Here is a 49134-nt window from a genome sequence, read left to right on the forward strand (position 1 = left end):
GCCAACCTGGCCGGGTTCTGGCCCGGCGACAAACTGGACATCGGCGGGTTCGGACGGCAGTCGAAGGTGCTGATCACCGACTGGTCGCGATTCGCCCGCACCGGCAGGATCGAACCCGACGGCGCCGACATCGACTACGAGGAACGCATCGGCCGGCTGAAACTGCCGGTGCTGTCCGTGACCGTCGAAGGGGACGATCTGGCTCCTGAATCGGCGGCGAAGAACCTCCTCGCGAAACTCCCGAACGCCGACGTCACACTGTGGCACCAGCCGCAACCGCTCGGCCACAACGGGTGGATCCGCGAGCCCGCGAGCACCGTCGACCGGATCGTCGACTGGATCCACGACCACACCTGACCTGTGAGTACTTATTAACCGCCGGCGGTTAAGAAGTACTCACAGGTGGGGTCAACGGGTGAGCTGCTCCCACAGGAACGTGAACGTGAGCGCCGATTTGAATGCCGCCTGCGCGTTGTCGGCGGCCCCGCCGTGCCCGCCCTCGATGTTCTCGTAATACCAGACCTCGTGGCCCTGCTCTTCCAGCAGCGCCGTCATCTTGCGGGCGTGGCCGGGATGGACGCGATCGTCGCGGGTGGAGGTGGTGACCAGGATCGGCGGGTAGTCCGCCGCCGGATCGGTGTTCTGATACGGCGAGTACTCGCCGATGAACTTCCAGTCGTCCGGGTTGTCCGGATCGCCGTACTCGGCCATCCACGACGCCCCGGCGAGCAGCAGGTGATACCGCTTCATGTCGAGGAGCGGAACCTGGCACACGATCGCGCCGAACAGTTCCGGGTAGCGGGTGAGCATGACGCCCATGAGCAGTCCGCCGTTGCTGCCGCCCTGGATCCCGAGTTGCTTCGACGTGGTGATGCCCCGGGCCACGAGGTCGCGGGCGACGGCGGCGAAGTCCTCGAACGCCTTGTGCCGACCCTCCCGCACCGCCTGGGTGTGCCACGAGGGGCCGTACTCGCCGCCGCCGCGGATGTTCGCGACCACGTACGCGCCGCCGCGTTCGAGCCACGCGAACCCGACCGACCCGCTGTACCCGGGGACCATCGAGTTCTCGAAGCCGCCGTACCCGTACAGCATGGTGGGGCAGGGGCCGGTCACGTCGTCGCGGCGCACCACGAAGTAGGGGATCTCGGTTCCGTCGTCGGACACCGCGAAGTGCTGCGACACCGACATGCCGTCCGCGTCGAAGAACGAGGGTGCCTGCTTGACGGGTTCGAGCGCGCCCCCGACCGAGCCGTACAGCAGCGTCGCCGGTGTGGTGAATCCGCTGGAGTTGACGAAGAAGTCGTCGCTGGTGCGCGGGTCGGTGCTGATGATCCCGCTCGCGGTGAGTTCCGGGACACCGTCGAGCGGCTTCTCCTCCCACCCGGTGTCGTTGGGCGTGAGCACCGACAGTTTGGTCTGCACGTCCGACAGCCGCACGAGGAGGAGGTGGTTCCGGGTCCACGTTCCCTGTTCGAGGGACGTGTGCTCGTCCGGGGTGAACAGCGGCGTCAGCTCACGGGACCCGGCGAGGAAGTCGGCGTAGTTCGCGGCGAGCAGCGACCCGGCCGGGTAAACGGTGCCGTCCACTACCCAGTCGGTGCGCGGACGGATGGTCAACCACTCGCGGTACACGGACGAGCCCGCGTCGTCGGGGGTGTCGATCCGGACCTTCGACCCGTCGGGGAGCAGTTCGTAGCGTTCGGAGTTGTAGAAGTCCATCGACCGGCCGACGAAGTGCCGCTCGTACCCGGGGGTGTCGTCGTACGACGCGCCGACGGACACATCGGTGGTCTCGCCCTCGAAGACGGTGACCGCCTCGGTGAACGGTGTGCCGCGATGCCAGCGCTTCGCGATTCGCGGGTAGCCGGAGTCGGTCATCGAGCCCTCGCCGAAGTCGGTCCCGACGTACACGGTGTCCTTGTCGATCCAGCTGATGCTGGTCTTCGCCTCGGGGACGTCGAACGCGTGGTCGCCGCCGACGAATTCGCGCGTCTCGAGGTCGAATTCTCGCACCACGGACGCGTCGGCGCCGCCGCGCGAGAACGACAGCAGGGCACGTGACTGCTCGGGTCGCAGCACGCTCGCGCCTGCCCACACCCAGTTCTCGCCCTCCCGTTCGGCGAGTGCGTCGACGTCGAGCAGGACGTCCCACTCGGGGTTGTCGGTGCGGTACTGCTCGAGGGTGGTGCGCCGCCAGATGCCGCGCTTGTGTTCGCCGTCGCGCCAGAAGTTGTACAGGTACTCGCCGCGCATGCCCGCGTAGGGGATCCGGTCGTCCGTGTCGAGCACGTCCAGGATCCGGCTCTCCAGCGCGGAGAACCCGGCGTTCTCGGTGTACTCGGCGAGCGTGCGGGCGTTGCGCTCCCGCACCCAGTCGAGTGACCGTTCCGCGGTGACATCTTCGAGCCAGAGGAAGGGATCCGTCATGGCGCCATTCTTGCAGGCGGTGTCGTGCCTGGTCGCGGCGGCAAAGGTGTGACGCATGAGGCTACCCGCGGGTAACGCGACCGCGTGGAGACAGCGAATCGGGACGGGACTACCCTGAACAACCGTGACCTCACACTATGACGTCGTTGTCCTCGGAGCCGGTCCCGGTGGGTACGTCGCTGCTATCCGCGCGGCACAACTCGGACTGAGCACTGCCATCATCGAGCAGAAGTACTGGGGCGGTGTGTGCCTGAACGTGGGCTGCATCCCCTCGAAGGCTCTTCTCCGCAATGCCGAACTTGCGCATCTCTTCACGAAAGAGGCCAAGCTGTTCGGTATCTCGGGTGAGGCGTCCTTCGACTTCGGCGCCGCGTTCGACCGCAGCCGCAAGGTTGCCGAGGGCCGCGTCAAGGGCATCCACTTCCTGATGAAGAAGAACAAGATCCCCGAGTACGACGGCAAGGGCACCTTCACCGACGCCAACACCATCGAGGTCGCGCTCACCAAGGGCGGCACCGAGACGATCACGTTCGACAACGCGATCATCGCCACCGGCAGCACCACCAAGCTGCTGCCCGGCACCGAGCTGAGCAACAACGTCGTCACCTACGAAGAGCAGATCATGACCCGGGAGCTGCCCGGATCGATCCTCATCGTCGGTGCCGGCGCGATCGGCATGGAGTTCGGGTACGTGCTGAAGAACTACGGAGTCGACGTCACCATCGTCGAGTTCCTCGACCGTGCGCTGCCCAACGAGGACGCCGACGTCTCCAAGGAGATCGAGAAGCAGTACAAGAAGCTCGGCGTCAAGGTGATCACCGGCGCCGCCGTGCAGAGCATCGACGACGACGGCTCCAAGGTCACCGTCTCGATCAAGAACAACAAGTCCGGTGAGACCGAGACGGTCGTCGTCGACAAGGTGATGCAGTCCGTCGGGTTCGCCCCCCGCGTCGAGGGCTTCGGTCTCGAGACGACCGGTGTGCAGCTCACCGACCGCGGCGCCATCGGCATCACCGACACCATGCAGACGTCGGTGCCGCACATCTACGCCATCGGTGACGTCACGATGAAGCTGCAGCTCGCGCACGTCGCCGAGGCGCAGGCCGTGGTCGCCGCCGAGACGATCGCCGGCGCCGAGACGCTACCGATCGACGACTACCGGATGATGCCGCGTGCCACGTTCTGCCAGCCGCAGGTCGCCAGCTTCGGTCTGACCGAGCAGCAGGCCAAAGACGAGGGCTACGACGTCAAGGTCGCGACGTTCCCGTTCGCCGCCAACGGCAAGGCCCACGGCCTCGGCGATGCCACCGGCTTCGTCAAGCTGATCGCCGACACCAAGTACGGCGAGCTGATCGGTGGCCACCTCATCGGCCCCGACGTCTCCGAGCTGCTGCCCGAGCTGACCCTCGCGCAGAAGTGGGACCTCACGGTCAACGAGCTGGCCCGCAACGTGCACACCCACCCGACGCTCAGCGAAGCCCTGCAGGAGGCCATCCACGGCCTCGCCGGGCACATGATCAACTTCTGACCCGAACACCGACGAGGGCCCGCACAGTCTCTGTGCGGGCCCTCGTCGTTTCGGGCCGGATCGGTTTCGCGATCCGATGGCGAACTGCCCGCCGCGATGGCATCGTGGGGAAGATGACCATGCCGGACAGCACGCCAGAAGGATCCGACGGCGAGTACAGCCTGGACGAAGAGGACCAGCTGCAGCCGGAGGACACGTTGGTCGACCGAGGTGTGGACGACGTTCTCGACGAGGGGTATTCGCCTCCGGAGAAGCCGCTCGGGCTCGACGCGTTCGGAACGACGGCCGCCGAGCAGCGCGAAGGGGAGACCCTCGATCAGCGGCTCGCCGAGGAGGAACCGGATCCGGCGTTCGAGGAGGACGAGAATCCGGAGATCCTCGACGACAACGAGGTCGGAAGGCAGCGTTCGGGCAGGCTTCTCGCCGAGGACGAGGGTGTGGGGGAGGACGAGGAGAAGGATCTCGTAGCCTTCGACATCGGAATCGACGGGGGAGCGGCATCGGCCGAGGAGGCCGCGGTCCACATCGTCGACGAAGAGTCCGATCTCGACGACCTCAGCTGACGCCGCGACCGGCGTCGTACTTTTCCTGCGCTGCCAGAACGTCGGGTACGCGCGCCTCGACCAGTTCGATCAGTTCGATCAGGCGTGAACCGACCTCGGCGCCGAGCGGCGTGAGGCTGTATTCGACCTTCGGCGGGATGGCCTCGAGCACGTCGCGGACGACGAGGCCGTCCCGTTCGAGTGCCTGCAGTGTCTGCGACAGCATGCGTTCGCTGACGCCGTCGACGCGTCGGCGGAGTGCGCTGAATCGATAGTTGCCTTCCGTCAGTGCCGCGAGCGCGAGCACACCCCAGCGGCCGGTGATGGTCTGCAGGGTCTCGCGCGACGCGCAGTTGCGTGCGAAGACGTCCGCTTCGAGGGTGCGGTCTTCACTTTCCTGTGCTGGGTGCGCGGGCTCGGACATGCGTCCAGTGTATCCCACGAAGGGGAAGTACTTACTCAAACATTTGCACTTACGAAAAATTAGTGCATGATGGAAAGTGAGCTTGAACAGTCAACTCGCACCACTACGCGCTAGGAGTTCGTCATGACCATCGCCGTCACAGGAGCAACCGGACACCTCGGCAGGCTCGTCGTCGAGGCACTGCTCGACAAGGGAACGCCCGCCGCCGACATCGTCGCCGTCGTCCGCACCCCAGCCAAGGCCGCAGACCTCGCGGACAGGGGAGTCGAGGTCCGGCAGGCCGACTATAACGATCGCGCCGCGCTCGAGACCGCATTCGCCGACGTCGACAAGCTGCTGCTCGTCTCCGGCAGCGAGGTCGGACAGCGGGTTGCCCAGCACGCCAACGTGATCGACGCCGCGAAGGCGGCCGGGGTCGGCTTTGTCGCCTACACCAGCGTCCTCGACGCGCAGAACAGCACGATCGGGCTGGCCGTGGAACACCGCGCCACCGAGGATCGGCTGGCGCAGTCCGGGATCGACTTCGCGCTACTCCGCAACGGCTGGTACTGGGAGAACTACCTCGGCAGCATTCCCGCGGCGGGCGAGACCGGTGCGCTGTACGGCAGCGCCGGGACCGGTGTCGTCGCGGCTGCCGCCCGCAAGGACTACGCCGAGGCCGCCGCCGCCGTCCTGCTCGCCGACGGACAGGCGGGCAAGGTCTACGAACTCGGTGGCGACGAGCGCCTGACGTACGGCGAACTCGCGGACGTCATTTCCTCCGTCATCGGAAAGCCGGTATCGTACAAGGACCTTCCGCAGGACGAGTACGCCGCGGCGCTCCAGGGTGCCGGCCTGCCCGCACCGATCGCGAGCATGCTCGCCGATTCCGATGCGGGCGTCGCCGTCGGCGCTCTGGACACCGAGAGCGGCGACCTGCAGAGGCTGATCGGCCGCAACTCGACCCCTGCCGCCACCGTCCTCGCCGTGAGTACTTCTTAACCGCCGGACGTTAATAAGTACTCACGGGCGCGAAGCGGCATAGGCGACCCAGCTCCCGAACTCGGTGATGTCCGTGGCCCCGTCGACCGCGTCGTGGGTGCAGCTGAAGCCCACCACGGCGCGGCCGTCGGACAATTCGACGCTCGTCAGGGCCATCGGGGCGGGCAGCGCCGCGAGGAAGCTGCCCAGCCCCGCCGCGGACACCCGGAACAGTTCCCCGGAAATCGGGGAGCCCGCGCCGGGACCGCGGCGGACGAGGCCCGGCTTTGGTGGGGTGGTGTCGAGCGCGGTGAGCCGGTACGCGTCCGTGGTGGTGACGAGGCCGACGAAGCGTGCCCCGATGTCCTCGAGCTGGAAGTGCAGCGGCTGCCCGCGTAGGTGCGCGCCGAACACGGCCAGTTCCACCCCCTCCTCGACGAGGGTGGGCGCGGGCGCGCTGAGGAGCCGGGCGGCGAGGTCGACGGCCACCTGATCGGCGAACGCCGGCACCACGAACATGACTCCGAACGGGTCGCCGGCGGCGGTCGGCGCGCCCGGGACGGCGACCGCCGCCATGTCGAGCAGGTTGCAGAAGTTCGTGTACGTGCCCATCCGCCGGTTGATGCCGATCGGATCCGCTTGCACGGCAGCGATGGTCGGGTGTTCGGTGGTGGTGGGCAGCAGGAGTCCGTCGAAACCGGCCAGCAGATCCCGCGTCTGTGCCTTGACGCGGGTGAGAGTGTCGAGGTCGGCGGCGAACTCGTGGCCCGCGGGCTTGCGCGCCGACTCGACGATGGCGGTGACCACCGGATCGGCACCCGCAGGCGCCGTGTCGAGGAATTGCCCGACGGCGGTGTACCGCTCGGCGACGACGGCGCCGTCGTACAGCAACCGGGCGGCGTCAAGGAGTGGGGAGATGTCGACCGACTCGACGGCGAACCCGCGGTCCGTCAGCGACGCGACCGTGTCGGTGAACGCCGCGCGGTACTCCGGCGTCAGCAGGGCGAAGTTCGCTTCCGTGGGAATCGCGACGCGTGCGTGCGCGGGCGCGGCGAGCCGGACGTCGGAGGGCCATGCGCGGCTGCGCGGGTCCGCGGTCGCGGGCCCCGACATGATGCGGGCGGCGGTCACGGCCGTGTCGAGATCGGTGGCGAAGACGGTGACGCAGTCGTAGTCGACGCATGCGGGAACGACGCCGTCGGCGGGGATGACGCCGAGCGTCGCCTTGATCCCGACGAGACCGTTGAACGCCGCCGGCACCCGGCCGGATCCCGCTGTGTCGGTGCCGATTCCGATGTCGGCGATGCCGAGGGCGACGGCGACGGCGGAACCAGAACTGGATCCGCCCGACACACGTTCGGGGTCCCACGAGCACCGGACGGCGCCGTACGGACTGCGTGTCCCGACCAGTCCGGTCGCGAACTGGTCGAGGTTCGTCTTCCCCAGTACGACGGCGCCCTGGTCGACCAGGCGGCGCACGGAAGTCGCGGTGACGTCGGGGAGATAGGCGAACTCGGGGCACGCGGCCGACGTCGGAAGCCCGGCGACGTCGATGTTGTCCTTGACCGCCACGACCTTCCCGGCCAGGGGCAGGTGCTCGCCTGCATCGAGGCGTGCCTGCACGGCGACGGCATCGGCGTGGACGTCCTCGGCGGGCCGGAGGGTGATCCACACCTCCGGGCGGTCCACCTCGGCGATTCGCCGGAAGACGTCCTCGACCCGGGCGGTGGGGGACAGGGCGGTGTGTCCGCGGTTCACGGCATCGACAGTCATCAGTTTTCTGCTCCAATCACGACGAGAGGGGTGCCCGGTTCGACGATCGCGCCCGGTGACACGAGGACTTCGAGGACGGTGCCCGGAGACGTGAACGCGACCGGCATCTCGAGTTTCATCGCCTCGAGCACCACGGCGTTCTGGCCCGCGTCGACGCGTTGCCCGGCCTCGACCTCGACACGCCACACGCTTCCGACCATCGGCGCCTCGACGACGACGGCGCCCGGCGGGAGGTCGCCGCGCGCGGACGACTCGGGTGCGGGGGCCGGTTCGGCACGGTCGAATTCGCCCGACGCACGCCACGCCGCCTTCTCGGTGTCGAACGCCGCGGACTGTCGGGCGTCGAACGCGGCGATGGATTCGGCGTTGTCCTGCAGGAACTTCAGATGGTCGGCGAACGCGAACGTGCTCTCGGAGATCTCCGCGTCGAACCGCCCGGCCACCGCCTGCGCGCGGTACTCGAGCAACTGCTCCGGGGTGACGGGTTCCCACACGATGCGGTCGAAGAACCGGAACATCCAGGGTTTGCCCTCGTCGAACGGGCGGTGCTGCCGGTACCCCGACCAGATCGGGACGGTGCGCCCGATCAACTGGTAGCCGCCCGGCGACTCCATCCCGTAGACGCACAGGTACTTGCCGCCGATCCCGACGGCGTCGGATGGGGTCCACGTGCGGGCGGGGTTGTACTTGGTGGTGACCAGGCGGTGCCGCGGGTCGAGGGGCACGGCCAGTGGCGCGCCGAGGTAGACGTCGCCGAGTCCCAGGACCAGGTATTCGGCGTCGAACACGGCGTCCCGGACGTCGTCGATGCTGTCCAATCCGTTGATCCGCCGGATGAATTCGGTGTTCGACGGCAGCCACGGCGCCTCGTCGCGAACCCCGCTGCGGTAGCGGTCGATGGCCTCGGCGATGGACGGGTCGTCGAACGACAACGGCAACCGGACCGTGCGACTCGGAACCACCAGATCGTGCGTGGCAGGCAGCAGTTCCTCGATGTCCTGGAGGATGTCCAGCAGCCTTCCGGCCGGGAGGCGGTCGGCGTCGAAGTGCAGGTGCAGCGAACGGACGCCCGGGGTGACGTCGACGATGCCCGGGACGCGGCGCCGGACGAGCGCCTCCGACAGTGCGTGGACGCGCATGCGGAGCCCGAGGTCGAGTTCTTGGTCCCCGTATTCGACGAGGATGTTGTCGTCGCCGGCGCGCAGGTACGCGACCTCCGGTCGGTCCAGGATCGGCGCGATGCGGTGCAGCACTCCGCCGTCGCTGTGCGCCGACCGGGTCGCCGCGGGCGGAACATCCAGTCTGCGACCCGTATCCGATGCCCGCAGCGCGTGTGCACCGTGGTCGGAGATGGCGACGAACCGCACGCCGTCGCCGGGCCGGATCTGCCCGAGCTTCCACCGGTGGGCCTTGGCCACGGTGAGGGGGCACGCGAAACCGCCGAGGCTGGGGCCGTCGGGGCCGAGCAGAATCGGAGTGTCGCCGGAGACGTTGAGGGCTCCGACGCTGTACGGGTTGTCGTGCAGGTTCGACGGGTGCAGTCCGGCGTCGCCGCCGTCGGTCCTCGACCACGCCGGTTTGGGGCCGTCGAGTCGGAGTCCGGTCCGGTTCGCGTGGGTCTGGACCTTCCAGGTGGTGTCGTAGAACTGCGCCATGTCGGAATCGGTGAAATAGGCGGGCGCGGGCTGCGGTCCCTCGGTGACGGCCAGATGCCACACGTGCGTGAACTCCGGGATCGAGTCTTCCGGGACGGGATGCGGCGCGCCGAGACCCGTCGTGTTATCGAACAGCGAGTCGTCGAACAGGCCCAGCACGTCGCCCGTGGCGACGGCCTTGCCCGTGATGCCGCCGAACCCGCCGAGCGTGAATGTGGCTGCGCTGCCGTGATACAGCGGGGCGTCGATCCCGCCCCGGAACGCGACGTACGTGCGCAGGCCGGTGTCCGGCGGAGTGCCGACGTCGAGTACGGACCCGGCAGGCACTTCCACCGGGTGCCACAGGGGGATCGGCACGTCGTCGAGGGTGACCGGGGCGTCGGCGCCGCCCACGCAGATCACGGTGGCGTCCGAGAACACGAGCCGCGGCCCCTGCAGGGTGCATTCGAGCCCCGGTGCGCCGGGCGGATTGCCGACCGCCGTGTTGACCAGCTGGAACGACAGGTCGTCCATCGGCCCGGACGGGGGAATTCCGACCTCCCACAACCCGATTCGGCCGGGGTGGTCCTGCACGGTGGTCATCGTTCCCGCGCGGAGAACGTCGACGCGACGGCCGGTGGGCCGCAGATCGGCCAGCGACTGCGTGGTGTGCTCGGCGTCCAGGACGGTGTCGGCGACGCAGATCCGCCGGAGCTGGGGCAGGTTGGTCTGGATCCCGTAGATGTGGGTGTCGGCGAGCGCCTCTGCGAGGGCGGCGAACGCTGCCGTGCGCCGGTGCCCGCGGGTGATCACCTTCGCCAGCATCGGGTCGTAATAGGCGCTCACCTCGGTGCCTGTGTCGACCCACGTCTCCACCCGCGTGTGAGCCGGGAACTCCACACCCGTGAGGCGTCCGGCGCTGGGGCGGTAGTCGTGGCCGGGGTCCTCGGCGTAGATGCGGGCCTCGACGGCAGTTCCCCTGATTTCGGGTCCGGAGTCGGGCAGCCCGTCCAGCATGGAACCGTCGCCGCGGGCGAGCCTCAGCATCCACTCGACGAGATCGACGCCGGTGACCTCCTCGGTCACCGGGTGCTCGACCTGCAGTCGGGTGTTCATCTCGAGGAACGAGGCCTCACCGCGGTCCACGTCGTAGACGAACTCGACGGTTCCGGCCGACCGGTAGTTCACCGAGGACGCGAGACCACGGGACGCGCTCAGGAGTTGCTCCACCACCTCGTCGGAGAGTCCGGGTGCCGGCGCCTCCTCGACCACCTTCTGGTTGCGGCGCTGCAGCGAGCAGTCGCGGGTGCCGAGGCTGAGCGTGCGGCCGCGGCCGTCGCCGAACACCTGTACCTCGATGTGCCGGGCGCGGGCCACGAACCGTTCCAGGAACACTCCCGAGGAGGAAAAGTTGGCCTGGGCGAGGCGCTGGACGCGGTCGTAGGCGTCGCGGAGTTCCGCGGCGTCGAAGCACGCCTGCATCCCGATGCCGCCACCTCCGCCGACCGCCTTGATCATCACCGGATAGCCGATGTCGGAGGCCGCGGTCAGGGCGGCGTCGGCCGAGTCGAGGAGCCCGCTGCCCGCGACCAGCGGGACGCCCACGGCGCGAGCGGCCTCGCGTGCGGTGTGCTTGTTGCCGAAGGTGCGCAACTGTTCGGGGGTGGGACCGACGAACGCGATACCCGCGGATTCCGCCGCCGCGGCGAACGCGTCGTTCTCCGACAGGAACCCGTACCCGGGATGAATCGCACCGGCGCCCGTGGCCAAGGCGGCCTTCACGACGGCGTCGGCCCGCAGGTACGACTCGTGGGCGGGAGCCGGGCCCAGCCGGACGGCGACGTCGGCCATCTCGACGTGCGCGGCCGCGGAATCGGCGTCTGAGTACACCGCGACCGTCTTCAGACCGAGGAGGTGCGCGGTTCGCATGATGCGGCAGGCGATTTCGCCCCGGTTCGCGACGAGCAACGTGTCGAAGGAGTACTCGATCGGCGGCGTATTCATCCCTGTGGACATGGTTGTATACGCTAAGTACGAGGTGTTTCACCGAGATTTCTCGAAGTAAAGCGTGGGTTAGTAACACCTCTCACGGTGTCGAGGGCTGCACCGGGGGGACGAAGTCGAATGTGGTGCCGAGCAGCCACACCAGCAGCAGGACCACCGGCAGGTGGAACATGAACTGCAGGAACGTGAATCCCACCAGATCGCGCGCCCGGAGCCCCAGCACCGCGAGCAGCGGCAGCATGAAGAACGGGTTGATCAGGTTCGGCAGCGCCTCGGCGACGTTGTACACCTGGACCGTCCAGCCCAGGTTCATCTGGACGTCGGTGGCCGACTGCATGACGTACGGCGCCTCGACCAGCCACTTCCCGCCGCCGGACGGCACGAACAGGCCCAGTACGACGGTGTAGAGGGCGATGACGACGGTGAACGCTCCGCCGCTGCCGATGTTCGTGAAGAACTCGGCCAGGTGCTCCGAGATGGTGAGGCCGTTTCTGCCCTCTGCCTTGGTGAGGATCGCGGCCATCGCGGCGTACAGCGGAAACTGGACCAGGATGCCTGCCGTGGCCGGGACGGCCAGGGCGACGGCTTGCAGGAATTTGCGCGGCGTCCCGTGCAGCACCAGCCCCAGCATGAGGAAGACCAGCAGGTAGCCGTTGAGGCTGCTGACGACGCTGAGCAGCGGTTTGGTCGCCAGTTGGGAGATGAGCCATCCCAACGTCATCAGACCGGCGAGTATCGGCAGGATCCGGCTGTACTCGAGCCATTCCCCCGGACGCGATCGGGGCGGGACGTCCTTCGGCCGGTCGTCGAGGTCCACCTCCAGGTCCTGGGCGGTGGTGACGGCGGCGCCCCTCGGCGCCGAGAAGTGGGCGATCACCACGGTCAGCGCGATGATGACGGCGCACATCAGCAGCGACTGCCAGGTGAAGATCGTGGTTCCGAAGTCGAGGACGCCCGTGATCTGCAGCAGCGCCGGCGGCAGGGAAGCGGCGGTGGCCTGGAGTTGGGCGGCGGAGGACGACATGCCGAGCGCCCACACCGCGCCGAGGCCCATGAAGGCCGCCGCGCCCAGGGCGCGGTAGTCCACCCGCAGGTCGGTTCGGCGCGCGATGGCCCGGGCCAGCAGCCCGCCGAACACCAGACTGAGCCCCCAGTTCAGGAACGAGACCGACATGGACAGGAACGCGACGAAACTGACTGCGCTGCGTGCAGTGCCGGGCACCGTCGCCAGACGGTCGATCAGCCGGGCCACCGGCGGGGACGTCGCGACGACGTACCCGGTCAGCACCACCATCGCCATCTGCAGGGTGAACGCGGTCAGATCCCAGAACCCGTCGCCGAACGCGTCCACCACTTCCTGAGGAGACGAACCGTTGGCCAGTGCGGCCACCGCGACGACGAAGACGCCGACGAGGGCGAAGACGTAGGCGTCCGGAAACCACTTCTCCGTCCACCCGGCCAGTGACTGGGCGACCCGCGCCAGACCTTTCTCGGAACGGACGTCTTCGGTGGCGGAGGTCATGCAGCCGTTCCTCTTCTTTGCGTTCTCTGCGCGATGCGGAGCCTACGAGTAGTCGCGTTCGATCCTCAGCGTCCCGATGGTGGTGGCCAGGGCGTCGTACTGGGTCACCAGAAAACAGAACTCGATCAGCCGGCGATCGTCGAAGTACGCACCGAGCGCCGACCACGTGGCGTCATCCAGGTTGTCGGTGGTGACGAGTTGGTCGACGGCGGTGAGGATGGCGCGGCGGCGCGCGTCCCAGCCTTCCGCGTCCGGACCTTCCAGCACCTGTTCGAGCAGCGCCGGGGTGACGCCGGCCCGGCGTCCGAGGCGCACGTGGTGGTCCATCTCGTAGCCGCACTTCCGCAGGTGCGCCACCCGGAGAATGATCAGTTCGGTCTCGTGCCGGGAGATCTTTCCGCCCGGCATCAGCTTGCCGGAGTACCGCAGCCACGCGCGGAAGAGGCCCCCCGTGTGGCCCACCGTGCTGAACAGATGCGCGTCCGGGACGCCGGCGACGCGGGAGATGATGCGCCACAGCACCCAGTTGACGGGACCGAGTTCCTTCAGACGTCCCGGTGGAATGCGTGCGGTCACGCCGCCCCCTCTCCTTGTACTCGCCCCCTGGCAGGAACGGTTGCGTGCGTGCGTAGTTCGATCGACCGGGTCATCTCGGTCGCCCGAGATGCGATGCCCCGAAGTGGGAGGGCCCGGAGTGCGAGCATACGCACAGAATCCGACCCGGGTACCCGGGACGGCGCGGAAATCCGGTTCTTCCGTCCCGCGATTCCCCGTTCGAGCGCGTCGATCGCCACCGTGATCGAGGAGGTCCGGGCGAGTGCGCTGCCGCGGGGTGCAGGGACCGCTGCGCCGTCGAAACCGATCAGTGTGCGATCCGTGTCGATCTCGCCGAGCCGGGCGATGCCGACCTGGGTCCCGAGCGGCTTCAACTCCTCCCGCAGCGCCTCGCCGAGTTCCTCGGCGCCGCCTCTCGTCGCACTGTGGACACCACGCAGCGGGTCGAATGCCGTCGACGATGCGACGACCAGTGCGTACCCGTTGCGATGCCCGATGTACGGCCCCGCGGCCCGCAGCGTGTGGTACGTCCCGAGCACGTTGACCTCGATGGCGTAGCGCATCACTTCCGGATCGCCCGCGACGATGTGCGCCGGGGGCGTCACTCCCGCGTTCGCGACGACGACGTCGAGGCCGCCGAGCTGGTCGGTGAGGTAGTCGAACGAGTCCTCGACGGCACGCCGGTCGCGGATGTCGCACCGGCGCCACGGCGCCCGACCGCACGTGGTGGCCGTCTGTTCGAGGAGTTCGGGTTCGAGGCCGAGGAGCCCGACGCGGGCGCCCCGCTCGTGAAGTCGTCTGGCGAGTCCGGCGCCGATTCCCCGGGCCGAGCCGGTGATCAGGACGCGGCGTCCGACCAGATTCTCTTCGAGAGTGCGTGACATGAAGCGAGTTCCCAACCTGTGTTACCGAGCGGTAGCAAGACGCTAGCACCCGCTCGGTGCATTGGTGGGAAAAATGTCCCACCGAGTTGGACAACTGTCTCAATCACGGATCGCCCAGGCCATCCGCGCCAGGGACAGCGCCTGCTCGGCGCGCTCGATCACCACCTCCCGCGACTCGCTGATGTGCGCGAGCAGCGTGTCGTACGCGGTGTCGAGCTTGCCGTCGAGCGCGAACTCGGCCACTGCGATGTGCTCGTCGATCGTCGCGCTCATCCGGTCGGGGGTCAGATAGTCGAACATCCGGACCGGCCGCACCTTCGCGTTCACGCTGACCAGCGCGTCGGACAGCGCCCGGTTTCCGGCCGACCGCAGCAGCACCGTGTGGAACTGCTCGTCGAGCGCCACGAATCCGGCATCCGGCTCCGGGTTCTCCTTCCGCAGCGCGTACCACCGCTCGAGTTCCGGACCCAGAACGTCCGGGTCGTGCGACAGCGACTCGTCGGCACGGACCCGGGCGATTCCCTGGAGCTCGAGCGTGATGCGCAGTTCGTAGAGTCCGGCCAGTTCGTCGATGCGGGGGCGGTAGGGAAACAACCCGCCCACGTCGCGCTGGACCAGTCCGTCGGCGAGGAGCCGGGCCAGGGCCTCCCGCACCGGTGTCCGCGACACCCCGTAGGTGTCGGCGAGACGCTCCTCGCCGAGCCGCTGTCCCGGCGGGATCCGGCCGCTCATCAGATCGGTGCGCAGCGACAGGTACACGTGGTCGCTGAGGGACCCGGCCGGTTCTCGGCGTGCCATCAGATCGCCATCGCCGCGCGGACGTCGGAGACCGCGGTCCGGACGTCGGAATCGGGTGCGGCGCCGCCGTGGCCGGACGACGTGACACGCCCGGACTCGAGGACGTAGTAGCGCTCGGCGGATTCGAGCGCGAACCCGATGTGCTGTTCCACCAACAGAACTCCGAGGCCGCCGCGGCGGGTGAGTTCCATGATCGTGCGTTCGATCTCCGTCACGACGGACGGCTGGATTCCCTCTGTCGGTTCGTCGAGGATCAGCATCTTCGGTTCCGTGATCAGCGCCCGCGCGATGGCGAGTTGCTGACGCTGGCCACCGGAGAGGAGGCCGGCGCGCCGGTCGAGCAGGCCGCGCAGCGCCGGGAACAGGTCCAGCGCCTCGCCTACGAGTTCCTTGCCGCGCTTGCGGCCGTCCGCCACCACCTGCAGGTTCTCCGCGGTGGTGAGCTGACCGAACGACTGCTGGCCCTGCGGCACGTACGCCAGGCCGCGCGCCACCCGGGCGCTGGGCCGCAGCGCCGTGACGTCCTCGCCGTCGAACAGCACCCGCCCGGAATTCACCTTGATCAGTCCGACCGCGGCCCGGAGAAGCGTGGTCTTGCCTGCACCGTTGTGTCCCATCACCGCGGCGACCCCGTCCGAGGGGACGGTCAGCGACACTCCGTGGATCACCTCGGTTCGGCCGTACCCGGCCCGGACGTCGTCAAGCTCGAGCATCGCTGTCCTCCTTCGAAACGGCGGGCTGCAACTCGGGGGCGGCGCCTGCCGCGGCGGTCCCGAGGTACACCTCCTGCACACGTGGATCGGCCTGCACCTGCTCGACCGTTCCCTCGCTCAGCACCTTCCCGGCGTGCAACACGGTCACCGAGGTCGCGAACGCGCGCATGAAGTCCATGTCGTGCTCGACCACGACGACGGTCCGTTCACCGCCGATGCGGCGCAGCAGGTTTCCCGTCTCCTCGCGTTCCTCGTGGCTCATGCCGGCCACCGGTTCGTCGAGCAGCAGGACGGAGCAGTTCTGTACCAGGAGCATGCCGATCTCGAGCCACTGCTTCTGCCCGTGCGCGAGGATTCCGGCGGGGGTGTCGCGGAGCTTGCCGAGACCGGTGACGTCGAGCGCCTCCTCGATCGCGGGGAGCACCGACTTGCGGCGGCGCAGCAGGGTGAGCGCGGAGCGGCCCGCGCCCGCGGCGATGTCGAGGTTCTGGAGCACCGACAGTTCCTCGAACACACTTGCCGTCTGGAACGTGCGGCCCACGCCGAGCCGGGCGATGCGGTGCACCTTCCTGCCGATCAACTCGACGCCGGATTTCGTGACCGACCCGGTCGCCGGGACGAGCCCGGTGATGGCGTCGACCAGCGTGGTCTTGCCCGCGCCGTTGGGGCCGATCAGGAACCGCAGATCGCCCTGCATCAGGGTGAGGTCGACGCCGTCGACCGCCTTGAAGCCGTCGAAGCTGACCCGCAGGTCCCGGACCTCGAGGTACTCGCTGGACATTCCGGCGTTGCCGCCGAGCACCGGCTCCCTGGACGTGGTGGGAATCGTCATCGCGCCATCTCCATTCGCCGCGCCGCCTCGGTCTCGTCCTCCGGCCCGGGCGGTGGCTGCTGCTCGGACGCGGCCTTCCGCTTGCGCTTCAGCAGCGCGAACAGTCCCGCGACACCGGCCGGGAAGAATCCGACGACCACGATGAACAGCAGACCCTGCGCGTAAATCCAGCCGGACGGGAACGACTCCGAGAAGGCGCTCTGCGCCCACGCCACGCCGATGGCGCCGAGGACGGGGCCGAGCAGCGTGGAGCGCCCGCCGATGGCCACCCCGATCAGGAACGCGATCGACGGGACGATCCCGACGTCGGCGGGGGAGATGATGCCGACGATCGGCACGAACAGCGCACCGGCGAGGCCGGCGAAGAACGCTGCCGTCACGTAGGCGACGAGCTTGATGTTCGCCGGGTCGTACCCCAGGAAGCGCACGCGCTCCTCCTGGTCCCGGACGGCGACGAGTAGTTCGCCGTAGCGGCTGTTCATCAACTGCCGGGTGACGGCGACGACGGCCAGCAGCACGCCTGCGGCTATGAAGAACAGCATCTGCTTGTTGGCCGGATCGTTCAGGTTGAAACCGAAGAACGTGCGGAACCGGTTGAGGCCGTTGCTTCCACCGGTGCTCTGCTGACCCACCAGCAGGATGGCGAACGCGGCCGCGAGCGCCTGGCTGAGGATCGCGAAATATGCGCCCTTGACGCGGCGCTTGAACACGCCGAGACCGAGCACGAAGGCCACCGACGCGGGGATCAGAAGGATTCCCAGGATCGTCACGATCGGCGACGTGAACGGCACCCAGTAGCCCGGCAGTTCCCGGATGCCCGCGATCTGCATGAAGTCGGGCACGGGGTCGCCGCGGAGTTCGGCGTCGGCGATCTTCAGATGCATCGCCATCATGTACGCGCCCAAGCCGAAGAACACACCCTGACCGAGGGTGAGCATGCCGCCGCGGCCCCAGGCCAGGCCGATCCCGACCGCGACGATCGCGAAGCACAGGAACTTGCCGAGCAGACTCAGCCGGAAGTCGCTGAGGACGGCGGGGGCGACAACGAACAGAAGCAGCGCGGCCAGCGCGAATCCCGCCCACGCGCGGTAGCGGCCACTCGTCAGGATGCTCATACGAGACTCCTCGTCTTGACGGCGAACAGGCCCTGCGGCCGAACTTGCAGGAACACCACGATGACCACGAACACGATGACCTTGGCGATCGACGCCGTGGTCGAGTACTCGACGAACGAATTGAGAATGCCGAGCGCGAACGCGGCGATCACCGCGCCCTTCATCTGACCCAGGCCCCCGACCACGACCACCAGGAACGCGTCGATCAGGTAACTCTGGCCGATCGTTGGGCTCGTCGAGCCGATCAGGGTCAGCGCCACACCCGCGACGCCCGCCAGCCCGGAACCGATGAAGAACGTCGTCACATCGGTTCGGCGACTGGAGATCCCGCTCGTCTCCGCGAGATCGCGGTTCTGCACGACGGCGCGGATGCGGCGTCCCATCGACGACTTCTGCATCGCCAGCGACAACGCGACGACGGCCACCACGGCGAGCACCAGGATGAACAGCCGCGTCTTCGGGACCACCGCGCCCAGGATCTCCACCCCACCGGACAGCCAGTCCGGTGCGGCGACGTTGACGGCGGGCGCCCCGAAGACGTCGCGGGCCAGTTGCTGCAGGATCAGTCCCACACCGAACGTCACCAGCAACGTGTCCAGCGGCCGGTGGTACATCCGCTTCACGAGCGTCACCTCGAGGAGGACGCCCATTGCACCACCGACCACGAAGCCGACGAGCAGAGAGACGAACAGAGAACCGGTGGCGCTCGACACCACCTGCTGCACCACGTAGGCCGTGTACGAGCCGGCCATGATGAATTCGCCGTGGGCCATGTTGATGACGCCCATCTGGCCGAACGTCAACGACAGCCCCAACGCTGCGAGCAACAGGATCGATCCGATACTCAACCCGGTGAACAGCTGTCCGATCACTACATCCATCGATGTATGTCCTCTCTCTTCCCTCGTGCTCGTCGGACCGTGTTCTAGCTACCCAGCGCCTCGGCCCACGGGTAGGACTTCAGGTACGGGTCCGGCTGAATCGGGGTGCCCGAATCCCAGACCGTGTAGATCAGGCCGTCGCCTCGGATCTCACCGATCCGCGCGGTCTTGGTGATGTGGTGGTTGGACCCGTCGATGGTGACCGGACCCTCCGGTGCGGCGAACGTGACGCCGTCCGCGTTGTCCTGGATGTCTTTGGTGGCGAACGAGTTCGCCTTCTCGACGGTGTTCTTCCACAGGTACACGGACGTGTACGCGGCTTCCATCGGGTCGGACGTCGGCTTGTTCGCGCCGTACCGGGCCTTGTATGCGTCGACGAACTTCTTGTTCTCCGGCGTGTCGATGGTCTGGTAGTAGTTCCATGCGGTCAGCTGACCCTCGACGTTCTGGACGCCGATGCCGCCGACCTCCTCTTCGGCGATCGACACCGACACGACGGGCATGTCGGCGGGCTTCAGGCCGACGTTCGCGTACTCGCGGAAGAAGGCGACGTTCGAATCGCCGTTCAAGGTGTTGAACACGGCGTCCGCGTCGGCGGAGCGGACCTTGTTGACGATGGTCGAGAAGTCGGTGGAGCCGAGCGGCGTGTAATCCTCACCCTTGATCTCGATGCCGTTGGCCTCCGCGTAGGCCTTGATGATGCGGTTGGCCGTCTGCGGGAACACGTAGTCGCTGCCCACCAGGTACAGCGACTTGACGCCCTTCTCCTTCAGGTAGTCGAGGGCGGGCACGATCTGCTGGTTGGTGGTGGCACCGGTGTAGAAGATGTTCTTCGAATCCTCGAGCCCCTCGTACTGCACGGGGTAGTAGAGCAGGGAGTTGTTGTCCTCGAAGACCGGCAGCATCGCCTTGCGGCTCGACGACGTCCAGCCGCCGAACACGGCCGCGACGCAGTCGCTGCTGATGAGCTTCTCGGCCTTCTCCGCGAACACGGTGGGCTCGGAGGCGCCGTCCTCGGCCACGATCTGGATCTTCTTGCCGAGCACGCCGCCCGAGTTGTTGATCTCGTCGACCGCGAGTGCGATCGAGTCCCGGACGGTCACCTCACTGATGGCCATGGTGCCGGACAACGAGTTCAGCGACCCGACCTTGATCGTGTCCCCGGACGTGTCCACACAGGACGCCGCGGTGGACTCGCCGGCCGTGTCGGACGCCTTGCTGCCGCAACCGGTCAGCACGAGCCCGATGGCGGCGAGCGCGGTCGGTGCAGCGAGGGCGCGCTTGGAGAAGGTGCGCATGTACGGGCCTTTCCGTCGGAGGACTTGGTGGACCTCCGCAACCCGGGACATGTATCCGCCCCACGTATACAGAGGTGTATTCGTGGGGCGAACATTAAGCGGCCGTTGTTGCGCCTGAATGTCTGTCGGTGACGTGTTCGTGACGCGAATTACGGTTGCGTGAACAACCGCTCACAGTGCCCCGGTGTGGCCGGGAACCGGTGTGCGCTAACGAATCAGGTACGGGGAGACCGAACTCTGGTGCTCGCTGATGTCGAGTTGCTTGCCGAGGGGCGGGAACGCGCGCTGCGGGCAGTTGACCCTCTCGCACACCCGGCAGCCGGCGCCGATGGGGGTGCCCGGGTTGGAATCGTCGAGGTCCAGACCGTCGCCGTACACGAGCCGGTGCGCGTGCCGGATCTCGCAGCCCAGCCCGATCGCGAAGATCTTGGCGGGCTGACCGTAGCGCTGGGCGCGACGTTCGACGGTGCGGGCGATCCACAGGTACCGGCGGCCGTCCGGCATCTGCGCGATCTGGTTCATGATCTTGCCGGGGTATGCGAACGTCTCGTACACGTTCCACAGCGGGCACGTGCCGCCGCTGGTGGAGAAATGGAACCCGGTGGCGGACTGCCGCTTCGACATGTTGCCCGCCCGGTCGACGCGCACGAACATGAACGGGACACCGCGCAGCTTCGGGCGCTGCAGCGTGGAGAGGCGGTGGCAGATCGTTTCGTAGCTCACCGAGTAGAACGCCGACAAGCGCTCGATGTCGTACCGGAAGTCCTCGGCCACGTCGTGGAACTGGCCGTAGGGGAGGACCGTCGCCGCGGCGAAGTAGTTGGCCAGCCCGAGCCGGGCGAGTGCGACGGACTCGTCGCTCGTGAAGCCGCCCTCCGCCACCAGCTTGTCGAGCAGGTCGCCGTATTCGAGGAACGCCAGCTCGGTCGCGAACTTGAACACCTGCTGCCCACCCGACAGATGCGGCGAGATCTCCAGCAGCCGCGACTCGGGGTCGTACCGGTGCAGGACGTTCTCGCCGAGGTCGATGCGCTTGACGATCTGCACGTCGTGCACGGTCTGCAACCGGCGGGCGATCTCACCGCCGACGTCGCCGCGGTGGAACCGCATCCGCGCCGTCAGCTCCTCCGCCGCCGTGTCGAGTTCGTGCAGATAGTTCTGCCGCTGATAGAAGTAGTCGCGGACCTCCTCGTGCGGCATCGTGATCGCGCCGCTGCCGCTGCCGTCGCTGTACCGGTCCTCCGTCGCGAGAGCCAGCTGGGCCGTCGTGTTGCGGAAGCGGCGGTGCATGTTGACCATCGCCTTCGCCAGGCCCGGATGCGACGCGACCATCTCCGCGATCTCCTGGGCGTCCGCGTCGATGCCCATCTCCTGGTCCAGCGCGACCTCGCGCATCTCCGCGATCAGGCGCGTGTCGTCCTGGGAGGAGAAGAACGTGGTGTCGACGCCGAAGACCTCACTGATCCGCAGCAGCACCGGCACCGTCAGCGGCCGGACGTCGTGCTCGATCTGATTGAGGTAGCTGGCCGAGATCTCCAGCGTCTTCGCCAGCGCCGCCTGGCTCAGACCACGCTCGGTTCGGAGCTGACGCAACCGGGTACCGACGAAGGTCTTGGACATACGGCAATGGTACCGGTGCAGGTCAGGTGTGCGAACGGAACCTTTGCAAGATTTACTCGCGAGGGTCCGGCGATCAGCCCTTGTTCTCCGAGCGCGGGGCGCCGATGCCCGGGTCGATCCGGAACGGGCCCGACGTGGACGGTGCGACGGGGAAGTCGAACATCGCCGTCGGCAGGTAGACGGTCGAGCAGGAGTTCGGGATGTCCACGACCCCCGACAGCCTGCCCTCGATCGGTGCGGCCCCGAGCAGGAGATACGCCTGCTCGGGGCTGTACCCGAACTTGGTGAGGTAGTCGATCGCGTGGAGACACGCACGCTGATAGGACAGGTGCGAGTCGAGGTACTTCTGTTCCCCGTCCAGGGTGACGGACGTCCCGGAGAACGCGAGCCACTCGGAATACTGTGGATCCGTGTTGCCGGGCATGAAGATCGCGTTCTCGGACACGCCGTACGTGTCCATCCCGCCGGGAATGATGTCGACGCGCAGGTCGATGAAGCCGCCCATCTCGATGGCGCCGCAGAACGTGATCTCGCCGTCTCCCTGCGAGAAGTGCAGATCGCCGACCGACAGGTTCGCGCCGTCGACGAACACTGGGTAGAAGACGCGGCTGCCCTTGGTGAGGTTCTTGATGTCCTGGTTCCCACCGTTCTCCCGCGGGGGAGCGGTGCGGGCGGCCTCGCCGGCGACGCGGTCGAAGTCGGCGCCCGGCAGAGACCCGAGGACGGCGTCCTGCGGTTCGGGCGGCAGGGCGAGTGGGGGAACCCGGCCCGGGTCGGTGGCGATGAGCGCACCCTCCCGCGCGTTCCACTTCGAGAGCAGGGCGGCCGACGGCGCGGTGCCCATCAGCCCGGGGTGCACGATGCCGGTGAACGAGACGTGCGGGACGTGCCGCGACGTGGCGGTCTGACCGGAGAAGTCCCACACGGCCTTATAGGCGTCGGGGAACTGCTCGGTGAGGAATCCGCCGCCGTTGTGGCGGGAGAAGATGCCCGTGTACCCCCAGCCCTGGCCTGCCAGCGGGCCGGAATCCTCCTGGGGGATGGGTCCGACGTCGAGGATGTCGACGATCAGCAGGTCGCCGGGCTTCGCGCCCTCCACGGCGAAAGGTCCGGACAGGGTGTGCACGGTGGTGAGCGGTGCGTTGAGGATGTCGTCGGCGGAGTCGTCGTTGTGGATGGCGCCGTCGAACCATTCGCGGCAGTGCACTCGGAAGGAGTCGCCCGGTTTCACCGTGACCGCGGCCGGGATGTCGGGGTGCCAGCGGTTGTGGCCGACGATCGCCTGGTCGGTGAACTTCTTCGAGGAATCGAGCGGAAACAACAGTTCGGGCATGTGCGCTCCTTCTGTGGCCGGTCAGGGACGAGGAAGTCGGCGGTGCAGCGGGTTGTTCGTGACGGGTGAACGCCCGGTTGCGGCCCGCGGCGGCGGCCCGGCGACGACGGCCGGTTCGTGAGCCGACCTCTTCGTTGCGTCGAGGAGTTGCATCGCGGACGACGATCCGTGTCCGAGGCGCGGGGAGGACACGAGCCGGGCGGCGTCGCCTTCGCATCCCGGGCAGGTGATGGATCGAGGCACGTCGGCCATGGGGAACGACCGCTCGAACGGGCCGCAGTCGGCGGCGCATCGGAATTCGTACAGCGGCATCGTGGTGCCCTTCGCCCGGAGGAGACCATTCGAGGTCACGGTAGCCGACCGGATCCGTGATTGCAGTCACATCCGATGCGCCGGGGCCCCTGCGCAGGTGGTGAACTGCACGGTCCGGCGGGAGCAACTATCTGTGTACGACGGGTTGCGTGCATTCGGTTCACCACCTGCGAATATTTGCTACTGGCGAGTATTTTTCCTCCCCGATCGGGCAGGTTTGCCGCTGAACTTTCTTAACAGTCTTTGCAAAGTGCTGTGAAAAGCTAGCCAAGATTGGCAGTAGCAACAGGTAGACGGCACTTTTTGCTTATGTCATTCTCGGTGAGTACATACGAAGGGCCTGGCAAGGATGTGAAGCAGTACATCCGTACCGGACCAGAAGTCGAAGAGAGTGGAGTCTTGATGTCGACCACCGGCACCCCGAAGACCGCAGCTGAAATCCAGCAGGATTGGGACACCAACCCGCGCTGGAAGGGAGTAACCCGCAACTACACGGCGGAGCAGGTCACCAAGCTCCAGGGCACAGTTGTCGAAGAGGCGACCCTCGCACGCCGTGGATCCGAGATCCTCTGGGACCTCGTGAACAACGAGGACTACATCAACTCGCTGGGCGCGCTGACCGGTAACCAGGCCGTGCAGCAGGTCCGTGCAGGCCTCAAGGCCATCTACCTGTCCGGCTGGCAGGTCGCCGGTGACGCGAACCTGTCCGGACACACCTACCCCGACCAGAGCCTCTACCCGGCCAACTCGGTCCCGCAGGTCGTGCGCCGCATCAACAATGCGCTGCTGCGCGCCGACGAGATCGCCAAGGTCGAGGGCGACACGTCCGTCGACAACTGGCTCGCCCCGATCGTTGCCGACGGTGAAGCCGGCTTCGGTGGCGCGCTCAACGTCTACGAGCTGCAGAAGGCCATGATCGCGGCCGGTGTCGCCGGTTCGCACTGGGAGGACCAGCTCGCGTCGGAGAAGAAGTGCGGCCACCTCGGTGGCAAGGTGCTCATCCCCACGCAGCAGCACATCCGCACCCTGACCTCGGCTCGCCTCGCGGCCGACGTCGCGGACGTCCCCACCGTGGTCATCGCCCGCACCGATGCCGAGGCCGCGACCCTCATCACCTCCGACGTGGACGAGCGTGACCGCCCGTTCCTCGACGGCACCCGCACCGCCGAGGGCTTCTACGGCATCAAGAACGGCATCGAGCCCTGCATCGCGCGTGCCAAGGCCTACGCCCCGTACTCCGACCTCATCTGGATGGAGACCGGCGTGCCGGACCTCGAGGTCGCGAAGAAGTTCGCCGAGTCCGTGCGCAGCGAGTTCCCCGACCAGCTGCTCGCCTACAACTGCTCGCCGTCCTTCAACTGGAAGGCGCACCTGGACGACTCGACCATCGCGAAGTTCCAGAAGGAGCTCGGCGCGATGGGCTTCAAGTTCCAGTTCATCACCCTGGCCGGCTTCCACTCGCTCAATTACGGCATGTTCGACCTGGCGCACGGCTACGCCCGCGAGGGCATGACCGCCTTCGTCGACCTGCAGGAGCGCGAGTTCAAGGCTGCCGAAGAGCGTGGCTTCACCGCCATCAAGCACCAGCGTGAGGTCGGCGCCGGCTACTTCGACAGCATCGCCACCACGGTCGACCCCAACACGTCGACCGCTGCGCTGAAGGGCTCCACCGAAGAGGGTCAGTTCCACTGAGCCTTGTTGTCCGAGGCTTCGACCGATCATGGTTTCACCTGATCAACCCGAACCCGGGGAGGGGCCTGTGACAGGGCCCCTCCCCGGGCGACGACTCCACTAGACGAAAAGGAGCTGACGTGACCAGCGAAAAGATTCAGCGCGTCGGCGTGATCGGCGCCGGGATCATGGGTGCCGGAATCGCAGAGGTGTGCGCTCGCGCACACGTCGACGTTCTGGTGTTCGAGCAGACCCGTGAGCTTGCGGCCGCGGGGCGCTCGCGCATCCTGCGTTCGCTCGATCGCGGTGTGAGCAGCGGCAAGATCACCGAGCGGGAACGTGAGCAGGCCGCCTGGCGGCTGCGGTTCACCTCCGATCTCGGTGATTTCGCGGATCGGCAGCTCGTCGTGGAGGCCGTCGTCGAGGACGAGAAGGTGAAGAGCGAGATCTTCGCCGAACTGGACCAGGTCGTGACAGATCCGAACGCCGTGCTGGCGTCCAACACGTCGTCGATCCCGATCATGAAGCTGGGCATCGCCACGACGGCCCCGGAGCGGGTCATCGGGATGCACTTCTTCAACCCCGTTCCCGTGCTTCCCCTCGTCGAGCTGGTGACCACGCTCAAGACGAGCAAGTCGGTGGCCGAGCGGGCCGAGGCCTTCGCGAGCGACGTGCTGGGCAAGCAGGTCGTCCGGTCCGCGGACCGTTCCGGATTCGTCGTCAACGCCCTCCTGGTGCCGTACCTGCTGTCCGCGATCCGGATGGTCGAGTCCGGGTTCGCCACCAAGGAAGACATCGACAAGGCAACGGTTCTCGGCCTCGCACACCCGATGGGTCCGCTCGCGCTGACCGACCTGGTGGGCCTGGACACGGTGAAGTCCATCGCCGACTCCATGTACGAAGAGTTCAAGGAGCCCCTCTACTCGGCTCCGCCGCTGCTGCTCCGCATGGTCGAGGCCGGGCTGGTCGGCAAGAAGTCCGGCGCGGGCTTCTACGAGTACGGCGACAACGGCCGTGCGAGCAAGAAGGCCAGCTAGTAGTCAGGTAGGCGACTACGCCTGTGCGCCTTTCACGACCTCCGGCGGTTGTGAGAGGCGCACAGGTGCATCGAGCCCAGAGGCATTCTCAGCCACCGGACTGAGCCCAGAAAGGTCGACCGCATGTCCAGCACCGCAGCATACGGATCCAGCATCCTGGGGTATCCCCGCATCGGACCTCGCCGCGAACTCAAGCGTGCCCTCGAGTCCTACTGGCACGGCGCGGGAACGAAGGAAGAACTCGTCGCCGTCGCCCGGGATCTCCAGGAGGAGACGTGGAGTGAGCTCGCCGCGACCGGTCTGACCCAGGTCCCGGGCAACACGTTCTCCTACTACGACCACGTACTCGACAACGCGCTGCTGTTCGGTGCGGTCCCCGAGCGGTTCGCGTCGCTCGAGAACCAGCTCGATCCGCTGGACTTCTATTTCACGCTGGCACGGGGCAGGCCGGACTTCCCGCCGCTCGAGCTGGTGCGGTTCTTCGGCACCAACTACCACTACCGCCAGCCCGAATTGGACGAGAACACCGAGTTCTCGCTGCGGTCCGAGATCCTGCTTGACGAGTTCGAGCGGGCGAAGGCACGCGGGATCGAACTGCGTCCCGTCGTGTTGGGACCTGTGTCGCTGCTCCTGCTGTCGAAGGTCGGTCCGACGTCGAAGCGGCACGGCTTCTCGACCCTCGACCTGCTGGACAAGCTGCTGCCGGAATACGAGCTGCTGTTCGAGCAGCTGGCGAAGGTCGGCGCCACGTGTATCCAGCTGGACGAGCCGTCGTTCACCGAGGACCGCACGCCGGAAGAGCTGGCGGCGCTGGCCCGGGTGTACGAGAAGTTGTCGCACGCGCCGCTGCGTCCCCGCATCCTCGTCACCGGCCCTTACGGGCATCTCGGGGAGGCTCTCGCGATCCTCGCCTCCACCAAGGTCGAGGCGCTCGGACTCGACCTCGTCAGCCACCGGCTCAGTGCCGACGAGCTGGCGAGGATCCCGGGGATGAAGCGCAAGCGCATCTACGCCGGTGTGGTCGACGGCCGGAACGTGTGGCGCGTCGACCGGTACAACACGCTGACGTACCTGAACACCCTGAAGGACGTCGTGCCCGATCTTGTGGTCTCGACGTCGACGTCGTTGCTGCACGTGCCGTACGACGTGTTGTCCGAGTACGACATCCCGGGTGACGTCGCGGACCGGCTCGCGTTCGCGAAGCAGAAGGTCGGTGAGGTGGTCTCGCTGGCCAAGGCGCTGACGGAGGGCCCGTCCGACAAGTGGCGCAAGCGTCCCACGTCGGTGCACTTCAAGCTCAAGCACGCGGTGCGCGCACGGGTCAACGCCATCAAGCCGGACGACCGCATCCGGGCTCCGTACGAGGAGCGGCGCGTCGCGCAGCAGGAGCGACTGAACCTGCCGCTGGTTCCGGCGACGACGCTGGGTTCGTTCCCGCAGACGAACGAGATCCGGAGGGCCCGGTACGAGCTGGGGCAGGGGCGCCTGGAGTGGGACGAGTACTACACGCGGATCCAGGCGGAGATCGAAAGCACGATCCGGTTGCAGGAGGACATCGGTCTCGACGTCCTCGTGCACGGTGAGCACGAGCGCAACGACATGGTGCAGTACTTCGCGGAGCTTCTCGAGGGGTATGCCTTCACCCACAACGGCTGGGTGCAGGCTTACGGCTCGCGGTGTACACGTCCCCCGATCCTCTACGGGGACGTGTCGCGGCCGAAGCCGATGACCGTCGAGTGGATCGCGTACGCGCAATCGCTGACGGACAAGCCGGTCAAGGGCATACTGACGGGCCCGGTGACGATGATCGCGCGGTCGTTCGTCCGCCAGGATCAGCCGCTGTACGAGACTGCCGACCAGTTGGCGCTGGTGATCCGTGACGAGATCGCCGACCTGGAGGCCGCGGGTATCGCGATCATCCAGGTCGACGAGCCGGCCATCCGTGAACTGCTGCCGTTGCGCGAGAACGGCCGCGAGGCGTATCTCGAGTGGGCGGTCGACGCGTTCCGTCTCGCGACGGGTGCGGCGAAGCCGGAGACGCAGATCCACACGCACCTCACGTACACGAGCCGGGCGTCGGTGGTCGACGCCATCGAGCGGCTCGACGCGGACGTGACGGCGATCGTGGCGACGCGTTCCATCACGTGGGTGCTCGATGCCATCAAGGAGCGGGCGCTGACCCACGGGGTCGGTCCGGGTGTGTACGAGAGCCGGTCGGCCCGGATTCCGGACATCGACGAGTTGGACGAACTGCTCACGGAGGCGAGCGAGTCGGTTTCGCTGGAACGGTTGTGGGCCAACCCGGACGGTGGCCTGAAGACCCGCCACTACTGGCAGCTCGAGCCTTCGCTGCGCAACCTGGTGGCGGCCGCGAGGCGTCTGCGCCGACGGTCCGAGAAGGAAGAATCCGAGGACTGATTCCTCAGGTCTGTTCGGGGTCACCGCGGAAGCGGTGGCCCCGAACGTGCGTTCGGTCGCGCAAACATGTAGGCATGTAAGCATGGTTACCGCAGCCGCATACGCAGTCACGTCCGCCGACAGCCGATTCGAGAAGACCACCGTGCAGCGCCGCGAACTCGGACCGCTCGACGTGCTCATCGAGATCAAGTTCGCCGGCATCTGCCACTCCGACATTCACACCGCCCGCAACGAATGGGGCGGCACCCACTACCCGGTCGTGCCCGGTCACGAGATCGCGGGCGTGGTGAGCGCGGTCGGCTCCGACGTCACGAAGCATCGGGTCGGCGACCGCGTCGGGGTGGGCTGCTTCGTCGACTCCTGCGGCGAATGCGACGCCTGCCGGGCCGACGAGGAGCAGTACTGCTTCAACCGGGCGACCGGGACGTACAACGCCACGGGGCGGGACGGCGAGCGGACGCAGGGCGGCTACTCGACGCACATCGTCGTGACGGAACGATTCGTCCTGTCCATCCCGGACGGCCTCGAACTGGACGTCGCGGCGCCGCTGCTCTGCGCGGGCATCACGCTGTACTCACCGCTCGCCCACTGGGGCGCCGGCCCGGGCAAGAAGGTCGCCGTCATCGGGATGGGCGGTCTCGGACACGTCGGCGTGAAGATCGCGCATGCGATGGGCGCCGAGGTCACCGTGCTCAGCCAGTCGCTCGGCAAGAAGGACGACGGCCTGAAATTCGGCGCCGACCACTACTACGCCACCTCGGATCCGAGCACGTTCACCCAGTTGCGCGGACAGTTCGACCTCATCGTCAACACCGTCTCGGTGAATCTCGATATCGACGCGTACATGTCCACGCTCGCGATCAACGGCACCCTCGTCGAACTGGGGTTGCCGGAGAAGCCGATCGAGGTGCGCGCGTTCAGCCTCACGGCGAACCGTCGCAGCCTGGCCGGTTCGATGGTGGGCGGCATCGCTCAAACGCAGGAGATGCTGAACTTCTGCGCCGAACACGGAATCGGCGCAGAGATCGAGGTGATCTCGGCGGACCAGATCGACGCCGCCTACGACCGCGTCGTCGGCAGCGACGTGCGGTACCGATTCGTGATCGACACGGCAACGATCTGACCTACGCGTCACCGAGTTGATCTCGCAGCGACGCCAGTGTCTTCGCGAGCAGGCGGGACACGTGCATCTGCGAGATGCCGACGCGGTCGGCGATCTGGGTCTGGGTCATGTTGCCGAAGAACCGCAGCATGAGGACGGTCCGCTCCCGTTCGGGCAGTGACTGGAGCAGGGGCCGCAGGGTTTCGTGGTTCTCGACGTCGTCCATCGCGGCGTCGTAGTCGCCGAGCGTCTCCACCATGGACAGCTCGCCTGCCCGGTCCGAGGACGTGTTGTCGACGGAAACGGTCTGGTAGGCGTTGCCTGCGAGGAGTCCCTGCGCCACCTCCTCCTGTTCCAGGTCCAGATGCTCGGCGAGTTCGCTGACGGTGGGGGCGTGGCCGAGGCTCTGCGACAGTTCGGCGACGGCCTGGCTGAGAGCGAGGTGCAGTTCCTTCATCCGGCGGGGTACCCGGACGGCCCACCCGGTGTCGCGGAAGTGCCGCCGGACCTCGCCCATGATGGTGGGGACGGCGAACGACACGAAGTCCGATCCCCGCTCCACGTCGAACCGGTCCACGGAGTTGACCAGGCCGAGGCGCGCGACCTGCACCAGATCGTCGTGCGCCTCGCCGCGGCCGTCGAAGCGGCGTGCGATGTGCTCGGCAAGCGGCAGGCAGCGAGTCACGACGGCGTCGCGAAGTCTGCCGCGCCTGGGGTCGTCCTCGTCGAGGGCTGCCATCTGTTGAAACATTGCTGTGACGTCCTGATACTCGTCCGGCCAACGGGCCGTGTGCCCCCCACTGTGAGTATGGGACGTCACAGACTCAGGCCGTTCTTCACCTTGGTGAATTCCATGGTGGTGACGAAACCCGCGGTGGCGGGGTCGGGCTCCTGTTTCAGGTCGACCGAATCGGTGAGGGCGTTGAGGACGTGCCAGGCGAACGAGCGCTCGCCGAGGGAATCGACCGAGGTGGTGGTGCTCGAAACGTCGACTCGCAAGGTGCCGTCGAGAAATTGCAGCCGGCACACCAGAAGTGCATCCGGTGTCGCGCGGACGATCAGCTGGGTGCAGATCTCGTCCATGGCCAGTTTGATGTCGGCGATGGAGTCGAGGTCGAAATCTTCGTGGATGGCAACGGTAGCTGCCAGGGCGCGCAGTACGGAGAGCTGATCGGGCGTTGCTCGCACGCGCAGTTCGACGACGGGATGTGTGTGATCCTGGTCGGGTTCGATTGTCTTGGCGATGGCCATGAGACCTCCGGGTAGGGCGTACCGTGCTGTCGGCGAGCGGTGGGTCGGCTCGCGCTGCTGAGAAGTCAGGGTAGCGATCCGGCGACACCGCAGGTGGAATACCGCAGAACAGGACCGATCAAACCAGTCCGATCAGTACGTTTGCGCGGGTAGTGTGGGCGGCACGATCAGCGTTCCTGAGGCCCTCGGCAGGGTCATGGCGGTCACGGGAGACGAGTGAGTGGGATGCCTGACGAGATTCACCTGCACACGTTGACAAGTGACGTCGACGCCGACGCGGTCGCCGTCTCGCTCGACTCCGTGCTCGAATTGCTGGGGCCCGAGGACGAGTTCGAGGTGGTGCTGAACAGGGTGTGCCGTCGGATCGTGTCGACGTTCCCGGGTGCGGCGATGGCCGGGGTCACCGTTCTCCGGGCGACCGGTCCGGTAACGGCGGCGGCGACCTCGGACGACGTCGCGGCACTCGAGGAGTTGCAGTACCGCTTCGGTGAGGGTCCCGCGCTCGACGCCATCCGCTCCCGCGAACCCGTGCGTGCCGACCGTGCAGCCGCGTACGAGAAGTGGCCGGCGTACGCCGCGAGTTCCGAACCGGCGGGCGTCCACAGCTACCTGTCCGTGCCGCTGCCCTGCCCGGAGCAGTCGGCCGCACTGAATCTGTACGGACTGTTGCCGCACGCCTTCCACCGGATGGACGAATCGGTGCTCGAGTTGCACGTCGAGGCGGCATCGGTCGCGGTGCGCAACGCGCGACGGTACGGCGAGGCGAGAAATCTGATCGAGCAACTTCGTATCGCACTTCGTTCCCGTTCCGTCATCGACCAGGCGAAGGGAATCGTGATGGCGTTGCGGGGTCTCGACGCCGAGACCGCATTCGACGTCCTCGTCACCCGTTCGCAGCGCGAGAACGTCAAACTTCGGGTGGTCGCAGAACGTGTCGTGGCGGCTGTTTCTGCCCGCACAACCGTGCATAACGGTTTGTAATCGCTCACCAGGGCAAACGGGGGCCCCAGTATCTGTTATTTCCTTGTGACACATCACAGGCGGGAGTAGTCTCGAACCGAGGTTGAACACACAGCCGATGTCGGGAAGCGCTGCCGTAGCAGACAGTGTCATGTGTCCGAGGTCGGGTCTGTCTGCAGGTGCTCCGCTTCCCCTCTCAATGTTCGAGATGGGGTGAGCCATGTCTGTTGGTCAAGGGGTCCCAGAACCTGAAATGGCGTGTTCGGGCACGGAGTTCGGTACCACGTACAAGCCGAGGGTAACGCTCGCGGCCGTTGGTTCCGCTCCGACACGCTGTGCGAGCGCGGAATTCACATCCGAACGTCTCGGTTCCGGGGTGATGTTGGTAGGGGTGCGGGGCGAGATCGACCTGTTCAGTGCACCGGGGTTCCGCGACTACGTGTGCACGCGGATCTCGCCGGAGGGGCAGTTCATCCTCGACATGTCGAAGGTGGACTTCATCGGAACCGCGGGTCTGTCGGTGCTCGACACCGTTCACGCGACGAACGTCCGGGACGGGCGGACGTGGGCGATGATCTGCGGCCGGCCGGTCTACCGGTTGCTCAGGGCGGCGGGCCAGGAGTCGAGCTACCCGTGCTTCGCGTCCGTGGACAGCGCCCTCGTGGCCTGGCACGGCCGAACGGCGTAAGCCGCCGAACCGGCCGAACCGGCGCCCGAGTCAGTGGGCGCCGGTTCGACTCGTGCGCGGAGGAGCCGACACACAGCGGCCGTAGGCGCGGAGGGTGTCGGTGGCGACCCGGTCCCACGAGTAGCGGGCGCGGGCGCGATCGCAGCCCGCCATGCCGTATCCCGTGCGCAGGGCGTCGTCGTCGAAGATCTGCCGCAGGGCCTCCGCCAGGCGGACCGGGTTGCGCGGGGAGATCAGGCGTCCGGTGATGCCGTCGACCACCGTGTCGCGCATGCCGCCGACGGCGGACGCGACCACCGGGGTGCCGCAGGCCATCGCCTCGAGCGGCACCATCCCGAACGGCTCGTACCACGGGGTGCACACGACGGCGTCCGCCGACCGCAGCAGCGCGGGCATGGCGTTTCGCGGTACCCGCCCGACGATCCGTACCCGGTTGCGCACCTTCGTCTCACGAGCCAGCGTCAGCAGTCTGGACGCTTCGGGGTCGTCGGCGACGTCGTCGGCGGCGGGTCCGCCCGCGATGACGAGTTCGGTGTCGGGGAAGTGGGTGAGCGCCTCGATGGCGGTGTCGAAACCCTTGCTGGGCGCCAGCCTGCCGACCATGACGAGGCGGTGGCGTTTGCCCTTCTCGTCGGCGCGGCCGTCGGGCGTGAACTCCTTGACGTCGACGCCGGACGGGACGACGGAGGTGCGCGAGCGGGGCAATCCGAGGTGGGAGAGTTCGAAGACCTCGTCCGTGCACGTCGCCACCACTCGGGTGGCGCCGCGGGCGATCAACTGCTCCAAGTGAATTCGGTTGTGCGTGCTCGACGTGTCCGCGTGCTCGAACCGCTGCTCGACCACTCCCAGGGCGTGGAACGTCTGGACCACCGGTATGCCGAGGGTGCGGGCGGCGAGTTGCGTCGCGATCCCGGACATCCAGTAGTGGGCGTGGACGATGTCGGGCCGCTCGGCCTCCCATTCGGTCTTCAGGAAGCTGCCGAATGCCCCCATCAGCGGCAGGATCTCGGCCTCCGGCATCGGCCGTGCGGGACCGACCGGTACGTGCACGACGGTGTACCCGCTCGCGGTCGTGACGCGCTCGGGGGCGTCCTCGCGCTCCGCCCGCGTGTAGACCGTGACGTCGTGGCCCTCCCTCGTGAGGGCCGCCGACAGTTCGGCGAGGTGAATGCTCTGCTCTCCGACTTCGGCGCCGTCCGACGCGTCGAGGGGACTGGCGTTGGCGGAGACCATCGAAATCCGTAATCGTCTCGAGGTGCCGACTGCGGCCGTTCTCATCGGCTGCCCGCCGCACACGGGAGGTCTGGGTTCGCGATGAATGGCCGTCATGCCACGGGGATTCCCGAAGTTCGGGTTTGTAAACCGACCGACTCGCATTCTGTCACGGGACGGGTGCCACGAGCCGGCCGGTGTTGCGTTCTAATACCAGCGACGCCTGCCGCCGACCGCACGCCCGGTCGCGCCCAGAATCCACAGGACCACGCCGATCACCACGAGGATGATGCCGATGGTCCAGAGCCAATTGATGCCGGCCAGCCATCCGATCAGGAGCAAGATCAGTCCGAGCACGATCATGACGTTCCTCGATTCTTCATCCCACCGAGGTGAGGGGCGAGTCCGATCGCGGACCCTCCCGCACCTCGTCGACCCCTGCGCCCATTGCGTAGGTCAGATGCCCGCCGAGCGCGCCGCCGATGCCGATCGCGAGGAGTCCCGCGGTGCTCGTGGCGACAGCGCGTCCGTCCGTCCCGTGCCTGCGGCGAACGTAGGACGCGAGCATGGCCACGACACCGATGGCGTTGGCCTCGGCGTGGATCAGTCCGACGCGGCGCTGTACGGTGTCGCGTTCGGCCCAGTCCGCCCAGCCGGTCATCAGCGTCGGGGGAGCTGCGAGCAGTCCGAGGCCGATCAGCCTGCGTGCGCCGACGTGATCACGAAATGCCAGATCGAAGACGCTCGCGCCGACCCACGCCCCGATGGGGAGGCTGACGAGAACGGGATGCACGGGGTGCCCGAGCCAGGACCCGCGCAACAACGGGCCCGCGGCGGAGGAACCGAGTGCCCCCTGGATCCGCTGCTGCAGAAACCGGCTGCCGCCGTCGAGGAACCGGGCGGCCTCCGCTTTCCGGAACACGCTCTCGAGGTTCATGCCTTCCGGTTACCCACGGCGGCCCGAAGAAAACCGGTCCGCCTTGTCGTCGGTGCAGGTCGGGCGTAGCGTCGGGACCACGTTCTCGAAGGTGAGGTGAGTGCAATGAAACTCAATCTCTTCGCAGCTTGGGTCAGCTTCGCACTGGTTCTGCTCTCGGTGGTCTGTCTCGGCGGGTTCCTCGTCGCCGCGGGATCCGGGCAGGGCGGCTGGGCGGTGATCTCCGGGTCTCTGTGCGTCGTCGCACTGGCCGGGGCGATGGCGCTGTACGGCGGAACCGTGCGCCACGACCACAGGTTGCATCACGAATCGCCGCACCTGTTCTGACTGCGGCAGTTCCGGACGGCTCAGGATTCCGCAAGTCTCCGCTTCTCCGCGTCGATGTCGAAAGTGGCGGGCGGCCAGTCGAGGTCGAGCTTCTCCAAGGCGTCGATCAGCAGTTCGGTGACCGCGAGCCGGCTGTACCACTTGCGGTCGCACGGAACGACATACCACGGCGCGTAGTCGGTCGACGTCAGGTCGAGCATGGCCTGATACGCGTCCTGGTAGGCCGGCCACAGCAAGCGCTCGTCGACGTCCGAGGGGTTGTATTTCCAGTATTTGTCGCGGCGCTCCAACCGCTCCCGCAACCGTGACTTCTGCTCGTCGAGTGACACGAACATCGCGACCTTGACCAGGGTCGTGCCGCCTGCGACGAGTTCCTTCTCGAATTGGTTGATCTCGTCGTAGCGGCCGCTCCAGATCTCCTCGGGCACGAGATCGTGAACCCGGACCACCAGTACGTCCTCGTAGTGCGACCGGTCGAACACGCCGAGTTGCCCGCCGCGGGGGACGGCCTTGCCGATCCGCCACAGGAAGTGGTGGCGCTTCTCCTCGGGTGTGGGAACACCGAACGAGGCGTGATCGACACCCTGCGGGTCCACGTGCCCGATGACGTGGCGGACCATTCCGCCCTTCCCCGCGGTGTCCATGCCCTGGAGCACGAGGAGCACCGACCGTCGGTCGCCGGATCGTCCGTTGGCGTAGAGCTTCTCCTGCAGGGCGGACAGAACCGCTCCGCGTTCCTCGAGCAGCTGGAGGCCGTCCGACTTGTCGCCGACGAATCCGGGTGTGCTCCCGCAGTCGAGTTCGGCGATCCACCGGCCCGAGTGTGACCGCAGGGCCTCGGTAGCGGGCGTCTTCCAGAATCCGCGTGCGTTCTCGGCCATGTACAGACAGTGCCACAGGAGCGTTACATGGAGGTGTGGTCGGCGAGGTGCATCGTTGCCGTGTCCTGGTGATCGGGACCGGGTTCTCCGGTCTGGGCACGGCGATCCAGCTGCGCAAGCGTGGGCGCGACGACTTCATCCTGCTGGAGAAGGCGCGGGAGGTCGGCGGCACGTGGCGGGAGAACACGTACCCGGGGTGTGCGTGTGACGTGCCCTCGCACCTGTACTCCTTCTCGTTCGAGCCGAACGCGGACTGGACGCGGATGTGGTCCGGGCAGGCGGAGATCTTCGATTATCTGCGCGGACTGGCCGACAAATACGACCTGCGGCGCAACATCCATTTCGGCCGCACGATGACGGGCGGCTACTGGGACGCCGAACACCGCCGCTGGCACATCCACACCGAGTCGGGCGACGAGTACGTCGCGCAGTTTGTCGTGTCCGGGATCGGCGCCCTCCACATTCCGAACGTCCCCGATCTGCCCGGAGCCGGCACGTTCGAGGGCACGGCGTTCCATTCGGCGCGCTGGAACCACGACTACGACCTGCGGGGTAAGAAAGTCGCGGTGATCGGCACGGGCGCCAGCGCCATCCAGTTCGTACCCGAAATCGTGGGCGACGTCGCCGAACTGCAGTTGTATCAGCGGACGCCGCCCTGGGTGATTCCGGACTTGAACTTCCGCATTCCGCCGAAGGCGCGGCGACTGTTCGGCCGGGTCCCGCTTGCGCGACGGATGGCGCGTGCCGCGGTCTACTGGACATACGAATCGCTCGCGCTCGGGTTCAACGGGCACTTCCGCCTGATGCGGCCGATCGAGAGCGCGGCGCGGGGGAATCTGAACAGGACCGTCACCGATCCCGAACTCCGCCGCAAGCTCACCCCGTCCTACGTCATCGGCTGTAAGCGGATCCTCGGGTCGAACGTGTACTACCCGGCGCTGATCTCACCGAGGTCGGTCGTGATCACCGAGGGCATCGCGGAGATCCGTCCGCACAGCATCGTCGCGGGGGACGGGACGGAGCGGGACGTGGACGCGATCATCTACGCCACCGGATTCCACGTCACCGACGGCTTCGACAGGTTCGACCTCACCGGGGTCGACGGCAGGCGCCTCGCCGACGAATGGGAGGAGCACGGGATCCGCACCCACCTCGGTATCACCGTCGCGGGTTACCCCAACGCGTTCTTCCTGTTCGGCCCCAACACCGGACTCGGTCACAATTCGGTGGTGTTCATGATCGAGTCGCAGATTCGTTACGTCCTCCGGCTGATGGATCTCGTCGACCGGCGCGGCGCCGACGCCGCGGTCGTCCGGCCTGCGGTGCAGAGCAGTTTCAACACCGCCATCCAGCGGAAGCTGTCGAAGGGTGTGTGGTCCCGCGGCGGATGCGTGAGCTGGTATCTGGACTCGCACGGCGTCAACCGCGCGATCTGGCCGGGCTCGACCGTGCGTTACTGGCGACAGACGCGGGAGGTCGATCCGACGGACTTCGAGTTCACGCCCGGCTGAAGGGCGGGGGCGTCACTCCGTCGACGAGATGGCTTCCCCAGAGGTCCACTCCGGTGATCCGGGCGGTGGCCGTGCCTTCCGGGCCGGTGATCTGAAGTTCCGTACCCGCGGACAGGTCCGCGTCCGCGCCGAGAGCGTCCGTCAGGGTGCGGACACGGCCGTGCCAGACGTACCGACCGCTGATGGGTTCGAAGTTTCCCGCCAGCTGGACCCTTACGGTGACGGCGGGACGGTCGCCGACGACGACGTCGGCGGGGCCGCGGTAGCCCTCTTCTTCCTCGTGTTCGTTCACTCGAGGAAGTTTACCTGTAACTGCTAGTTACACAAGAATGGATCGACGCCTATTCGGTGGCGTCGGCAGGCGGCAGCAGTGGGTGCGGGATCGCGTTGAAGCGTGCAGGCGAGCCGTTGACCGCAGCAATTCCGGTGACGCCACCCCAGGTCATCATCGTGAGGTAGTTGATCAGGTCCTCGACCGACATCGACCGGTTGGAGATCCACCAGTGGGTGGCCAGTTGCACACCGCCGACGATTCCGTACGCCCACGGGACAGCGCCGCCGGAGTCCATCTCCATCTGCCGCAACCGCTCGCCGAGCACGGTGGACAGCACCTCGGCGATCATCCGCTCCGAGTCGGCGACCGTCTCGCGGCCGGGGCCGGAACCGTTGGCCATGATGTACAGGTAGACGTCGGGATCCGACGCCACCGTCTCCACGTACGCGGTGATCGTGGCGCGGGTCAACTCGAAGTCGTCGAGGTCTCCGCCGATGGCCTCGTAGATCCGCGGAGCGAGCGTCGTCTCGACGTACCGCGCCATGGTCGCGTTCGTCAGATCGCTCTTGTCCGCAAAATAGCGGTACAGCACGGTCTTGGAGACACCGATCTCGGACGCGATCTCGTCCATGCCGATGTCCCGTCCACGCAGGCGGATGGCGGCGATCGTTCCGTCGACGAGTTCCTCTCGGCGCGCGATCTTGTGCTCACGCCAGCGGCGCTTGCGCCCATCGGGCTTTGCCGCTTTGTCCTGCTTCGTCATCGACTCGGTCACCTGCTCGGGATCCTTCACGCCGTCGTTCGCCACTGACTCTCTTCACATCCGTTTCGTGTCGCGATCTCCTGTCAGCTTAGTGCGAGGGTGTTGTCTCACGGCACAACGCCGTCTGTGCGGGCGCGCGTCCAACGGCTGGGTGACCGCCCCGGCGCCGACCTTGGGCACAATGGCGTCTGTGGATCAATTGAGCCTTTCCGCCTTCGACGACGATGCGAAGCGTCGTGATCTCCGCAAGATGAAGGCTGTCGCGACGGGCTTCCTCGTCTTCGCCACCGTGGTCTATCTCGTGTGCCGGTGGCAGGAATCGCGGGGCGCGGGGGCGTGGGTCGGCTACGTGCGAGCCGCGTCGGAGGCAGGCATGGTCGGCGCGCTGGCCGACTGGTTCGCGGTGACGGCCCTGTTCCGGCATCCGCTGAGGTTGCCGATACCGCACACCGCGATCATCAAACGCAAGAAGGATCAGCTGGGGGCGAGCCTGAGCAGCTTCGTCGGCCAGAACTTCCTGGCCCCCGAGGTGGTGTCCGCCAAGGTGGAGGCCGCGGAGATCCCGCTCCGGCTGGGCACGTGGATGGCACAGCCGAAACATGCCGCGCGGGTCGCCGCCGAGACGGCCACCATCCTGCGCGGCTTCGTCGAGATCCTGCGCGACGAGGACGTGCAGCAGATCATTGACAGCACGCTGGTGCGCCGGCTGGCCGAGCCTCAGTGGGGGCCGCCGATCGGGCGGGTGCTCGGCGAACTGCTGCGTGAGAACCGGCAGCTGCCGATCCTGGATCTGCTCGCCGAGCGGGCGCACCAGTGGGCGCTCGGGAGCCAGGAGACCATCGACCGGATCGTCAGCCGCGATTCGCCCGCCTGGTCGCCCAAGTTCGTCGACGCCATGCTCGGCGAGAAGATCCACCGGGAACTCGTCGAATTCACCTGGAAGGTGCGGTCCAACCCGGAGCACGAGGTGCGGCAGGCGGCTAACCGTTTCCTCGTCGACTTCGCCGACGACCTGCAGAACGATCCCGCGACCATGGAGAAGGCCGAGAAGATCAAGGCCGAGATCATGGGACGCGAGGAGGTGACCGGCCTCGCCGCGGCGACGTGGACGGTCGCCAAGCGCCTGATCATGGAGTCCGTCGACGACCCGGACAGCACGCTGCGCACGAAGGTCGCGGAGAACGTCGTGCGATTCGGCGAGCGGCTGCGCGACGACCACGAACTGAGGACCAAGGTCGACGGGTGGGTACTCGCGGGCACGCGCTACATCGTCGTCCACTACACCGACGAGATCACCGCGATCATCTCCGACACCGTCGAGCGCTGGGACGCCGAGGAGGCGTCCAAGAAGATCGAGCTCCAGGTGGGACGCGATCTCCAGTTCATCCGCATCAACGGCACCGTGGTCGGTGCGATCGCGGGCCTGCTGATCTACACGTTCTCGACGTTGCTGTTCGGCTGACTTCCCGCGCGGAACCGCGCCGCTAGCTAGGTGCTAACAGAGTGCTTGCAATTGCTAGCACCCTGCTTTAGGCTGGGTGCTGCACAGCAACACGGAGGACTGATGGCAAGCGATGACCGCGATGCGGCCGGTGCAGGAGATCTGGCAGCTCGCGTAGTCAGCAACGCCGCTCACGACATCGGAGGTTTCATTCGTGCCCAGCGCGAAGCAGCCCAGGTGTCGATGCGGCAGCTGGCGCAGCTGGCCGGAGTCAGTAATCCGTATCTGAGTCAGATCGAACGTGGGTTGCGCAAGCCCTCGGCCGAGGTGCTTGGGCAGATAGCCAAGGGGCTCCGGGTCTCGTCGGAGGTCCTGTACGTCCAGGCGGGTTACCTCGAGCAGCGGCCACACGGTCCCCTCCGTGACGCTCTGCTCGCGGATACGGCCATAACCGAGCGGCAGAAGCAGGTGCTGCTCGAGATCTACGAGTCGTTCTGTCGTGAGAACGAATCGGCGGAAGCGGCAGAATCCCGGACGTCCGAGCTTCGGACAGAAGAACACCAGCGTTCTGATTCCCAGACGCCGGAACCAGAACCCCCCACCGTTGAAGAGGAGAAAGCCGATGACTGACCAGAAGACCATCGACAGCGTCAAGACGTCGCTGTACGCCGCCGTAGGTGCCGGAGACGTCGTGGTGCAGGCCGTGGCCGACGTCGTCGCCCAGGTCCGCTCGCGCGCCGAGTCCACCCAGGGTGACGTCGAAGAGCGTGTCGGCGGCGCCAAGGAGCGCTTCGCCGGACTGCAGGAAGAGGTCACCGAGGGTGTCGAGAACCTTCGCGACCGCCTTGCCGGACTGCCGTCCGAGCTGCCCGAGGAGCTCGCCGAGCTGCGGGAGAAGTTCACCGCCGACGAGCTGCGCAAGGTCGCCGAGGCCTACCTGAAGGTCGCATCCGACCTGTACACGTCGCTCGCCGAGCGCGGCGAGGACACCGTCGAGCGCATTCGCAAGCAGCCGGTCGTCGAGGAGGGCATCGGCCGCGCCGAGACCGCCTTCGGTGACGCCGTCGAGCTGACCGAGGAAGCTCTCGGCACCGTGGCCCGCCAGACGCGCGCCGTGGGCGAACAGGCCGCGAAGCTCGCGGGCCGCGCTTCGGGCCGCATCTCCGAGACGGCAGAGGGACTCGGCGAGGCCATCGCCGACGCCGGCGACGAGGCTGCCCTGAAGGTTCTCGACCTGGGCGACCAGGCCGAGGAAGCGTCGAAGGGCGCTGCCGATCGCGTCACCGCCACGGCGGCCGACGTCCAGGCTCGCGCCGACCAGGCGGCCCCGGCCAAGCATGCTGCCGCTCCCGCGAAGAAGGCTGCTCCCGCTCCGGCCAAGGCCGCGGCAACTCCGGCTCCGGCCAAGAAGGCGGCCGCTCCGGCCAAGAAGGCTGCTCCGGCCAAGAAGGCTTGATCCTTCACGCTTTTCGGCCCCCGCACGTTCGGTGCGGGGGCCGTTTGCGTGCCCACCTCGTAGGATGGGGCTGTGATTCAAGTTGACGGCGTCGTCTCGGTGATCTTGTTGGTGATTCGCATCGTCGCTCTGGGTGGTGCTGCGTACGCGCTGTTCCACGCCGCCCGCCAGCGCAAGGACGCGTTCACCGCGGTGGACAAATTGAGCAAACCGATCTGGCTGAGCATTCTCGCGGTCGCGTTCCTCGTTCTCCTGCTGTTCCCGGCCGTGCAGTTGTTCGGTATCGTCGCGGTCGTCGCGGTGTGCGTCTACCTCGTGGATGTGCGGCCCCGTGTCGACGACGTGCAGCGCGGACCTCGCTGGTAGGCATTCCAGCCGGACAGATACCGCTCCTCCCTCACGGTCCTGCGAACGTTCGGGGCCTTTCGCGCCCTGACGATGACAATGGACATTGTGACAATGCTATGGTGGTTTTACGGCTACCGAGGAGCTGACATGTCCGCGAGGGAATACCGAATAGACGACCTCGCACGCGAGGCGCGGGTGAGCGTGCGCAACGTGCGCGTCTACCAGGACCGCGGACTGCTCCCGCCGCCGAGGAAGCAGGGGCGCACGGGGTGGTACAACGACTCGCACCTCGCGCGGCTGCACCTGATCGGACGGATGCTCGATCGCGGCTACACATTCGCGACCATCAGTGAACTGCTTACCGCCGCGCACTACGGACTCCAGGTCAAGGACGTTCTGGAGACCGACGACCCGGGCGGCCGCTGGAAGAAGCGCAGGCGCGCGGCACGCCTCACGATCGCCGAGCTGAAACGCATGTTCGGGGCGCAGACCACCGAGGCCAACATCGCCCGCGGCACCGAACTCGGTGTGCTCGTTCCCGCAGGGGACGACTATTCGGTCGACAATCCGCGACTGGTCGAGGCGGCGCAGGTCCTCGTCGACGCCGGCATCCCGCTCGAAGACGTCCTCGAACAGACCGCGGCGGTGCGACGCGACCTCTCGGACGTCGCCGCACGGTTCGTCGCCGTCGTCGCGGACCGCTATCTCGCCGCCGAGGGTGAGCCGCTCGAACTCGACGAGGCGAAGGTCTCGGACATCGCGCGGCTCGTCGACCAGATGCGTCCCCTCGCGCACGACGCCGTCCAGTCGCTGTTCGAAGAGGCGATGGAGGAGCAGATCTCCCGGGCCCTCGAACGGGCTGCCCGGCAACTCGGCGAGACACCGGGTCCGGCGTCGGGCACAGACACCAACAAAGCAAGTTAGACAGGACAGGGGTAGGGAATGACCAGCAGTTCGCGCACCATCGCCTTCCGGGCGCTCGCAGGCGCAGCCGGGGTCGGCGCCGTCGTCGCCGCGGCAGCGGCGATCCGTCACAAGCGCGCCACCCGCGGGTTGACGTTGTCGACCGAGGTGGCCCCGAACGAGTTGCTGCGCACCCCGGATCTGCGCCCGGATGTGACGGAGATCCTCACCGACGACGGAGCGACGTTGTACGTTCGCGCGTACGGTCCGGTGGACGGCGATCCCATTGTGCTGAGCCATGGTTGGACCTGTTCGACCGAATACTGGTACCCGCAGGTGAATGCGCTCGCGGGCGAGTACCGGGTGATCACCTACGACCAGCGTGGGCACGGTCGCAGCTCGGTCGGCTCGCTTCCGCTCGGTCCCGACGTCCTCGCCGACGACCTGTCGGAGGTGCTGAAGGCGACGGTGCGTGACGACAAGAAGGCCGTCCTCGTGGGCCACAGCATGGGCGGCATGAGCATCATGGCGTGGGCAGGCCGGCACGCCGACGAGGTGAAGAAATACGCGTCGGCAGTCCTGCTCGCCAGCACCGCCTGCGACCGGCTCGTCGCTGAGACCACCGTCATCCCGTTGCCGAATCGTTTTCCGCGCGTGCCGGTTCCGGTCGGTCGCGCCGTCCTGAGCACACCGGTCCCGTTGGTGTCTTCGCCGGTGATGACGCGCGCGTTGCAGTACGTGTCGATGTCGCCGAACGCCACTCGCGCCGAGGTCCAATTCTGCGAGAACATCGTCCGGGACTGCAAGCCGCGCATCCGCGGCGGCTGGGGTGCCGCGCTCAGCGGCCTCGACATTCACGAGGCACTCGACCACCTCGACGTCCCGACCACGGTGCTCGTCGGTTCCATGGATCGGTTGACCCCGCCCGTCCATGCCCGCAAGCTCGCTCGCGTCCTGGACGAGGCCGGTCACCTCGAGCGGCTGATCGTCCTTCCCGGCGTCGGTCACATGAGTTCCGTCGAGAGCATCGACGAGTTCGACAAGGAGATCGTGCGGCTACGTAACCTCTGACCTTTCGGCTGCCCTGCAGTCGGTCGGGCCCACACGCTGATGGCGTGTGGGCCCGATTTTTTGTGCCGGTGTGAGGCTTGACACATCGACGACAATACATCTAACGTAATTTGTATCACTGTAAAACGTGACGCGATCCAGCGTTCCACCGATCCGGTCATCAGGCGATAGGAGCTCACGTTGGCTCATGTAGTTACGCAATCCTGCTGCAACGACGCGAGTTGCGTCGCGGTGTGCCCCGTCGATTGCATCCATCCGACTCCGAACGAGCCCGGCTACGGCAGCGCGGAGATGCTGTACATCGATCCCGCCGGCTGCATCGACTGCGGCGCCTGCATCGACGCGTGCCCGGTCGACGCGATCGTTCCCGACTACGACTTGACGCCGGAGACCGCGCGCTACGAGGAAATCAATGCGGCGTTCTACACGAACCGGGATCAGCAGGCCCCCGCCCCCGACCGTCCTGTTGCCGAGGCGGTCCAGGTATCGGACCGCGCACTGCTACGGGTGGCGATCGTCGGATCCGGGCCGTCCGGCTGCTATGCGGCCGAGAGCCTGCTGTCGCGAATCGGTCCCGCCGTGGAGATTTCCTTCTTCGAAAAGCTCGCGACACCGTTCGGGCTGATCCGATTCGGAGTCGCACCGGACCATCAGGGCACCAAGGCGGTCGCCGCGCTGTTCCAGAAGACGGCGTCGCGGAAGAACGTGGACTTCTACCTCAATGTCGAGGTCGGTACGCACCTGACTCACGACGACCTGCTCGCGCATCACGATGCGGTGATCTACGCGGTCGGCGCCCCCGCCGACTGCGCGCTGGGGATTCCCGGCGAGGATCTGCCCGGAAGCCACTCGGCAACGGAATTCGTGGCGTGGTACAACGGTCACCCCGAGCATGCGCACCGCACGTTCGACCTATCGGGCGAACGGGCCGTCATCATCGGCAACGGCAATGTGGCGTTGGACGTGGCCCGAGTGCTCGTCGCCGGCGCCGCCGAGTTGACGAAGACGGACATCGCCCCGCACGCATTGGAAGCGTTGTCGGAGAACAGGATCAGGGAAGTGCTCGTCGTCGGGCGGAGAGGTCCGGCGCAAGCGGCGTACACGAATCCGGAGTTGCTCGCGCTCGGCTATCTCCCCGGCGTGAATGTCGCGGTGCAGCCCGACGAGGTGGCGCGTGAGGCGGAGGCGGGTGGGTGGACCGACCCGATCGAGGCGATGAAAGCCAGGATCGTCGCAGAGTTCGCCGCCGCCCCGAACGCGCCCGGATCCAAGCGTATTACGCTGCGCTACCTGCTTTCTCCGGTGGAGGTGGTGGGAGACGGCCGGGTGGAGGGGATCCGCCTGGTCCGCAACGAGCTTGTTCCGGATGCGGACGGCCGTTCCCGGGTGGCTCCGACAAGTGCCGTCGAGGACGTCGACTGTGGTCTGGTCCTGCGGTCGGTGGGGTACCGGGGGATCCCGGTCGCGGGGATCCCCGTCTCGGGTGCACGATCCACGATGCTGAACGACGGAGGTCGTGTGCTGGAACCGGACTCGGGCAGGCCGATGTCCGGTGTGTACACCGTCGGGTGGATCAAGCGAGGTCCCTCCGGCGTCATCGGAACCAACAAGGCGTGCGCCGCCGAAACTGTCGACAAACTCGTCGACGACTTCCACTCGGGTCGATTGGCGGCTCCCGGGGGTGGCAGGCAGGACCTCCGCCGACTGGTCGCGGAGCGGCGACCCGAGAGCATCGGTTACGACGGATGGAAAGCGATCGACGCGCACGAGCGGCGACTCGGCAGGGAATCCGGCCGGCCGCGCGTGAAGCTGGTAGACATCGCCTCGATGATCGAAATTGCTTCGAGTGCAGCTATTTCCGGCTGAATCTACCCTGATGCGCGCCCGGCTCGACGTGCGCCGAAGAAAGTGATTGACGTCTCATCGCCTAACGGTATAAGGTTTATTCGGATCGGAGATGCGGCCCGCACCCGATCCTCTCGGCCGGCGACAGGCCCCGCCGTCGAGGATCGGAACAGTCTGGCCGCCCGACTTCGCCGGACGATGTCCCACGCACCGCGAGTCTCCGGCATCTGACGAATCATCACAGAGGAGTTCACATGAAACTTCAGGACAAAGTTGCCGTCATCACCGGAGGTGGATCCGGGCTCGGACGCCAGGGAGCGCAGTTGTTCGCATCGGAAGGTGCGAAGGTGGCGGTCGTCGACATCGACGGCGACCGGGCCGAGCAGACTGCGAAACTTGTTGAGCAGCAAGGTGGAACGGCGATCGCCATCACCGCCGACGTGAGTGACGAGGCGGCCGTCTACCGCAGCGTCGAGACCACCGTCGAGCAGTTCGGCAAGCTCGACATCATGTGGGCCAACGCCGGTGTCGTCTCCCGCGGCGGTGTCCCGTCCGTGGCCGGCGGCGAACAGGTGGAGTTCCAGGACCTCACGGATGCCGACTGGCAGCACGTTCTCGGGGTCAACCTCAGCGGTGTCGTGTACTCCTGTAAGGCTGCGGTGCCTGCGATGCGGGCCAACGGCGGCGGCACCATCCTGGCGACGTCGTCCGCGGCCTCGTTCGCCGCCTATCACAGCATCGCGATGTACTCGGCGACGAAAGCCGGTGTCAACGGCCTGGTTCGCGGCCTCAGTCTGGATCTCGGACGCTACGGCATCCGCGTCAATGCCCTCGCCCCCACGCACGGGATGTCGCCGAACTTCCTGATGGGCCCGGGCACCCCGGTGATCGGCCAGTCCTACGAGGAGACCGCGGGCCCGTGGGATCCGGGCGTCTCGCCGATTCCGCTCAAGCTCCAGCGTCCGCCGTCGCTCGTGGACAACGCGAAGGTCGCACTCTTCCTCGTGTCGGACGACTCCGCATACATTTCCGGTCTGACGCTGCCCGCGACGGACGGCGGCACGCTGTCACGTGTCGCGATGATGTTCGAAGAGGACACGCCGACTCCGACGCTTCCCGTCGACTGAGTGGAGCGTCCGCCGATGACCATTCATGCGCAGAACCGTGCGCCGTCGTTGAAGGTCGACCGATCCGCTTGTGCGGGCCACGGCCTCTGCTACGGCGCGGAACCCGAGATAGTCGACAGTGACGACCAGGGCTACCCCGTCGTCGTTGCCGAACCGGTTCCCGAGGAACTACGAGACCAACTGGGTGCCCTCGTCGAGATGTGCCCCGAACGCGCGCTGAGCGTCGAACTCCCGAATTCGGAAGGCTGAGAAGCAGTGACGACAACCCAACTACCCGAGAACCTCATTGTGGACTTCGACGTCTACGACCAGACCTTGGCGATGCCGGAGGACGTGTTCCAGGAACGCGCGGCGGCGCTGCGGGCCATCGGCCCCGTCGTGTACTCGAAGGCGCACGGCGGCCATTGGATCGTGACGCGCTACGAGGAGATCCACCAGGTCCTGCGTGATCCGGAGACCTTCTCCAGCTACCCGAACAACCTCGTGAACGCGGGCCAGGGGAAGTTCATCCCGATCGAGCTGGACCCGCCGGAGCACACGTTCTACCGGCAGGCGCTGCAACCGCTGTTCAGTCCCAAGCGGATGAAGGAGCTCGAGCCCCAGATCCGGGACGTCATCAACGAGCTCATCGACGACTTCGTGTCACGCGGTGAAGCCGAGTTCATCTCGGAGTTCGCCCACGAGCTGCCGACGCGGGTGTTCCTGGCGCTGATGGGCTGGCCGCTCGAAGACGCCGAGATGTTCACCAAGACGACGGACGTTGCACTGCAGGGCATTCCCGGTGGAACGGAAGAAGAGTCCGCCAAGGCGCGCGAGGATGCGGCCAACCAGATCTTCGGCTACTTCGGTGCCATCGTCGCCGGAGTGCGTTCCGGTGAGAACGCCTCGGACAGTCTGACGGCGCAGATCATCAACACCCCGATCGAGATGGAGGACGGGGTACGACTGCTCACCGACGAAGAGCTGTACCGCATGTTCTTCCTCCTGCTCATCGCGGGCCTCCACACCGTCCAGGGTTCACTGGCGTGGGGGATCATCCACCTGGCGAACAATCCCGGGCAGCGGCAGGAGATCGTGGACGATCCCGACACCATCCCGGCGGCTGTCGAGGAGATTCTGCGGATCGAGGCCGCCGTGATCGCGGGCCGGCGAGCGACCCGCGACGTCGAGATCGGCGGCGTGACCATCGCGGAGGGGGAGCAGCTCATCGTGCTGCTCTGCTCGGCGAATCGCGACGGCGGCGAGTTCGAGGACCCGGACGAGCTGAAGATCGATCGCTCGCCCAACCGTCACCTCTCTTTCGGGGCCGGTCCTCATCGGTGCATCGGGTCTCACCTGGCACGCATCGAGCTCAAGCTGGCCATGGAGGAGATTCACAAGCGGTTGCCCGATTACCGACTCGTTCCGGAGGATCCGCCGATCCTGCATGCCACCCAGGTACGCGGCTGCATCCGGCTCCCGATCACCTTCACCCCCTCGGCCTGAGGCCGGGCAGACGTCCGAGGCAGTTGTCCGTGGTCCTGTGGGACTTCGGGCAGCTGCCTCGCTCTTTTGGTGTAATGAAGGGACGTGGCCGCCCGATATGCAACAACTTACGTGTATTGTCATTTGTATCGCGACTGGTCGGGTGGCCGGTCGGAAGTGACGGTGTCTGGAGCGAGGATGGCAAGAAGGAAGACCGCCGGTGTGCTGAGCCAGGACGCCGATGTCGCACGGTCTCAGATACTCGTGGCCGCCCAGACGATGATTCTTCGTTTCGGGATCGCGAAGACCACCATGGAGGACATTGCCAAGGAGGCGGGAGTCTCGCGCCCGACCGTCTACCGGTACTTTCAGGACCGCGAGACGCTCACCACCGAGCTGATCAGGTGGCGATCGCGTCAGACGCTCGAACGTGGCCGCAAGTTCCTGATGGAATGTGCGACGTTCGAGGACAGGCTGATCGAAGGCCTCATCTACCTGGTCTACGACGGGATCAACGATCCGATCGTGCGCATCCTCGTCAGCCCCGAACACGTCGGCGGGGATTCGTGGCTCGAGACGATCCCCCTCGCAACGAGTCTGACCACCGAACTGTGGGGGCCGATCTTCGACGACGCCAAGGCCGGCGGCGAGATGAGGGCGGATATCGACACCGGCGAGGCGTGCTCCTGGATCACCCTCGTGCAATTGATGCTCGCACCGCGACTGGACAATTCGGATCCGGCCGATCCCTCGCACCGGCAGATGATGAAGCAATTCGTTCTGCCGGCCTTCCTGCCCTAGTTCGCCCGCGTCCCCCAGAAGCCGTGCCCCCGAGGGCACGGCTTCTTTTGTGCTTTCACCCGGTAAATCTAATGTTCTTAAGTATGCTGTTCGATGGTTCCCGTGCCTGGTCACGGCCGGATCGGTCGGGAATGCTTATGCCTGCGCCTATTTCGCAGGAAAGCTATTTCGCTTCCCGCTCTTGCCTCGGCGGTCAAAAGCCGTATAACGTATTACGTGCGACGTAATTTGTATCACAGCTAAAGGTTGTGAACTCGCCGTCCATCGTCCGCGATTCGATGAAAAGTGCTGCAAACAAGCTGTATTCGTCGTGCGCGACGGGATGGCTGTGGGTTCCGGTCCGAGGTCGCAAGTGCCCTGCAACATCCGAGGCGGCGTTCGACGCCTGAAGACACGGAGGTAATGGTGGGAGTGGAGGTATCCGTCGAGGGACTGACCAAGTCCTTCGGCTCGCAGAGGATCTGGCAGGACGTCACGCTGACCCTTCCGGC

Annotated in this window: 47 protein-coding genes (1 of these 47 only partly in view); 23 read left to right on the forward strand and 24 right to left on the reverse strand. The window is 66.8% G+C overall.

All coding sequences use genetic code 11. The features are described from left to right. Positions 1-357 carry the 3' end of an alpha/beta hydrolase family protein gene (locus tag MLGJGCBP_RS13160; protein WP_087562197.1) on the forward strand. 456 nt of this gene lie to the left of the window's left edge, so only the last 357 of its 813 coding nucleotides appear in the window; the start codon falls outside the window, past its left edge; its stop codon occupies positions 355-357. Between the two features lie 51 nt (positions 358-408). On the opposite strand, the gene MLGJGCBP_RS13165 is transcribed toward MLGJGCBP_RS13160, so the two are convergent. Beyond that, entirely contained in the window at positions 409-2484 is a 2076-nt protein-coding gene (locus MLGJGCBP_RS13165) for a prolyl oligopeptidase family serine peptidase (RefSeq protein WP_268960742.1), read from the reverse strand. Between the two features lie 67 nt (positions 2485-2551). Between MLGJGCBP_RS13165 and lpdA the strand changes: the two genes are divergently transcribed. Beyond that, positions 2552-3955 (forward strand): dihydrolipoyl dehydrogenase, encoded by a 1404-nt coding sequence (gene lpdA / locus MLGJGCBP_RS13170; RefSeq protein ID WP_160096109.1) that lies wholly within the window; start codon positions 2552-2554, stop codon positions 3953-3955. A 113-nt stretch (positions 3956-4068) separates the two neighbouring features. Further along, the gene (locus MLGJGCBP_RS13175) at positions 4069-4518 is read left to right on the forward strand and encodes a DUF5709 domain-containing protein (RefSeq protein WP_160096111.1); all 450 of its coding nucleotides are present in this window, start codon (positions 4069-4071) and stop codon (positions 4516-4518) included. Here the strand turns inward: MLGJGCBP_RS13175 and MLGJGCBP_RS13180 are convergent. Further along, positions 4511-4921 carry a winged helix-turn-helix transcriptional regulator gene (locus MLGJGCBP_RS13180; protein WP_087559303.1) on the reverse strand — a complete coding sequence of 137 codons (411 nt, stop codon included), beginning with the start codon at positions 4919-4921 and terminating at the stop codon, positions 4511-4513. The two genes, MLGJGCBP_RS13175 and MLGJGCBP_RS13180, sit on opposite strands and share 8 nt — an antisense overlap. Before the next feature lie 123 nt (positions 4922-5044). Here MLGJGCBP_RS13180 and MLGJGCBP_RS13185 point away from each other — a divergent pair, with 123 nt between their 5' ends. Then, entirely contained in the window at positions 5045-5902 is an 858-nt protein-coding gene (locus tag MLGJGCBP_RS13185) for an SDR family oxidoreductase (RefSeq protein ID WP_160096113.1), read from the forward strand. Between the two features lie 21 nt (positions 5903-5923). Here MLGJGCBP_RS13185 and atzF read toward each other — a convergent pair whose 3' ends face one another. The 14 genes from atzF to MLGJGCBP_RS13255 all read right to left on the reverse strand — a co-directional run bounded on the left by atzF (position 5924) and on the right by MLGJGCBP_RS13255 (position 23194). Beyond that, positions 5924-7654, reverse strand: a complete 1731-nt coding sequence (gene atzF / locus MLGJGCBP_RS13190) for an allophanate hydrolase (protein WP_160096115.1) — start codon at positions 7652-7654, stop codon at positions 5924-5926. Next, positions 7654-11304 carry an urea carboxylase gene (uca, locus tag MLGJGCBP_RS13195; RefSeq protein ID WP_160096117.1) on the reverse strand — a complete coding sequence of 1217 codons (3651 nt, stop codon included), beginning with the start codon at positions 11302-11304 and terminating at the stop codon, positions 7654-7656. Before uca ends, atzF begins: the two co-directional genes overlap by 1 nt. Positions 11305-11374: 70 nt before the next feature. Further along, positions 11375-12814 (reverse strand): short-chain fatty acid transporter, encoded by a 1440-nt coding sequence (locus MLGJGCBP_RS13200; protein ID WP_160096119.1) that lies wholly within the window; start codon positions 12812-12814, stop codon positions 11375-11377. Positions 12815-12856: 42 nt separating this feature from the next. Then, on the reverse strand, positions 12857-13390 hold the full coding sequence (locus MLGJGCBP_RS13205; protein ID WP_087559298.1) for a carboxymuconolactone decarboxylase family protein: 534 nt from the start codon (positions 13388-13390) through the stop codon (positions 12857-12859). After that, a complete protein-coding gene (locus tag MLGJGCBP_RS13210) occupies positions 13387-14253 on the reverse strand; it encodes an SDR family NAD(P)-dependent oxidoreductase (RefSeq protein ID WP_160096121.1) in 867 nt (288 codons plus the stop codon). Before MLGJGCBP_RS13210 ends, MLGJGCBP_RS13205 begins: the two co-directional genes overlap by 4 nt. A gap of 99 nt (positions 14254-14352) precedes the next feature. Continuing rightward, the gene (locus MLGJGCBP_RS13215) at positions 14353-15051 is read right to left on the reverse strand and encodes a GntR family transcriptional regulator (protein ID WP_087559296.1); all 699 of its coding nucleotides are present in this window, start codon (positions 15049-15051) and stop codon (positions 14353-14355) included. Continuing rightward, positions 15051-15764, reverse strand: a complete 714-nt coding sequence (gene urtE / locus MLGJGCBP_RS13220; protein WP_087559295.1) for an urea ABC transporter ATP-binding subunit UrtE — start codon at positions 15762-15764, stop codon at positions 15051-15053. Before urtE ends, MLGJGCBP_RS13215 begins: the two co-directional genes overlap by 1 nt. Then, positions 15751-16596: an urea ABC transporter ATP-binding protein UrtD gene (gene urtD, locus MLGJGCBP_RS13225; protein WP_160096123.1), complete on the reverse strand. Its 846-nt coding sequence runs from the start codon at positions 16594-16596 to the stop codon at positions 15751-15753. The genes urtE and urtD overlap by 14 nt, the downstream gene beginning before the upstream one ends. Next, positions 16593-17711, reverse strand: a complete 1119-nt coding sequence (gene urtC / locus MLGJGCBP_RS13230) for an urea ABC transporter permease subunit UrtC (protein WP_160096125.1) — start codon at positions 17709-17711, stop codon at positions 16593-16595. The genes urtD and urtC overlap by 4 nt, the downstream gene beginning before the upstream one ends. After that, positions 17708-18592: an urea ABC transporter permease subunit UrtB gene (gene urtB, locus MLGJGCBP_RS13235; RefSeq protein WP_087559292.1), complete on the reverse strand. Its 885-nt coding sequence runs from the start codon at positions 18590-18592 to the stop codon at positions 17708-17710. The genes urtC and urtB overlap by 4 nt, the downstream gene beginning before the upstream one ends. Before the next feature lie 44 nt (positions 18593-18636). Then, positions 18637-19890, reverse strand: coding sequence for an urea ABC transporter substrate-binding protein (gene urtA, locus MLGJGCBP_RS13240; RefSeq protein WP_087559291.1), 1254 nt, complete (start codon positions 19888-19890; stop codon positions 18637-18639). A 207-nt stretch (positions 19891-20097) separates the two neighbouring features. Beyond that, entirely contained in the window at positions 20098-21510 is a 1413-nt protein-coding gene (gene ramB / locus MLGJGCBP_RS13245; protein ID WP_012689049.1) for an acetate metabolism transcriptional regulator RamB, read from the reverse strand. Positions 21511-21583: 73 nt separating this feature from the next. Next, positions 21584-22843: a formamidase gene (gene fmdA / locus MLGJGCBP_RS13250; RefSeq protein ID WP_160096127.1), complete on the reverse strand. Its 1260-nt coding sequence runs from the start codon at positions 22841-22843 to the stop codon at positions 21584-21586. A gap of 21 nt (positions 22844-22864) precedes the next feature. Then, the gene (locus MLGJGCBP_RS13255) at positions 22865-23194 is read right to left on the reverse strand and encodes a zinc ribbon domain-containing protein (RefSeq protein WP_328799486.1); all 330 of its coding nucleotides are present in this window, start codon (positions 23192-23194) and stop codon (positions 22865-22867) included. A 363-nt stretch (positions 23195-23557) separates the two neighbouring features. Between MLGJGCBP_RS13255 and aceA the strand changes: the two genes are divergently transcribed. The 4 genes from aceA (at position 23558) to MLGJGCBP_RS13275 (ending at position 29404) form a co-directional block, all read left to right on the forward strand. Continuing rightward, positions 23558-24847: an isocitrate lyase gene (aceA, locus tag MLGJGCBP_RS13260; protein WP_160096129.1), complete on the forward strand. Its 1290-nt coding sequence runs from the start codon at positions 23558-23560 to the stop codon at positions 24845-24847. Between the two features lie 119 nt (positions 24848-24966). After that, positions 24967-25863: a 3-hydroxybutyryl-CoA dehydrogenase gene (locus tag MLGJGCBP_RS13265; RefSeq protein ID WP_087559288.1), complete on the forward strand. Its 897-nt coding sequence runs from the start codon at positions 24967-24969 to the stop codon at positions 25861-25863. A 123-nt stretch (positions 25864-25986) separates the two neighbouring features. Next, positions 25987-28281, forward strand: coding sequence for a 5-methyltetrahydropteroyltriglutamate--homocysteine S-methyltransferase (gene metE / locus MLGJGCBP_RS13270; protein WP_160096131.1), 2295 nt, complete (start codon positions 25987-25989; stop codon positions 28279-28281). 82 nt (positions 28282-28363) lie between these two features. Continuing rightward, positions 28364-29404: an NAD(P)-dependent alcohol dehydrogenase gene (locus MLGJGCBP_RS13275; protein WP_160096133.1), complete on the forward strand. Its 1041-nt coding sequence runs from the start codon at positions 28364-28366 to the stop codon at positions 29402-29404. Between the two features lies 1 nt (position 29405). On the opposite strand, the gene MLGJGCBP_RS13280 is transcribed toward MLGJGCBP_RS13275, so the two are convergent. Further along, entirely contained in the window at positions 29406-30203 is a 798-nt protein-coding gene (locus MLGJGCBP_RS13280) for an RNA polymerase sigma factor SigF (RefSeq protein WP_087559285.1), read from the reverse strand. Further along, the gene (locus MLGJGCBP_RS13285; protein WP_087559284.1) at positions 30200-30634 is read right to left on the reverse strand and encodes an ATP-binding protein; all 435 of its coding nucleotides are present in this window, start codon (positions 30632-30634) and stop codon (positions 30200-30202) included. The genes MLGJGCBP_RS13280 and MLGJGCBP_RS13285 overlap by 4 nt, the downstream gene beginning before the upstream one ends. A gap of 225 nt (positions 30635-30859) precedes the next feature. Here MLGJGCBP_RS13285 and MLGJGCBP_RS13290 point away from each other — a divergent pair, with 225 nt between their 5' ends. Together MLGJGCBP_RS13290 and MLGJGCBP_RS13295 are read left to right on the forward strand one after the other, a co-directional pair. Beyond that, positions 30860-31615 carry a GAF and ANTAR domain-containing protein gene (locus MLGJGCBP_RS13290; RefSeq protein WP_160096135.1) on the forward strand — a complete coding sequence of 252 codons (756 nt, stop codon included), beginning with the start codon at positions 30860-30862 and terminating at the stop codon, positions 31613-31615. Positions 31616-31973: 358 nt separating this feature from the next. After that, positions 31974-32282 (forward strand): STAS domain-containing protein, encoded by a 309-nt coding sequence (locus MLGJGCBP_RS13295; protein ID WP_236581068.1) that lies wholly within the window; start codon positions 31974-31976, stop codon positions 32280-32282. Between the two features lie 30 nt (positions 32283-32312). Here the strand turns inward: MLGJGCBP_RS13295 and MLGJGCBP_RS13300 are convergent, their stop codons facing one another. From MLGJGCBP_RS13300 to MLGJGCBP_RS13305, 3 genes are all read right to left on the reverse strand, one after another. Then, on the reverse strand, positions 32313-33515 hold the full coding sequence (locus tag MLGJGCBP_RS13300; protein WP_160096139.1) for a glycosyltransferase: 1203 nt from the start codon (positions 33513-33515) through the stop codon (positions 32313-32315). Between the two features lie 186 nt (positions 33516-33701). Continuing rightward, positions 33702-33857, reverse strand: a complete 156-nt coding sequence (locus MLGJGCBP_RS50495; RefSeq protein WP_087559280.1) for a DUF6131 family protein — start codon at positions 33855-33857, stop codon at positions 33702-33704. A gap of 16 nt (positions 33858-33873) precedes the next feature. Then, on the reverse strand, positions 33874-34431 hold the full coding sequence (locus MLGJGCBP_RS13305) for a DUF2231 domain-containing protein (protein ID WP_160096141.1): 558 nt from the start codon (positions 34429-34431) through the stop codon (positions 33874-33876). 105 nt (positions 34432-34536) lie between these two features. Between MLGJGCBP_RS13305 and MLGJGCBP_RS13310 the strand changes: the two genes are divergently transcribed. Then, on the forward strand, positions 34537-34758 hold the full coding sequence (locus MLGJGCBP_RS13310) for a hypothetical protein (protein WP_072939646.1): 222 nt from the start codon (positions 34537-34539) through the stop codon (positions 34756-34758). 20 nt (positions 34759-34778) lie between these two features. Here the strand turns inward: MLGJGCBP_RS13310 and MLGJGCBP_RS13315 are convergent, their stop codons facing one another. After that, on the reverse strand, positions 34779-35639 hold the full coding sequence (locus MLGJGCBP_RS13315) for a polyphosphate kinase 2 family protein (RefSeq protein WP_160096143.1): 861 nt from the start codon (positions 35637-35639) through the stop codon (positions 34779-34781). A gap of 35 nt (positions 35640-35674) precedes the next feature. Here MLGJGCBP_RS13315 and MLGJGCBP_RS13320 point away from each other — a divergent pair, with 35 nt between their 5' ends. After that, a complete protein-coding gene (locus MLGJGCBP_RS13320; RefSeq protein ID WP_160096145.1) occupies positions 35675-37150 on the forward strand; it encodes a flavin-containing monooxygenase in 1476 nt (491 codons plus the stop codon). Here the strand turns inward: MLGJGCBP_RS13320 and MLGJGCBP_RS13325 are convergent. Continuing rightward, the gene (locus MLGJGCBP_RS13325; RefSeq protein ID WP_160096147.1) at positions 37137-37442 is read right to left on the reverse strand and encodes a DUF4873 domain-containing protein; all 306 of its coding nucleotides are present in this window, start codon (positions 37440-37442) and stop codon (positions 37137-37139) included. The genes MLGJGCBP_RS13320 and MLGJGCBP_RS13325 overlap by 14 nt on opposite strands. Positions 37443-37491: 49 nt before the next feature. Next, positions 37492-38187, reverse strand: coding sequence for a TetR/AcrR family transcriptional regulator (locus MLGJGCBP_RS13330; protein WP_236581070.1), 696 nt, complete (start codon positions 38185-38187; stop codon positions 37492-37494). 190 nt (positions 38188-38377) lie between these two features. On the opposite strand from MLGJGCBP_RS13330, the gene MLGJGCBP_RS13335 reads away from it, so the two are divergent. The 11 genes from MLGJGCBP_RS13335 (at position 38378) to MLGJGCBP_RS13385 (ending at position 48643) form a co-directional block, all read left to right on the forward strand. Then, positions 38378-39649 carry a DUF445 domain-containing protein gene (locus MLGJGCBP_RS13335; protein WP_160096151.1) on the forward strand — a complete coding sequence of 424 codons (1272 nt, stop codon included), beginning with the start codon at positions 38378-38380 and terminating at the stop codon, positions 39647-39649. Positions 39650-39751: 102 nt separating this feature from the next. Then, positions 39752-40258, forward strand: coding sequence for a helix-turn-helix domain-containing protein (locus tag MLGJGCBP_RS13340; RefSeq protein WP_012689029.1), 507 nt, complete (start codon positions 39752-39754; stop codon positions 40256-40258). After that, a complete protein-coding gene (gene tadA, locus MLGJGCBP_RS13345) occupies positions 40251-41084 on the forward strand; it encodes a major lipid droplet protein TadA (RefSeq protein WP_160096153.1) in 834 nt (277 codons plus the stop codon). The genes MLGJGCBP_RS13340 and tadA overlap by 8 nt, the downstream gene beginning before the upstream one ends. A gap of 72 nt (positions 41085-41156) precedes the next feature. Then, positions 41157-41450 carry a DUF2516 family protein gene (locus tag MLGJGCBP_RS13350; protein ID WP_005251878.1) on the forward strand — a complete coding sequence of 98 codons (294 nt, stop codon included), beginning with the start codon at positions 41157-41159 and terminating at the stop codon, positions 41448-41450. Between the two features lie 129 nt (positions 41451-41579). Beyond that, on the forward strand, positions 41580-42356 hold the full coding sequence (locus tag MLGJGCBP_RS13355; protein ID WP_160096155.1) for a MerR family transcriptional regulator: 777 nt from the start codon (positions 41580-41582) through the stop codon (positions 42354-42356). A gap of 18 nt (positions 42357-42374) precedes the next feature. Beyond that, a complete protein-coding gene (locus tag MLGJGCBP_RS13360) occupies positions 42375-43406 on the forward strand; it encodes an alpha/beta fold hydrolase (RefSeq protein WP_160096157.1) in 1032 nt (343 codons plus the stop codon). 180 nt (positions 43407-43586) lie between these two features. Next, positions 43587-45272, forward strand: a complete 1686-nt coding sequence (locus tag MLGJGCBP_RS13365) for an FAD-dependent oxidoreductase (protein WP_160096159.1) — start codon at positions 43587-43589, stop codon at positions 45270-45272. 233 nt (positions 45273-45505) lie between these two features. After that, positions 45506-46378: an SDR family NAD(P)-dependent oxidoreductase gene (locus tag MLGJGCBP_RS13370; protein WP_160096161.1), complete on the forward strand. Its 873-nt coding sequence runs from the start codon at positions 45506-45508 to the stop codon at positions 46376-46378. 15 nt (positions 46379-46393) lie between these two features. Then, the gene (locus MLGJGCBP_RS13375; protein WP_087559271.1) at positions 46394-46627 is read left to right on the forward strand and encodes a ferredoxin; all 234 of its coding nucleotides are present in this window, start codon (positions 46394-46396) and stop codon (positions 46625-46627) included. Positions 46628-46633: 6 nt separating this feature from the next. After that, positions 46634-47863, forward strand: a complete 1230-nt coding sequence (locus MLGJGCBP_RS13380) for a cytochrome P450 (protein ID WP_160096163.1) — start codon at positions 46634-46636, stop codon at positions 47861-47863. Positions 47864-48040: 177 nt separating this feature from the next. Next, entirely contained in the window at positions 48041-48643 is a 603-nt protein-coding gene (locus MLGJGCBP_RS13385) for a TetR/AcrR family transcriptional regulator (protein ID WP_124396085.1), read from the forward strand. Positions 48644-49134 lie beyond the last annotated feature (491 nt).

This window comes from Rhodococcus sp. T7 (assembly GCF_009872365.1).
GTDB lineage: Bacteria > Actinomycetota > Actinomycetes > Mycobacteriales > Mycobacteriaceae > Rhodococcus_F.

Bases quoted from the DNA above. Each gene is read 5' to 3' on its own strand.
- MLGJGCBP_RS13165 (WP_268960742.1), bottom strand. From the start codon at position 2,484: ATGCGTCACACCTTTGCCGCCGCGACCAGGCACGACACCGCCTGCAAG.
- MLGJGCBP_RS13175 (WP_160096111.1), top strand. From the start codon at position 4,069: ATGACCATGCCGGACAGCACGCCAGAAGGATCCGACGGCGAGTACAGC.
- MLGJGCBP_RS13180 (WP_087559303.1), bottom strand. From the start codon at position 4,921: ATGTCCGAGCCCGCGCACCCAGCACAGGAAAGTGAAGACCGCACCCTC.
- MLGJGCBP_RS13185 (WP_160096113.1), top strand. From the start codon at position 5,045: ATGACCATCGCCGTCACAGGAGCAACCGGACACCTCGGCAGGCTCGTC.
- atzF (WP_160096115.1), bottom strand. From the start codon at position 7,654: ATGACTGTCGATGCCGTGAACCGCGGACACACCGCCCTGTCCCCCACC.
- uca (WP_160096117.1), bottom strand. From the start codon at position 11,304: ATGTCCACAGGGATGAATACGCCGCCGATCGAGTACTCCTTCGACACG.
- MLGJGCBP_RS13200 (WP_160096119.1), bottom strand. From the start codon at position 12,814: ATGACCTCCGCCACCGAAGACGTCCGTTCCGAGAAAGGTCTGGCGCGG.
- MLGJGCBP_RS13210 (WP_160096121.1), bottom strand. From the start codon at position 14,253: ATGTCACGCACTCTCGAAGAGAATCTGGTCGGACGCCGCGTCCTGATC.
- MLGJGCBP_RS13215 (WP_087559296.1), bottom strand. From the start codon at position 15,051: ATGGCACGCCGAGAACCGGCCGGGTCCCTCAGCGACCACGTGTACCTG.
- urtE (WP_087559295.1), bottom strand. From the start codon at position 15,764: ATGCTCGAGCTTGACGACGTCCGGGCCGGGTACGGCCGAACCGAGGTG.
- urtD (WP_160096123.1), bottom strand. From the start codon at position 16,596: ATGACGATTCCCACCACGTCCAGGGAGCCGGTGCTCGGCGGCAACGCC.
- urtC (WP_160096125.1), bottom strand. From the start codon at position 17,711: ATGAGCATCCTGACGAGTGGCCGCTACCGCGCGTGGGCGGGATTCGCG.
- urtB (WP_087559292.1), bottom strand. From the start codon at position 18,592: ATGGATGTAGTGATCGGACAGCTGTTCACCGGGTTGAGTATCGGATCG.
- urtA (WP_087559291.1), bottom strand. From the start codon at position 19,890: ATGCGCACCTTCTCCAAGCGCGCCCTCGCTGCACCGACCGCGCTCGCC.
- ramB (WP_012689049.1), bottom strand. From the start codon at position 21,510: ATGTCCAAGACCTTCGTCGGTACCCGGTTGCGTCAGCTCCGAACCGAG.
- fmdA (WP_160096127.1), bottom strand. From the start codon at position 22,843: ATGCCCGAACTGTTGTTTCCGCTCGATTCCTCGAAGAAGTTCACCGAC.
- aceA (WP_160096129.1), top strand. From the start codon at position 23,558: ATGTCGACCACCGGCACCCCGAAGACCGCAGCTGAAATCCAGCAGGAT.
- metE (WP_160096131.1), top strand. From the start codon at position 25,987: ATGTCCAGCACCGCAGCATACGGATCCAGCATCCTGGGGTATCCCCGC.
- MLGJGCBP_RS13275 (WP_160096133.1), top strand. From the start codon at position 28,364: ATGGTTACCGCAGCCGCATACGCAGTCACGTCCGCCGACAGCCGATTC.
- MLGJGCBP_RS13285 (WP_087559284.1), bottom strand. From the start codon at position 30,634: ATGGCCATCGCCAAGACAATCGAACCCGACCAGGATCACACACATCCC.
- MLGJGCBP_RS13290 (WP_160096135.1), top strand. From the start codon at position 30,860: ATGCCTGACGAGATTCACCTGCACACGTTGACAAGTGACGTCGACGCC.
- MLGJGCBP_RS13295 (WP_236581068.1), top strand. From the start codon at position 31,974: ATGTTGGTAGGGGTGCGGGGCGAGATCGACCTGTTCAGTGCACCGGGG.
- MLGJGCBP_RS13300 (WP_160096139.1), bottom strand. From the start codon at position 33,515: ATGGTCTCCGCCAACGCCAGTCCCCTCGACGCGTCGGACGGCGCCGAA.
- MLGJGCBP_RS50495 (WP_087559280.1), bottom strand. From the start codon at position 33,857: ATGATCGTGCTCGGACTGATCTTGCTCCTGATCGGATGGCTGGCCGGC.
- MLGJGCBP_RS13305 (WP_160096141.1), bottom strand. From the start codon at position 34,431: ATGAACCTCGAGAGCGTGTTCCGGAAAGCGGAGGCCGCCCGGTTCCTC.
- MLGJGCBP_RS13310 (WP_072939646.1), top strand. From the start codon at position 34,537: ATGAAACTCAATCTCTTCGCAGCTTGGGTCAGCTTCGCACTGGTTCTG.
- MLGJGCBP_RS13315 (WP_160096143.1), bottom strand. From the start codon at position 35,639: ATGGCCGAGAACGCACGCGGATTCTGGAAGACGCCCGCTACCGAGGCC.
- MLGJGCBP_RS13330 (WP_236581070.1), bottom strand. From the start codon at position 38,187: ATGACGAAGCAGGACAAAGCGGCAAAGCCCGATGGGCGCAAGCGCCGC.
- MLGJGCBP_RS13340 (WP_012689029.1), top strand. From the start codon at position 39,752: ATGGCAAGCGATGACCGCGATGCGGCCGGTGCAGGAGATCTGGCAGCT.
- tadA (WP_160096153.1), top strand. From the start codon at position 40,251: ATGACTGACCAGAAGACCATCGACAGCGTCAAGACGTCGCTGTACGCC.
- MLGJGCBP_RS13355 (WP_160096155.1), top strand. From the start codon at position 41,580: ATGTCCGCGAGGGAATACCGAATAGACGACCTCGCACGCGAGGCGCGG.
- MLGJGCBP_RS13360 (WP_160096157.1), top strand. From the start codon at position 42,375: ATGACCAGCAGTTCGCGCACCATCGCCTTCCGGGCGCTCGCAGGCGCA.
- MLGJGCBP_RS13370 (WP_160096161.1), top strand. From the start codon at position 45,506: ATGAAACTTCAGGACAAAGTTGCCGTCATCACCGGAGGTGGATCCGGG.
- MLGJGCBP_RS13375 (WP_087559271.1), top strand. From the start codon at position 46,394: ATGACCATTCATGCGCAGAACCGTGCGCCGTCGTTGAAGGTCGACCGA.
- MLGJGCBP_RS13385 (WP_124396085.1), top strand. From the start codon at position 48,041: ATGGCAAGAAGGAAGACCGCCGGTGTGCTGAGCCAGGACGCCGATGTC.